Raw genomic sequence first — 57,671 nt, 5'->3', positions numbered from 1 at the left:
AGAAAATAGGCGTACTCCCCGCCAAGTGTCACAAAATTAAAAAGCTGTATCCCCATATTCTGATGAATCCAGACCACCAGGATTTGAGCTGAGAAAATAACTACTATATCAGGCAGAGATTCGACTATAAATACCAAATATTTAACCATGCGGATTTTTTTATTACGGAGGAAAATGATTGTACAAGCAAGCAGGAGAGCAACAACTGCTGCCACCAGAAATGCCCCGAAAAATATAGTAAGCGAATAAAAATAAGGCTGGAAAAGTGCAGGAAAAAGATCCCTTTCTGTCTCGGAGGCATAATGTTTATATGTAAGTTCATTCGGCTGGATTAAATGAAGAACAATAGATTTCACTTCATTAAGATAACTAATCAAATCTAGTGAAAATCCATTAAGTAAACCCGGCAGTGCACCTATCAGTACTATGCCAGCTATAATCCAGAAAAAATGGGCAACAGGGAGCAAGTATTTCATAATTTGCCTCCTTCCCTAAAAATATACTAAATTAGTTGGAAACGATTATGTATATCCAAGACCTTTCTTTACAGCCCATGAATGATGTTCATGGATAAGCACCTCATGAACATGGTTTATCTCAACCCAAGTTGGAATGTGATCTTCGTATATTGGCGCATGCGCTTTATTTTCTATTCTTGCTGTATAAAAATGACCTCATTTAGGATGGGCTCCTTATTAAGAGTAAAAAAGTATTTTGAAGCCTTACCTATATACGAATCTAATCCCACATAAAAACCTGTTTCTTCCAAAAATTCTCGTTGGAGACACTTCTGATTGCTCTCATTTTGTTCAACTCCGCCACCAGGTAAGAAGTAATGCTCTCTTGAGGTTTTAACGGTTAGTACTTTATTTTTGTCAGGGGAAAAAATAACACCATAGACACCTTTTCTCTCTTTATATTCAAGACCCCCTATTTTCTCTCCAAATACTCTACTCATTCCATTCATCATCCTAGTTAGTTTGCCTTTCCAGAAATTATGTGCCAATGGAGATGCTTAGATTCTTGATAGTCTCCTAAATTAGTAACTACTTTACAGGCTCCATTTTCCTCATTTACCATAGCTGCGACTTTCCTAATGACTTTCATCATTTCTATTAATAATTCATTTTCACTTTCATCCATCGTTATCAATGATGGTATGTGTCTCTTTGGTATGGCAACAATATGTACCGGATAGGAAGGTTTTGTATGATGATAAGCTAATACATTTTCTGTCTCCATCACCTTCTGAACCTTTGTTTTTCCACTAAGTACCTCGTCACAATAAAAGTCGTTAGTCATGTAATCCTCCTAATAATACTAGTAGTAACCTCATCATGTGAATCTACAAAAGACTTAACCTCTGAGATACACTTATCATCCGCCCAGTGTACATAATGATGGCTGTCTATTTTTTTGATTTGAAGATTTGGCGATGGTGCAATCTTTTGAACCGACTTCTCTATAAAACGTTCCCTCTTAGGATCAATGTCGTGAAATGAGGCATATATCAGTAAACAAGGTACAGTTAACTGTTTAAGCATCTTCGGTAAGTCCAATCGATAGTAACCAAACATAAGTCGCAGACCCTCATGTGTGAAATCTATATCTTCTTTCAATGCTTTTGTTATGTATTCGGATTTGGGAAGCTGAAATCTTTCACAAAACTCCCCAAGTCTTTTCTCATTATCTGCTTCTGAGGGTTCTGCAGATTCTTTTGAACTAAAAAGTCCTGATACTTTTTTCGCAAACATATCTCCTAAAATCCGCTCCGCTATACTTAAAATCGGAACGGCGTATCCCAAAAGACCAAATTCTGCAGTCTGGAACCTGGGAATCTTGAAGTGCCCTTGATCTAATAAAATTATCTCAGCGACATCATCGGGATAAACAGTAGCAAAGCACATGGCTACGCCGGCCCCCATTGAATGTCCCACAAAGGTTACCTTCTTCAAATTATGTTGGTCAACATAATTTTTCACCCAGGAAGCAATCTTTGTCTTTGAAACATTACCGCTGATTCCGTTGCTTTTTCCCATGCCGGGTAAATCCAGTAAATGACTTTCGTATTCATCTGATAGTGCTTCAGCGATATTGAGTCCTTCCATCCCAGAAAACCCTGCTGCAGGTAGAAAGATTAAAGGTTTACCCCTACCAATAACTATTGAATGATAGCTTTCCATATTGTACATCCCTCTCCATTTTTACCGTTACTTCGATGAACACTCTTTAAGGGGCTTTTGCTTGAGTCCTATACTGGGATATGAGTATGCACCACCAAACAAATAAATATAAGTATCCCGTGATAGCATAGATAGCCCATATGGACCCCTTTTGAAACTCAAAAATTAAATGTTCAAGTTCATCCATCCCTCGTAATCTATAGATACTATTAATAAAACTAATAATCGGAACAGTAATTACAAATACAGACGCAATAATAGATAAGCCCCTCATTCTCTTGCGGGTCACATAAACTATTGCAGTTATCAAGGTTGCTAAATGAAATAAATAATAGATTAAGATCGCCCAATCTGGGAGAGTTTCCCAATGCAACTTTTTTCACCCACCTTATTTTTTAAACTGCGTTTAATAGAGTTAGTCAAAAACAGCTTCCTTGTTCGGATTTATGTAAAACGAAAAAAGCATTTCTATTTGTTCTTTAGTATTTCTACCCGTTGAAAGTTCAGGAAGATTATTTTCAGAGAAGAATTTAACAGCACTGGTTTCATTGCCGATCCCCACTTGCCCACCCGTCAATTCACATAAAAAGAATGCTTTGTAGTAATGGTGGGATTGAGGTGGATGGGGGTGTTTGTTTAAATCCAGCAGTGCCGCTAACTTCTTGGCATGCACCTCATACCCGGATTCTTCTTTTATTTCTTTAACAATATTTTCTGATGGGGACAGACCCACATCGCAAAATCCACCGGGCAGTGACCACTTGTCGTCAACTTTTTCCTTTACCATTAAAATCCTGTTATCTTTAAAAACAGCACCACGGACATCAACTTTGGGAGTTTGGTAGCCTGTTTCATTGGCGAACAACCCCCTGATTTTTTCCATCTCCAAACCTGTATACTCTTCCATTATTTCCAGACTAAGGACCCGTAGCTCTTCATACCTTTCTAATTCGTATATATCCTTTGAAAACGATAATCCCGCTTGGGAAATCGATTGTATCTTTTGTGCCCACTCTAGCCATTTGAAACTCATATTCCACCCCGTTTGCCTGAGTCATAGTTTATTTATAATTGAATAGATGAGGAAACCCACTAAGGTAAATATCCCAGCTCCTATTATTACTTTTACTGGGGAGATAACACCTACTGCAGTATCGTAACTGGTGGGCTTGACTTGGATAACCGTCCACCACTCGTTTCCGGAAGAGAAATATATAGCATAAAAGAGCCAAAGGAGGAAGGCTAAAAAGGCTAGTAATGTTATAATTATCTTTTTGTTCAATTACTTATCCCCCTTCTCCATTATCTTTTTTACATTTCTATTGATATTCTCAATTTTGAGCTTCCTCTGCGATAAGGTCAGAAAGCATAGGTACTTGCTCAGCCAGCACTTCCTTATCCGTACGCCATTCAAATTTTGGTCCTACTCCCCCGTACTCAAGGGCTGTAACCCATGGCTTGGGTATAGTCCCATCTTTTATTTGCTGAACAACCCAGGCAGCAATATCCCAGTCTTCGCTGGTCATCGGCATGCTGTCACGCAGACGTCCTTTTTCATCTGCCTGTATTCCCGTTATATGCAATTCTTTAATACTCTCAAGTGGAAGACTTGAAATATATTTACGTACATCGAGTCCGAGCAACATGGATGTCATTCGGGCATGCGCCGTGTCTAGTAAAAACCCGCATCCTGTCTGATTAACAATTTCGGTTAAGGCTGCTGGATCAATAATGGGCTGAAGCATATTTTCGCCCTCGCCTCTGCATATAACATTTTCCAGAATTATATTTTCCATCCCCACCTGCTCAGCAACCATATTGATATCATGAACTACTGCCTTTACTATTCGTTCAGTATCTTCTGGTTTTTTTGTGAAGACATCGACATCCGGATAATCCTTTGTAAATGCAACTGCGTGAACGTTAACATACGGAGTATTTGTGCGGCTCCTCAATTCATTTATGGTATTCCAATCAACTTTATCCATCTGTCCCCGCCCGGCATTTAATCCAAAATGTATATAGTTTGGTTTAACACTCTCCGCCTGATCAATCAGGTCTCTGCTAAAGTCGGGACACTTAAAAATATCTATATTTATTTTACGTTCCCTCACCAGCTGCTCCGCTGCCGGTGAATAGTTAACTGCCAGTTTCATATATTCGCCTCATTTCTGTTTAAAGTTACTACATACGCCCGCTCAAAAGTTTAGCCCACTGTTCTTCTTTGTTATAATTCAGGTCCCCCACTTTCCATTTGCCGTCTCTTTCGCCGAACCAGAGGCGAACATTTTCTTTAACCGTTTTCTTGCCGTTCATGCTTAACACTAGATCAACAGTGCCCACTGGATAGGTGTCATCGAGTACAACACGGAGTCTTTTATAATCAACAATATAAATCCCATTATTCCTTAAATCCTTTACCCGCTGAATCCACTCTTCTTTTGCATCTTTATAGGAAATAACCGGCTCAAGATCTGTTGCACGATCATAAAAGTATACGCTTTCAAAAGCTTTTTCATAGTTTTGATCAATAACGTTTTCGAGAACTTCCTTTGCGGCACTTTTTGCCTGTGATTTATCGGTGATTCCCGGCATGAGAAGCATGATTATCAAACCAATCAGCACTATTCCCGCAGTGAATGCAATACCTTTTTTCACTTCAACCCCACCCTCAAAAGAATTTCTTTTCTAGCCTTGTTTTCCTGTACCGGTTCGTTTCTTCAGTTCGATGACATTTCCAACACAACCAATTAAACCGCCAACCGCTAGCAATAGGGGAATAAAAGAAAGATTTGAGATTGGATAACCGGTTAATAAACCATATACACCATAACCGCACAATATAATGCTTCCAACCAAGCCGAGGAAAGCTCGTGTGGATCTGTTCATATCTGCCACCTCCCTGTAAAAATGAAAAATTATCATCTTTATTATTTCAAATTTTTTACACTTAAACAATAAGATGTGCAATATTTCTGAAAAAAATATTAGTTAGAGGTGATGACGGTTGTGTACTTTGCCGGTGAACCAGGGACCGGGAAGGATTTTGTCAGTCTTGTTAGGAGTCCATTCTCCTTATAAGTACCCTAAAAATCTTCGGTGAGGATCCTGGTTCCGTTAAAGGGAAAAAACGCCGCCTCAAAGGAGGTAAATTGGATCCTAGTTCCGTTAATTGCCCAAAAACAAGGAAAAAGGAGGGTAGAAAGCAGAAATAGCGGAATGTGGCCTACATATCATGCCCCAACCATATAATTTAAGCGAGATAATGGAATGAGGTTCCACACAAATCAGCGATGCGGATTCTGATTCCGCTATATGCACTTATGAGCTTCGATTGCCTATTGAGAATTTTGCAGACCTAAAAGATGCTTGAGGAATTAATCAGACGAAAAAACCATCAAACCGCTAACACGGTTTGATGGTTTTTCATTCATATTCTGAGTGGTCAATAAAGAATAACTGAATTACATAGATTAACAGGAATACAGCCATTGCCAGTGAGCCCCAGCCAAGTGTTTGCTGCTCGACTAACAAGTAGTTATTACATATCTGCTCATCAGAACCAATGTATAGCACCGCCATAATGCCGAACATGATCACGAAAAAGATATAGACTGCATTTTGCCAAGTGTTACTTAACTTTCTCCAGCTGTCACGGAGCGGAATACCAGCCAGAAATGGAAGACTGATAAACTTGAAAACTTCCACCGCCTGCATGGTAATCGCCTCATCCATAGAGCGTGGGAGCATCCAATAGCTCCAGATGATAATAAATAAAATAATCCCCGGTATGCCATTTGAGTTCCATTTTGCAAATAAACCCGGGAACTTGATCTGGAAGAATCGTGCCATTAGGAATCCGGAGATAACCAGAAGTGGCATTTGCATGTGCATATGCACAATCATCACGGATTCCAGCAGGTTGGATACTGGCGGGAGAATCATAAAGATGAGCAGCAGTAGACCATAGAATGCCTGTTTCATCGTTATTCCCCCTCTTTTTTCAGGGTGGTAATTACAGTATCCGCGGCCGCATCAATTTTGGTATAGTCCATCACATTTAACAGGTGACCTGTTTTGCCAATAAAATAGAATGCACTGTTATGGGTGAAATTCCCATTGCCATCAGGAATCACAATTACGCCCAGCTTCTCAAGCAGTGTGTTAAGTTCCTCTTTATCATTGATGCGGGCCATCCGCCATGTTTCGCCATCACTGTTAAAATAAAACCTGTATTTTCGCAGTGTTTCTGGATCGTCTCTTTCCGGGTCAAAACTGATACTTAAAAACAGAATATCCTCACCAATATATTCAGGTGGAATTTGCTCATACACATCTGCCATATTCATTTCCAATTGGGGACAGACAGTTGTGCAGCTCGTATACATAAATGTCAGGAATACATATTTATCCTTGGCCAGTTCGTCAAATGTGTATACCCGCTCCTTGCTGTCTTCAAGGGTAACAGCAGGGAATTGCGGTTTATTTTGTAAAATATCGTAGGTCCTGGCGCTCTCTGCAGTAAAAGCACGGAATCCATCAGTACCTGTATAGAATAAGACTAAGCCAAATATGAGAACGGTAATAAGTGCTATTGTATTATGTTTATTTTTGATCAAATTGATCACATCCCGGGATGGTTTTTTATTTGAAAGAGATAGCCCACCTAGGACTATCTCTTCTTTTTTCTATCTCTTGCTTACCATGTTTTGATTGGCGGTGAACCAGGAGGGCCGTTGACGATAAAGTCGACAATAGGCACTACATAAGCCATTGCCACAACCATTAGCATGAGGATAATCCAAATGCTCCAGCGTTCGGTCCATAATGGTGTTGGCGATTCACTTGCTTCCACTTCACCAACCGGAAATTCAGATTCTCCTTTAGGTGCCAGGAACATCATGTTGAATACGGCGTATACCTGGATGATAACTCCTAACATCAGCAGCGTCCCGCCCAGTGCCATCACATATTCGTACGGCACCCAGCTTAGTGCTGTTGGATGATCCCCATATGTGGTGAATGATGTTCTCCGTGGGTCGCCAAGCAATCCTACAAGGTGTTGGGAGCCTGACATGAGCAGCATACCGACAGTCCAGACGATTGTTTGGATAACACCCAATCTGTTCATTTGCGGTGTTAGTTTCCGTCTGGAGAGATATGGGACTAACCAGTAAGTAATACCAAAGAATGTAAGTACCACCGTAACTCCGACTGTAATATGGAAATGTCCTACAACCCAAAGTGTGTTATGAACTACCTGGTTCATTTGGTTACTTGTATTGATGATTCCACCTGCACCACCAGGAATGAAAGCAATCATCGCAATCATAGGAGCAAGGAAACGAACATCGCCCCATGGCAGCTTAGTAAACCATCCAAGCAACCCTTTACCACCATGTTTCCTGCCCGCCCGTTCTAACATCGCAAACATAGCAAATGCAGTCATAAGTGATGGGAACGCGATTGATGTACTCATGAACACGTGCAAGAATTTTACTGATTCTGAGATTCCTGGGTCAATAATCTGATGGTGGAATCCACCAGGAATATTAAGGATTACCAGCAGGACAACAACAAGACGAGCAAGTTTGTCATTGAACACATTCCCTCCGATAATCTTCGGTAATGCCACATACCATGCAGAAGTGGCTACCAAATACCAAATGTTTACGAGTGTGTGACCGAAACTCCAAAACAGTGTACGGGCCACCATGATGTTGACTGTTTCTTTCCAGCCCAGTGACCATGGAATTAATGTCAGCACTTCAACAGTGACACCAATACTTCCGAAGAACCAGAGAACAAAAACCCCCATTGCAAAGAAAGCATATAAAGGAGTTACCTGCCCACGATGGTTTTTGCGCCAGTTGTTATAGTTGATAAATGCTCCGAAACAACATGCCCATATTCCAAGAACCACAAAGACTAAACCGATATAGAATATAGGTGAAGCCGCAAGTGGTGGATAGAATGTGTACATAACAGAAGCTTCGTTCATCACAACTGTGTAAACCACCAGCACCACACCGAAGAGCATTAGTCCAAATCCGGTCCAGGCAAGCTTTCTGACTGAAGGCAGCAGTCCACCCAGCGTGTGGGAAAGTGCTGCATACATATAACCGATTGTAAATGTTGCTGTAAAAACCAATATAAGCAATATACCGTGTGCAGTCAGCACTTGATAATAATTGAGCCATGATGGCAATTGTAAAAGGCCAGCCCGTTCAAGTCCCTGAATAAGACCTAGAACTCCACCAATTAGTAATACAATAAATGCTACAGATAAATATGATTTCGATAGTTTTGCATCAAGAGGGTTGACTCCCAGCTTTTTCGTTGCTTTTTCACGAAATGATTCATACGCTAATGCTTCCATTTATATTCCCCCTCCTTACTTCACTGTGATGGTTGTGGACATCATCTGATGACCAGCCCCACAATATTCATTACATAAGATTAGATAACTTCCAGGTTCATCAAACGTATGCGTGATTTTTTGAATGTGACCAGGCATTACCATTGCATTTACATTCGTACCGGCAATTTGAAAACCGTGAACAACGTCTTTTGCAGTCATAGTGAATGTAACTTCCGCTCCAGCAGGAACTTCAATGTTACTTGGGTTAAAGCCGAATGCCTGCAGAATCATGACAACTTCATATTTGTTTTCGCCAATTTCGCGTACTCCCGGTTCATCAAAAGGAGCGGTTTGATTCACTTTTTGTGGATCGATTGTTTCCTTATGACTTGGAGGCCCCATTCCAAGCGCGAAAGCCTGATAACCAACGACCACCATAAAAATTACTAATATACCAGCGCTTAATCCGAGCCAGATTTCCTCAAATTTATGCATGCTCTTTTCCTCCTAAACTCGTGACATATACAGCGAAAATACCGCTATCCACATAAAAGTTATAATTCCTCCAACACCGAATACAGAAAGCAGCAGTGTACCTTTTAATGAACGTTCTTCCTTGTTGTGATCCGGAGTCTCTTTTTTGGTTACTTCCATCACCGTTTCCCCTCCTCTGTCTTCCTTCTCTTACATCATAGTTTGGAAAGAGACCTGCATAAGTGAAATGAATCACAGGCAGGTGTGATTTTAATTACTGCAAAATAAGTAATTGAATGTTTCTTGAAAATCAGCCCATAAAAAAAGAGTCAAACCCTTGGTAGATAAGGGATTGACTCACTAATAAAAGTTGTTATTGTCTGTAACTTTTTCGCCATATTTACGTTAATTTTTTAACTGCTATCTGTAAAGACGACATCTGTTCAAGCTGTCCCCCCGCTAGACTATATTTCGGCAGTTGTCCCGTCCTAATTATACTTTTAACAAAAGCTGTTTGGAAAAGAAATACAAATACGTTTCTTCGATTGGCTGGTGCCAGATTGTCTCGATAGCATGCCGATACATGTTGAGCTGGACTTCATACCGTTTAAGCAGCTTTCCTTTCAGCTGGTCGGTAACGTCCTCCCAAATAGTATCGGTCTTATAATCGAGAATAACCCAGCCGCCGTCCAGCGGAATAACACAGTCGATTACACCCTGCACCAGGACCTGTTCATCGGTCTCACTGGTCCAGTTGGCATATACTTCACTTGCCGGAAGGGTCAAACTGAAGGGTACCTCACGATATATTTCGGACGAATCCATAATCATTTGAGCAATCGGTGTCGTGAAAAACTGCTCGATTGCTTCAATATCAATTACATCGGCTTCCTGCCTGGTGAGAAGCTCCCGTTCCACGAGTTCCTCAACAAACTCAGCAATTGCATGTTTATCCATCGGTTTGCTGAGTGGTATATGCTGCATAACTGTATGCATTGCCGTTCCACGTTCAGCAGCTGTTATTGCTTTTTCTTTTTGCATGAATGCTGGTCGCCGTACAATTGGTGCCCGGAACTCCTGAACAAGCTGATCACCGCTGTATTCATCACGACTTTCACGCTGACGCTTTATTTCGGTTACCGTCTGCTTAGCCCGAGACGTTGCAGCCTCCCGGAATGGATACATATAATTAAGCCGGCGGTCGACGAATTCGGCGGTCTCATCGTCATCCAGATTAAGTGGCTTCCACTCGGTAATGTTTTCTTTTCGTTCCATTTCAGCCTGTTCCGCACCATCGTCCAAATTGACCAGCGAGCTGCCGTGCACTATGGAGACATTCCAATCGGACGGATCGATTTGGATTGCATCAAGGACCTTGTCATCCACCTCCATATTACGAAGTGGGCCAGTGCTCTGGTGACGAATCAAGGCGGGTCCCACCCAGTCAAGATACGTCTTCGATTCAATCCGGAAATGCGCCGGAAGAATCCATTCCGCATGATCGATCATCCGCTGCCATTTCTCTTGTTTCTTTTCAAATGATGCAACATTTCCTACCATCACCAGTTTCTCTTTGGCGCGAGTCAATGCTACATATAGTACACGCATTTCCTCGGCTAGAAGTTCCCGTAATTTCTCCTGCTCAAGCGCATGGAAAAACAATGTGGGATATGTGATCCGTTTAGCGGGATCAATATATTTACTGGCAAAACCCAGGTCTTTATGCAGCAGATAGCGCTGACGGAGGTCCTGCAGGTTGAACTGCTTATCCATCGCACCAAGTATGACAACAGGGAACTCAAGTCCCTTACTTTTATGGATAGTCATAATCCGAACGACATCTTCCTGCTCACTTAATGCTCGTGCAGCACCTAAATCATCACCTCGTTCTTCCATCCGCTCAATAAAACGAAGGAAACGAAAGAGACCACGGAACGATGTTGTTTCATAGCCACGAGCCCGGTCATACAGTGCCCTTAGATTCGCCTGGCGCTGGCGTCCGCCCGGCATACCGCCGACAAAGTCATAGTATCCGGTCTCACGGTAGATTTGCCAAATCAGTTCGGAGAGCGCTCCCTGTCTGGAAGAAATCCGGTAACGCTCCAGCCGCTCCAAAAAGTTACTTACTTTAATTGCGGTATCGCCGTTGTTGGTCCGGTTAAACGCCTGTAATGCATCATAGTACGTTCCACGCTGATCAGCCAGTCGCACCTGTGCAAGTTCTTCCTCATCGAGCCCGACAATCGGGGACTTCAGCACAGAGGCAAGTGGAATATCCTGGCGTGGGTTGTCCACCACCTTCAGAAGACTGAGCATGATTTTTACTTCGATTGCATCAAAGTATCCGGTGGAGAGTTCAGCATAAACCGGAATCCCCTGCTTTTTCAGCTCATCAACAATAGTCGGCGCCCATGTCATCGAGCGCATCAGGATAACCACATCACGGTATTGCATATCACGCTGGGTACCGGTTGCTTTATCAAATACCTTTAGTGGTGGTTCTTGTTTCTGGCCAATCCATTCTTTAATTTTTTCCGCATAGGCACGGGCCTCTAGCTGCGCCTTTTCAAGATCCTGGTAATCCTCTTCTGCATCCGACGTCGGGTCTTTGTCCTCTGGGGCTTCGCGATCAATAATCATCAGTTCCGGTTGTGGTGTCGAGTGAGGCAGCTCATCGTACATCTTATTGCCATATATAAGCTCTGCATCCTCGTCGTAATTAACTTCACCAAGTTCCTCATCCAGGATCTGCCGGAAAATATAGTTAGTCCCTGTCAGGACATGTTCCCGACTGCGAAAATTACTTGAGAGATCAATGCGTCTTGCCGGAATATCTTCATCGGCAAAGCGCTTGTATTTTTGGATAAATAATGACGGTTCCGCATGCCGGAAACGGTAAATACTCTGCTTTACATCGCCGACCATAAACATATTTCCAGGTCCAGTCTGGTCACTTATCAGGGTAAGAATTGTCTCCTGAACCAGGTTGGTATCCTGGTATTCATCAATTAGTAGTTCGGTGAACTGCGCTTTAAGATTTTCCGCAACGTTGGACGCTACAACCCGCTCTTCAGTGGAAGCTTCCTGATTAATTAGAAGCTGAAGACAATAATGCTCCAGGTCAGAGAAGTCAACGATAGCCCGCTCTCTTTTCTGTTCGGTGAACCGCGCCTTAAATTGTTTCACAAGTTCAGTCAGCTGCCGGATTACCGGGGCCAATTCCTGCATGTCAGCTACATGACCTGCCAGGTTACGACTAAACCAACTGCTTTTCATTGCGGCCCAGCGGTCTTTGTAGCTGTTACGTAAATTCTTGGCTTTTTCTTTTTTGGCATCATCACAGTCCGCTTTTTTGCCGGAAAGACGGGCAAAACTGCTCCCTGCCATAAACGTCTGTAGATCATCCCATGAATTCATATATGTGAGCGAGGTGCGCAGCATTTCTGCATCCGCTTCAATTGTATCAGCGTAATGGTATGGACCGCCACTTTCCCGAGTCAGTTCCATTGCCAGATCGATTTCCTGTCCGATAGCTTCCAGCTGGTTTTTGACCTCTCGCTTAATGATTTTAAGCCATTCCAGATCCTCTTCCTGCCAATTGTCAGGAATGTCATAAACATCAGCTAGTTGATCAAGCCATTTTTCGGGCCAGGGATTCTGCACTGCAAACGTGTACAGGGAAAGAACAAGACTTTCGACATCGGTATCACTCCGGTCGCTTGAAAACCGATCAACTACAGCAAAGAAGTTCCGTTGCTCTTCCCCTTCTTTTCCATACCAGTCTTCAAACAGATCATCAATTACTTCTTGTTTGATCAGATCTGCCTCCATGTCGTCAGCGATCCGGAACGCTGGGTCAATCTCAAGCAGATATGCATACTGTTTGACCACTTCCAGACAAAAAGAATGCAGGGTCGAAATGGACGCGCGCTGAAGAAGGGACAGTTGTTTTTTTAGATGCATTGAAGACGGATCTTCTGCCAGCGCCTCCTCAAGCGCAAGGCCAACTCTGTTCCGCATTTCCTGGGCTGCTGCATTGGTGAACGTCACAACAAGCAGGGAATCAATATCGACCGGATTATCCTTCTTAATCAGCTTCTGGATAATACGCTCGACCAATACAGCAGTTTTGCCGGAGCCTGCTGCTGCGGCAACAAGGATGTCACTGCCATCGGTGTAAATTGCTTCTTCTTGTTTTTTTGTCCAGTTAACCATTATTTATATTCCCTCCTTTTGACGCAGGCGTTCCAGGATTTCATCATCTTTCAGATCACTGAGCTTACGGTAATTATTTTCTTCCAGGATTGGATCAAATTGACAGACCGACAGAAACGGACAGTACGTACATGCGACATTTTGTTTGTGCTGATACGGATTGAGATGAACCCCACCTGTCGTCATGTCAATCCCCGCCTGCATCATCAACTGATGAATATGATTCTGGAGACTTGTAAATGTTTCATCATTGGCAACCTTGGAAGAACTGTAGAAACCACCATTTTTCTTCATTCCGGCTGGGACAATCTGGCTCGTACCGGATTCCAGTGATGTATCCATCATCTTTACAATCTCTTCATCAGACAGCAGGAGACCCTGCATTTTGTATTTTTTAAAGATTTCTTTTTCAATTTCATCGTCAGGCATTTTTACCTTACCGGATACCATCGGGTTGTGGACATGGAAATAAAGCACCCCTGCAGGTGTTGCTTTCAGACCAAGCCACTGTTCGGAATGTGACAGCACGACGTCAAGGTAAGTCAGCATCTGCAAGGCAAGTCCATAGTAAACTTCAAGCAGGTTAAGTCCCTTGGCACTTGATTTATAATCGATGATTCTTAAAAATAAATTCTCATCGCGGAGCGCCTTGTCGACCCGGTCAATCCGTCCGCGGAGCATGAGTTCAAATCCATTTTCAAGCGGTAGCGTGACCGGTGGCAAGGCTTTTTTATCGTCAAAACCAAAACCAAGCTCGAGACCGACTGGGGAGAATTCGCTTTGGCGTGACTGCTCACTTAATATAAACGTCGCCCGTGAGATTACCTCCTGCAGTTTCTGCTGAATATATTTATAGCGGTTCGAACTGTGCAAAATCTGATGCTGCAGAATCGGTGCAAGGCTGTCAACCGCACGCCGGGCATAACCCGCACTGTCCTGTTTAGAAAGCTGGGCAAAGTCACGGCCATCCTTTTGGACCCACTCGGTGATTTGTTTGAGTGCCTCGTGGAACAACTGTCCAATATCCGGCGCATCAAGCTTGTATGTTTTTCGTTCATCAAGCTTCAGACTGTATTTGGCAAAATGCTGATACGAACAGCGATAGTAAGTTTCTAGCCTGGAAACACTTGCTTTGACCTGTTTAGGATACAGCTCCTCGGTTGTTTTTTGTGTTAGATTGATTGGCCGGTTTTGATAGTACAGACTTTGCAATATCGTATAGGTTGTACTGTATTTTGGCTGATTTTCAATATACCAGTTAAGGACATGCCACCAAACCGGTTTTACCGGATAACCCTTTCGGCTGCGGGCAAGCTGGGCAGTCAGTGCCGATCTTGTTTTTACCGGTGTGGTAATGAACCTGTCAGCTTCTGTCAGTTCTTCCGGATCCTGCAACAGCAAATGATCACAGCAGAACGGGAACAGATCCTCGACCCGCTTAATCAGCTGGGATGGCATTTTCGACTTGCCTTCCTCGTTACTGAGCGGGTAACTGATCCACAGGGAATCGCTTGGCGACGTGAACGCGACATACATATAAAACCAATCATCAAGCAGCTGACGTTTACTGCTTTCAGCAAGCTGGATACCATGGCCAGCGAGCATTTCACGTTCCTGCTCATTAATCATGCCATCGGCTCCCGGCTTCATCGGCCATTCGCCATCATTCACACCTAAAAGGAATGAACATTTAATGCCGCTGATCCTTGAACGGTCAATCGTACCGACAATTACATGGTCCATGCTTGGAGGTACATGGGCAAATGTCAGCGTTTCAAAGCCAGCCTCAATGGTCGAACGAAACGTCTCAAGGGACATTGTTTCTTCCCCGGCCATTTCAACAATTTCATCGAACAGCTGTATGGTTGCACTCCAAACCTGATCCTGTTCCCGGCCTCGTTCAATTTGCCCCTCCGCATCGAAACGTTCGCGCGTGGCTTCAAGCTGTGCGGGAACACCAAGCTGTTCAAGCAGCAAATAAACAGTTTCGCAGAATTCCCGAATTGTTTTTGCCTGACGGATATCCTTATCAAATCCCTGAAGAGCCTGAACCACCTGGGCTCTGTATGCATTGATACGTGTTTCGATTTCTTTTTCCCTGTCAGTTTGGGCAGTCTGATCAAACCCGCGGAACCGCTGGAATGTCCAGTGTCCCTCCCCTGTCCATCGTTCCCGCGAACGGATTCCGTATTCAAGTACGTAATTTTCGAGTTCATCAATGGCATCATTATTAAGCGGATAATCCGGATCAGTCGCTGGAATGAATCCAGTTTTCAGCACACGGAAAATGGCATCATAGCGCCAGTTACCTTCCACGATGTCAAGTACGGAACGGATAAACTCTATCAATGAATGATTCAGCATCGTTCGTTTTTGATCAATGAACACCGGAATATCGTAATCATTGAAAATAGTATCAATCAGGTCATGGTACATTTCGGTCTGCCGGATAAACACCGCAATGTCTTGGAACCGGTAACCTTCCTCTCGCACGAGCCGCAAAATTTCCTGGGCAGCACCTTCCACCTCGGCCCTTGGATGAACTGCTTCGGCAATCTGAATCGGGACATCCCCTTCCATTTTTGGTGCTGGGCGAACGTCAAAGTATTTTTCCAGATGAGCCAGATACGGACGGTCACTGAACCTCCCATTCTCTGGGTGAAGTAGTGTTGTCTCTTCTATTTTTATATTATTCTCGCGGGCAATCATCAGAAGCTGCTGGAAAGTTTCTTTTGGCTGAAAGAATAAATCAAGCTCCGGTAACTCCTGCTGATCGATACTGTCACCAGCAAGCGCAATCGTCACATTGTTGCATTTTTTCATTAATGCTTCAATTACGGCCATCTCTTGCGGGGAAAAGCTGTGAAAGCCATCCAGATAGACTTCAGCATTCTCAAGCAACTTTGCATCTGCTGCTTTTTCAGCAAGCAGCTGCAGCTGATCCTCGCTGTCGATATATTTCCCCTGCAGGGAGCGTACGAGATTTTCGTATATGTACGCCAAATCCTTGAGCTTATTTGTCAGCGCAACTTCACCGGATTCCTTATGAACGAACCGGTTCATCTGTTCAATTTGCATGTACAGCATGTCAGGGGTGATGCGGTACCGTTTGAATTCGGTAATCATCGTTTCAACCTGAGACAGAAAACCCTGTTTTTCAAGTGCTTTCTGGAAGACGTTCCATTCAGATTCCTTTTCTTCAATAATCTTACGGAGCATCATCTGAATCCCGACCGAGCTGATGAACTGCCTGGTGCTCCCGCCCGTCTCCTGCAGTACACGCCATGCGAGCCGGGAAAAGCTTACTACTTGTGCACGGATGCTTCCCTTAATGTTTTTATCTTTGAACAGGGCGTACTCTTGCTGAAATGTCATTTGGTCCGGGACGATATAATATATTGGCGGTCCCTGTGGATTTTCGACGAGTTTTGCTTTAATCTCATCGAGCGTTCGGCCGCTCTTGCCGGTGCCGGCCCTTCCTATCAAAAATCGGATCCCCATAAGTAAAATCTCCCCATTTTATAATAAAAGTACAATCGTATGTTCTATTTCACAGTAAAAAAATAAGATCTTTTCATGGCTTTACCTCGCGGTTGATATAGAGTGCGATGTAAAATCATAGCTCCGCTGCGGAAATACATTACGCTTTCACCGCTCCGGGTGCAAGTCCAACATCTGTTCAAGCTAAACCTCTCACAGTGTTTCCTTTGCCGCCGGGCACGGCTTCAGCTTCCTCGCGGAAAACCACCGCCGCAGGGAAAGAAGGAAGGCCGACTAAAAACGGGCAATACGCTCAGGCGCCGGCATCCCCCATTGAAGGGCGCTTTTCCCGCAGGTGTCGACTGCCCTTCGCTCCAATCAACCTAAAACAAAGCACTATTCTTTTGTGATTTATAAATAAAAATCAACAAATGTTATAGGTAAAAAAGCACAATATCAGCGAAGGAAATACACGAAGACTCCAACGGGAAAGCGAAGACGTTGAGACCCCACAGCGAGCGTTCTCTGCGAGCGAGGAGGCTCACCGCGAGCCCGTGGAAAGCGTAGTGTATTTCCGTAGCGGTATACTACGTCGCAGTTTATAGTTTTTGTGTCAAAAAAATAAAACCCTCTGTCTCTATTTTAGCAGAGAAAGAGGGTTAATTATAGCTATTTGCCGAAGCTTAGCTGCATTTGTGAGATTGGCCAATATTTGGCATCGACTTTTCCGACAAGCTTTTTGACCGATACGAATCCGAATACCCGACTGTCCAAACTGTCCCGTCGGTTGTCGCCCATTACGAAGATTTTTCCTTCCGGGACACGGGATTTTCCAGTGACTTCTTTTAACGTAAAATCATTGGTGAACGGCCCCATTGTATACTCCCTTTTCTTCAGCGGTTCAAGAAATGGCTCTTCCACATGTTTGCTGTTGATATAAAGCTTGTCATTTCTGTATTCTATTTTGTCACCAGGAAGTCCAATCACCCGTTTCACATAGTCTTCCTTCGAGTTGGCATGGAAGACTACCACATCAAACCGGTCTACGTCAGTCAGGTCATAGGCCAGCTTATTGACCATCAGCATATTTCCATCATAAAGAGTCGGCTGCATTGACTCCCCGTCAACAATATAACTTGCGAAGAAAAATGATCGAAAAATAAATGCCAGCGCAATTGCCAGGATTACGACAGGGATTATTTTGCCAAAAAAACGTTTATTCATAGTACTTTCCTCCAGGGTCTGTCAGCCAATATCGGCGTTTGGCGATTTTCTTCTTCCATTATGCCCTTTTTGGATAATTTTTAATCTCTTCAAGACTGCTTATGTTCTGTGATTTCTTTGTCATGGTCAGCGATTTCTTTGAGTAACGATTTCCGTTGGAATCGCCGCTCGATATATTTTCCAAGTACCCAGAACAGGACAATACAAACCCCCACTACAATCGTCTTTACCGGTTCTTTGGCAAATGACATAATACTGGAGCCTACATACGCTATGGAAAAAATCATTACTGCCTTTCCTAGCAGCACTGCCAGGATAAACTGCTGGATGCTTATTTTAGAAAGCCCTGAGACGATGTTAATAACCGACGATGGCGAGAAAGGAAAACACATTAATAAAAAAAGTGGTCCAAACCCATGCCGGTCTACCCAAGCCGTGACGCGATGGACCTGTTTGTTGCTGCGGATTATTCGGAACAACCGTTTATTTCCAAGCTTCCGTACTAATAAAAAAACCAGTATAGCACCTACACTTGAGCCCGCCCATGACAATAAAAAACCTTCCAGTAACCCATACGCTGCAGCATTCGCAAACACAAACACTACTAGCGGCAGGAACGGCAGAAATGCTTCACTGAATGGCAGCAGTATCCCGGGTAATGGACCCAAATTTTCGTATTCACTAAGTAGCTGCATGATATATTCGTCAAGCCTGTCTTCTTCAAGCATGAGTTTGATGTTAGCTAAAATACTTGAAAGATCCATGTAGAAGTCTCCTTAATCATCCTATAACCATTATATACATTGTTACCTTACTTTATTTTATTGTAAACATACCAATCTGCATAGCGGAACAAACTTTCAGCCTCTTTCATTTCACATCAGATATTTTTAGTGTATTTTTTATACATTTTAGCATATAATAAATTATAGAACATTTGTTCGATTAACGGAGGGAGTATCATGCGCTATCTGGATGAAGAAGAATTGCAGCTTGCATCAAGGTTTTTATTTCTGTCGATGGCAATGGTTGTGATCCAGCAAGACCTTCAGCACATCCAAAACGGAGCTTTCAGAATAAAGGAGCCTTATTCCGAGCTGCTGGAAAAAATGAACACCGAAGCAGCGAACGAGCGCAGGGGGCTTCGGAAGAAAATGCTGAATAAGGATATCAAGGTCATATCTCTCAATAAAAATGATTCCTTTTCATCATTTCTGTTTCTCTGCCGGGGACGGGAAGAAAAGCGGAATTATTTTAACCCAGCAATCCGCAAAAAGGTGGAAAACATTTTACGGGAGCTTATGCAAAAGGCTCTGCAACCATATCAGCATCATGCTTCCGCAAATAACTGATCCGATTATCAAGCAGGTATCTGTACTGAGCCGTGCGCTGAACCTGATTCAGCATGGATCCGTATGAAACGGATAGAAGCACCGTTTTACCGTTTTTGAAAATAATTTCGGTTGAGCGATTCGGGCCAGGGCCTTCATTCACCTGGTCGATATACGAATGGGCAATCCAGGAACACTTGGAATTAGTGGGTGAAATGGTTGGGAAAAAATACATGCCGCTTCCAGGATCAACCGCGATAGGAGCCTTGTGGGTAATACCGCATATTCCCCTGGTTCCATCCTGTCTGCCACGGAGACTGCTCCCGAAAAACTTGCATGCATTATTGATGATTTTAGTTGGGGTATGACGCACAAAATATTCGTTTTGTTTTTCCAAGATACGAGTGACGGGATTTCCATTTTCATCGTACTGGGCGATTACTGCCATGGTGAGGGGTGTGACTTCATGTGACGGGTAATACAGGTCATCAAACATTGATAGTTTCATCCTTTCAAAGATGAAACGAAAGAGGCGTAACTATAATCTACCAAATTTCGGGAAAAATAGATAGAAGAAGTTTTAATTTTCTACAAATAATTATCTTAGTTCACAAATTAGACACAAGTAGGATGCTGGTAATCATTCCTGTGGTTCAGTGGATGGCTGTTTTTCGTTATTGCTGTACTCTTCAGTTGAGGTATCTATTTCCTGTACAGCTCCTTCATCAACGGATGCATGAAAATCAGGGTTGAGCAGGGTAAATGTTGCCAATTCGGGATTGTTATTCTTTTTCATAGTAGTCAACTCCTTTTTTATCTAGTATTGACTAACTATGTGAAAGATTATACTTTTTGGTTGTTGTCTAAAATGCAAAAAGCACCCCGGGGTTTCATCCCGGAGTGCTTCAAGAAACAATTTATTGCGCCACTTGTTCGCCCAGATTTTTGCGAAGGATTTTTCCTGTTGTATTTTTAGGGAGCTCATCCATAAATTCAATTTTCGCGGGAACTTTATATTTAGCAAGGTGTCCTCGACAGAATTCGAGCAGTATTGCCTCATCTAGCGCAGGGTCTTTCGTTACTACGAATGCTAAAACGGACTCACCTGTTTCAGGATACGGACTACCAATTACCGCAGCTTCGGCCACAGCTGGATGGTCATAAAGAATTTCCTCGACTTCACGCGGGTAAACATTGTAGCCGCCAACAAGAATCATATCTTTTTTACGATCGACAATGTAAAAGTAGCCTTCTTCGCCCATCCGGGCCATGTCACCAGTGAAGAGCCAGCCGTCCTTCAGCGTGGATGCTGTTTCTTCATCTAACTTGTAATAGCCTTTCATCACATTAGGACCGCGAACGATCAGTTCACCTACTTCGCCAGCAGGTACTTCTTCGCCAAGCTCATCGACAACCTTATTTTCAACGTTCATAATGCTTTTCCCTATAGAACCCGGCTTGCGAGGCTGGTCAAGTGGATTAAAGCATGTAACAGGTGATGCTTCAGACAAGCCATAGCCTTCTGAAACCTTCACTTTGAACGCCTTTTCAAATTCTTTTAGCAGCGCGACCGGCATGGAGGCCCCACCTGAGATGCAGATTCGGATGCCCGAAAAGTCAGCCTTACTGTCGGCAGCACTCTGGAGAAGATAATTGTACATAGTAGGGACACCAGCAAAGACGGTTGCTTGATGTTCGGTGGTCACCCTGAATACTTCCTGTGGTGAAAACTTCGGCATAATCAGTATGGTTCCCCCGTTCATCAATGGGGCATTCAGTGCAACAGTCAAGCAGAAAACATGGAACATCGGCAGGGCGGCGATAACCCGGTCGTCACCGCTTATTTGCAGATAATCAGCCGTATCCTTCGCGTTGGAATATATATTTTTATGGGAAAGCATTGCTCCTTTTGGTTTTCCGGTTGTCCCGGACGTATATAAAATAATGGCGGTGTCCTCGTCATCCATCGTCGGGGCGTCCAATTCAAGGCTTCCAACCTGAATCAATTGTGTAAACGGTTTCAATTTTGCGGACAAACTGCTCCCCTCAAACGATACCTCTTCCCCACTTTCACAGGCTATGTAATGTTCGATGCCAGGCACTTGATCAGCGATTGCCTCAAATTTTTTAAGCAGGACGTCCATTGTAATGACTCCCTTAACGTCCCCGTTATTGAGAATAAACGTAAGCTCTGATGGCGTGTACAGCGAATTAATCGGTATAACCACCGCTCCGATCCGAAGTGCGCCATAAAGACTGATTACATAATATGGGCTGTTTCCCAAAACCAAGGCAATATGATCACCCTTTTTATACCCAAGCTTCTGTAACTGTGATGCAAATTTAGTAACTGCCCCCTCCAGTTCCATATAGCTTGTCTCTTTATCCTGAAATACATATGCGGCTTTGTGTGGATTCTCGCTGGCTGTGACTGATAACTGTTCCGTTACATTCACCTTATATCCCCCTTGCCTGATTTATGAATGAGCAATCATTCATTTTTAGAATAAAATTCATATTTATTATAAAATACAGATATCGACAATACAAGTGTAAGCGGTTAAATTTTAAGGGAGGGTAGAATGGTAATACGCCTCATTTCTGTTAAAAAAAAAGAATCCAGCGAATGCTGGATTCTCACTCTAAATATTTTAACTGCCAATCTTAGTACAGCAGGTTAATGAAGTCTTCTTTTGAAATTTTACCAAGGTAGTGTGGTACATCTACATCAGCTAATGCTTCTTCGATTGCTTTACGCTCGTGACGAACTCCGATCAGCTTATCCTCAAGAACGCTGACATCGCCAATTCCGAAAAAGTCACCATAGATTTTGCAGTTCTGGATGGTACCATTTTTAACATCCAAACGGACATCCACGAGACCGGCATCAAATTTATGCGATTCCTGAATATTGAATTTAGGAGATTTACCGTAGTTCCACTCCCATTTTTTATAGCGCTCCTCGGAGATTTTATAAATGTTCTCCCAATCTTCTTCGGTCAGTTCATAACGTTCGACATTCTTGGAATCATCCACTTCGAAAATATAGCGGAGAATCATATCCTTGAACTCATCCATAGAGACTTTCTCGTTAAGGTATTCGGAAATATTGGCTACACGACTGCGGATTGACTTGATTCCTTTAGACTCGATTTTCTCTTTTTTAACGTTCAATGCGGAAACAACGTGCTCGACCTCTGAATCAAACATGAGTGTTCCGTGACTGAACATGCGGCCTTTTGTGGAGAACATTGCGTTTCCGGAAATTTTGCGTCCCTCGACCACGAGATCATTGCGGCCTTTCATTTCTGCAGGAACTCCCAGTTTATTCAATGCTTCCACGACCGGCTTGGTAAACTTGGCGAAATCCTGGAAACTCTCCCCATCATCTTTGGTAATGAAGCTGAAGTTCAGGTTACCTTCGTCATGGTAAACTGCCCCACCTCCGGATAAGCGTCGAACTACCTTAATGCCATTTTCATCTACATAATCCGTGTTGATTTCCTCTACTGTATTCTGATTACGTCCGATAATTATGGATGGCTTATTGATATAAAATAAAAGATATGTATCTTGTTCGCCGAAGTTCTGGAGGACATATTCTTCCAGTGCAAGATTGACTGTTGGATCTGTTATTCCCTTATTATCTATGAATTTCATCGTCTATCCCTCCTGTATTAGTATCTATAATAAGTGTAATAGAAATTTCTTACACAATCAAAGTTAATGACTTTTTTCCCAGGCTAGTCCCTCTTCTGCTAATCTGATTATTCCTGAGAAATGCTGCTCGGCTTCTTTTATTAAATCCTTGTGGTCCCCAAAGTGGGGCAAATGGCTCAGTACAAGCTCGCCAACCCCAGCCTCATGCGCAATTCTGGCGCCTTCTTCACTAGTCATATGTCCTGCCTTTTTACTGTTCTGCCCTGCATAGAAGTTACAGTCTGTAATAAGAAGATCAGCATGTTCGGCAAAAGAAATCCACTCTTCTTTAAACGATGTATCAGCAGTATAAACGATGGCAGATTCACCATCCGTTATGCGCATGCCATAGCAAGGAACCGGGTGGTCTGTTTTTTGAAAGGTAACCGAAAATGGCCCAACTTCGAGCTGCTTTTTCGGATCATAAGCCACTCCTTTTGTGAATCGGTGACTGAGCGATTCAAAGCCCTCCTGGTCGTCGGTATGCCCATAGATTGGCAACACAGTTTTACGATCCTGAATATATGACTGAACTAGCCATGCATACTGAAGTACACCAATGTCAGCAATATGGTCGTTGTGATAATGTGATAGAACTACCGCATTGATATCGGTGACCTTTGTATAGTTCTGTACTTTGGACAGTGAACCGCTCCCCGCATCAATCAGTAGCGTATATCCATCTTTCTCGAGTAAATAAGCTGAGGTTGCTCCACCTGCAGCCGGGTAGCCGCCCCAATGTCCGATCACGGTCAATTTCATAGACTTTCACCTCATTTTTAAAATTTGTTGTAACACAGTGTTGACACTATACATACTGTTATATTACAATGGTTTTATCAACTTAAAGGAGGATACACATGGATAACGTCGTTGAGTTTTTCAGGAATTTACCAAAGAAAAAGTGTCAGGAATGCGGCCAGGACATGCTTGAGAAAGCTGACTGCTATGGTAATTTATGTGACGAATGTGATCATCCGGCAAGATAACGTGTATTGACATCAGGTTGAAAATAAATAATCTGTATTAATTGTACTGTAACAGTTTTATACTTTCCATCAGCAGCTATTCGGGGATAGCTGTTTTTTTTGTATAGATTTCTGAAAAATCGTGTCATTCGGACGGATTTTGTTTTATAATTTATTAGGGAAACGAAGTAATTGGGAGAGGGGTATCCAAATTGACAACAAATTCTAAACGATTAACACGAGCTGAAGTACCAGTCGAACAGAGGTGGGACTTGCATGATTTGTTCGCATCAGACGACGAATGGGAGAAGGAACTAACCGCAATTCAGGCAAACGTAAGTGATGTCACACAGTATAAGGGGCGTCTGAACACCAACCCGGAGACATTGCTGAACTGCCTTGTAGCGCTGGAAAACTATGAGCAGCGGCTTGTTCGCGTATCTACCTACGCTTCACTAAAAGGTGCTGCTGACGGGTCTGATCCTAAAAACCAGGGAGATATGGCCAGAGTATCATCTGCACTGGCGGCAATTGGTGCTAAACTTTCATTTGTAGAGGCAGAACTTTTGAATATGTCGCAGAATACAATAGAGTATTTCCTGGAGACAGAGCCTCTTCTTGAAACTTATCAAAAAATGCTTAATGATATTCTCGAGAAAAAGCCATATACAATGGCCCCTGAAATCGAGGAAACCCTCGCTGCTCTTGGAGAAGTACATAGTTCGCCATATATGATTTACCAGCGCAGTAAGTCCTCAGACATGGAGTTTGATTCGATTGAGGGGGAAAACGGCGAGAAATTGCCTATGTCGTTTGCGCTTTATGAAGACCGGTATGAATTTTCACCGGACACTGCGACCCGTCGCGAAGCATACGATTCTTTTGTTAAGACATTGAACCAGTATAAAAATACGTATGCCGCAACTTATGCAACTGAGGTAACTAAGCAGGTTACCCTCTCCAGACTACGCAACTACAGCTCCGTGACCGATATGCTATTACAGCCACAGCAGGTTACAAAAAATATGTACAACAACCAGCTTGATGTCATTCAGGAAGAGCTTGCACCACATATGCGTCGGTTTGCCGAGCTAAAAAAAGAAAAGCTTGGCCTTGAAGAGTTGCATTTTGCTGATTTAAAAGCACCACTTGATCCAAAGTTCAATCCGACAACATCATATGAGGAAGCGACTTCTACAATTCTGGATGCATTGAAAGTAATGGGACCTGAGTACAGTGAGATTATGGAACAAGGAATAAATAGCCGTTGGGTGGATTACTCAGATAATGTCGGAAAATCCACCGGTGCCTTTTGTGCGAGCCCGTACGGTGTCCATCCATATATTCTAATTACCTGGACAGACACGATGCGCGGCGCATTTGTGCTTGCACATGAACTTGGTCATGCTGGCCACTTCTATCTTGCCGGCAAAAACCAAAACTATGTGAACACCCGTGCCTCAACGTACTTTATCGAAGCACCATCGACTATTAATGAGTTGCTGCTGGCTGACCATCTAATCAGTAAAACAGACGACAAACGGATGAAACGCTGGGTGATCACACAGTTACTTGGTACGTACTACCATAATTTTGTGACTCATCTGCTCGAGGGTGAATTCCAGCGCCGCGTGTATACGTTGGCCGAGGAAGGAACTCCTCTAACCGCGAACCTGCTGACACAGCAAAAGAAAGAAGCACTTGAAAACTTCTGGGGTGATACGGTCGCAATCGATGAAGGTGCAGGCCTAACATGGATGCGTCAGCCGCATTACTACATGGGGTTATACCCGTACACTTACTCAGCCGGACTGACTGTATCGACTGCTATGGCCCAAAAAATCCGTGAAGAAGGCCAGCCGGCTGTGGACCGCTGGTTATCCGTCCTGAAAGCTGGTGGTACGCTCAAACCACAGGATCTAGCTTTAAAGGCTGGTGTCGATATGTCTAAACCAGACGCAATAAAAGAAGCAGTCGCATACGTCGGCTCGCTTGTTGATGAACTCGTGAAAAGCTACGAAGAATAATAGATGATAGTTATGTAATCCTATCCCAACCTTCTTGAGAAATCGTAACAGAAACCGATAAATCAGTTTAATAGATTAATGGAGAAGCAATCAGAGGAAATCTGGTTGCTTTTTCTTTGATTAGGAAAATAATTGTTGTCGATTAGGGGGGGGACTAGTTCGATGAGCGGCATTTGGCAAGGTTCTCCGCTTCCTTCGACCTCTCATCAAGGCGATGAGCGGGGTGACTACTTTTACGGCTGGTCACCTTTTACTGTATCTTCATGTCCTTAAGTTTACCTTTATTCGAACCGAATTCCCTACCGCTCTCGGCTAAAACAAAAAATCTTAACCAAAAAAACAGGACCGAATCATTTGCTGATTGGTCCTGCCTCTCCTATATTACTTACTTAAATATCCCAGTACGTCAGCAACGGCCTTTTCCCCCTGATCAATACAATCCGGAACGCCAATCCCTTCATACGAACTTCCTGTCAGGAATACGCCTGGTAGCTCACGGTCCGCTGAATTACGGACACGGGCAATGCGCTCTTTGTGCCCTACGGTATATTGCGGCATAGCGTTCTTCCACCGGGTAATCACACTGAACTCTGGCTTTTCTGTAATATTCATTGTCTTGTTTAAATCACGAAGGACAATTTCGGTTATTTCTTCGTCCGAAAGATCGACCACCGACTGATCAGATGGGCGCCCGACATAACAGCGCAGCAAGGCTTTTCCATCTGGTGTAGTGTTCGGCCATTTCTTATGTGTCCATGTACACGCTGTTATACGGAAATCACTGTTACGCGATACGACAAAGCCGGTGCCATCAATATCCTTTTTGATTGCAGACTGGTCAAACGCCATTGCAACATTGGCAACCGATGTAGCTGGGATATCGTTGAAATCCTCGAAAAGATCATACTGGCTAAACATCCGGGGCAGCGTATGATGCGGAGTTGCCATAATAACGGCATCTGCCTTGTACACTTCCCCGCTGCTGAGGAGAAGATGGTAGCCATGCTCCTTTTTCTCGACATGGTCAACAGCAGTATTAAGCGAATACAAGCCGTTTAGCTCGTCCGCCAGCTTATCAACCAGTGACCCTAGTCCATTTTTAAAAGAGAAAAACATCCCGGGTTTTTTACCGGTTGATTTCTTCCGCTTCGGCATCGTTTTCTGCAGGCCTTTAATCAAACTGCGGTGTTCCTGCTCGAGATTATAAAAATTCGGGAACGTCGCCATAATACTCATGTCATCAATATCCCCCGCATAAATCCCCGACAGCAAAGGTTCAATCAGGTTTTCTACAAGTTCATTACCGAACCGGTGGCGGAAAAAGCCTCCCAGCGACTGATCACTAACCGGTTTGCTTTTTGGTAGAACAAAGTCAAATCCGGCACGCAGTTTTCCTTTTGGCGAAAAAATTCCTGAAAATAGAAATGGTCGTACTTGTGTTGGGATTCCCATAAATGCTCCAGTCGGCATTTTGTGCAGCTTATTATTTACCAGAATATACGATTGCCCGGTACCATTACGGACTAGCTCGTCGGACATCCCCAGTTCTTCGGTAAGCTTCACGGCCGGCTGTTTCCGCGCCAGAAATGAGTCCGGTCCCTGCTCAATAACAAATCCATCGTGGTGCTTCGTCTTTATTTTACCACCAAGCCGGTCACTTGCCTCGACAAGTTTAACTTCGTATGGCAGGTTATTCTCAGTTATTTCTTTTCGCAAATAATAAGCAGCGGATAATCCTGTTATCCCGCCGCCTACTATTACAATTGTTTTATTAGCGCTCATCGCACTTCACTCTTTACTTTACGTAATACAACATCAGCGAGTGTGTTAATAAACTGCGGATGAACATTTGGCATTTCCGGACGATGGTAGCTGGCGCCAAGTTCATCACACACAACTTTACACTCGTAATCATTATCATATAATACTTCCAGGTGATCAGCTATGAAACCAACTGGAGCATATACAAAGGAACGATACCCTTTTTGTTTATACAGGTCACGGGTCAGATCCTGAACGTCCGGTCCAAGCCATGGGTCAGGAGTGTTCCCTTCACTTTGCCAACCGATTTCATAGTTTGTGATCCCGGTAGCTTCGGAAATAAGTTGTGCAGTCTCCTTCAACTGGTCTGGATATGGATCCTCGTTCTGAAGAATTTTTTCCGGCAGGCTGTGGGCAGACACGATAAGTACCGCTTTCTCACGCTCATCCGTTGACATGTCATTATAGACATCGGCAATTTGGTCAGCCCAATATTTAATGAACCCTGGCTCATTATACCAGCTTTCCACCGATTCGATGGAAATTCCATGCTTCTCTGCTTCTTCTTGTGCCCGGCTGTTGTATGATTTCACGCTGAATGTTGAGTAGTGCGGTGCCAGTACGAGTGACACGGCTTCTTTAATCCCGTCCTCAGCCATTTGGGCAACTGCATCCTCGATGAATGGTGTGATATGTTTCAGGCCGATATAAACGCTGAATTCTATTTCATCTTGTGTCGCATTCAAGTTCACCTCGAGGGCCTTTGCCTGCTCCTGGGTTATTTTGGCAAGCGGTGATATGCCACCGATTGCTTTATAGCGGTCCTTCAGATCCTGCAATGCTTCCTCGGATGGCTTTCTTCCATGTCGGATGTGCGTATAGTATGGCTCAATGTCCTCTTCCTTGTAAGGCGTTCCATACGCCATTACGAGCAATCCCATTTTTTTCCTTTCCATTTCCAGCACCTCTTCTATTTCAGATTATCGTTTGGAATACGTATGAATCAGTTCGGTCAATTTTTTCAGCGTTTCCGGGCTAATATCCGGTGTTACGCCATGTCCAAGGTTGAACACATGACTTTCCTGCTGCATGGCTTCATCCAGAATTCCTTTTGTTCTGGATTCAATCGTTTCCCAATCCGCCAAAAGAATTGCAGGATCTAGATTGCCCTGGAGCACCTTGGTAACACCCATTTGGCGCGCCTCAGTAATGGAAGTCCGCCAGTCAAGGCCAATCACGTCCACCGGAAGCTCATTCCACTCAAGCAGCAAGTGTCGCGCACCTACTCCGAAAATAATCAAAGGAACGTTCTCCTTTTGAAGTTCAGAGAAAATCCGCTGCATAACCGGTTTGATGAACATCCGGTAATCTGGAGCATTCAAAGCACCTACCCATGAGTCAAAAATCTGGATTGCCCGAGCACCTGCTGCAATTTGGGCTTTCACATACTCAATTACCATATCGCCAAGTTTGTCCATCAACGCAAACCAGACGTCAGGTTGGCTGTACATCATTGCTTTAGTCTTGCCATAATTACGTGATGGTCCGCCTTCAATCATGTAGCTTGCCAGTGTAAATGGAGCTCCGCTGAATCCAATAAGCGGCACTTCCAGCTGTTCCTCACTTAAAAGTCGAATTGTATCAAGAACGTACGGCACATCATTTTTTGGGTTAATGGCACCCAGTTTTTCCACGTCTTGCAAATTCCTGATTGGATTGGCAATTACAGGACCAATTCCCGATTTAATCTCCACATCAACGCCAAGCGAAGGCAATGGTGACATGATATCTTTATACAAAATGGCTGCATCCACCCCGTAATGCTCCACCGGCAGACGGGTAACATATGCACAAAGTTCTGGCTGATGCGTTATTTCAAACAATGAATATTTCTTCTTTAATTCGCGGTATTCTTTCTGAGACCGTCCTGCCTGGCGCATAAACCATGCCGGAGTATAGTCTGTTTTTTCACCATTATACGCGCGGATAATAGTATCATTAATTTGTTTTGACATTATTTTCACCCTTTTAACCTACTTAAGCCCTAATATCCAATTTTAACTATAGCTATTTCCAACCATTCTGTATAGCAAACCACTTAGATTGTCATCAATTTGTCTAAATTAACCCCATGCTAAAAAATATCATCGGGACAGTTTAACCGTATTTGACTTAATACCTTCCAGTTTGGTTAGTGGGTTGTACGGAACCACATAATAGCTGGAAGATTTAAATGCATTGACGTTATCAATCGTAAATGCAGTCTTACCTTTTACTTCCCCAATCCGCTTATCAATTCCACGTTTCTCCTGATAAATCCTGTATACAATACGGTCACTTTCTCCGCCGCTCCAATTCAGTTTTCCCTGAAATAGTGGAAACCCGCCAAATACAATCTCACCATTAAGCTTAATTTTTTCCGGTAATTCGATTGGCTCAGGCAAGTCCTCCACATTTTCCGGCTTTTTAAAAGAAGCCGTCAATGGTTCCTGTTTGTCCAATTCTGAAAGGATGGTTTTTGTCAGCATCGTCGGGTAATCACTGCCCCCTGTAAGATAATGTTCTTTATCGGTCTGATCATAACCCATCCACAGTGCGATGACATAGTCCGGCGTGTACCCGACAAACCAGGAATCCTTTACCTTTTCGGGTACATGCGGATGCTCGGTAGTTCCGGTTTTTCCAGCCAACGCTTTATCATACTCACCAGCTGTAGCCGTTCCTTCCTCGACAATTCCAATCAGCATTTCGGTCATATTCCAGGCAACCTGTGGGCTAAATACAGCCGTTTCTTTCCCACTACCTTGGAAAATAATTTCGCCATTTTTGTTATAAATCCGGTCAATCGTATACGAATCAACCACCTCACCACCACTGGCAAATGTACGGTAGCTCTCGGCCATTTTCAACGGCGAAATACCACGTTTTAAACCGCCTAGCGCGATTGCCAGGCCATCATCCGGAATGGTGATATTCATTTTCCCCAAGTAATCTTTGGCATACGGAATTCCAATCTGGTTCAGGAGCCAGACTGCAGTTGTGTTTTTCGACTCCTTCAGGGCTTCATAAATAGAAACTGCGCCCTCATATTTCCCGTCATAGTTGGTCGCCGTATAGTCTCCGATTTCCCGCTTCTGGTCCGGCAACAATGAGTACGGCCGGTAGCTCTTCTGCATTAATGCTGGTGCATAGACCGCAATCGGTTTAATTGTCGAACCAGGCTGTCGTTTGACAGTAACCCGGTTAAGGTCCCCGAGCTTGTATTCTCTCCCGCCTATCGCCGCGGCAACCTTTCCGCTGTCCTTTTCAACCATCACGAAAGCACCCTCGATCCCTGATGTATTGCCTGGGAAATATTCCTCATTTTGAAATTTTTCGTAGGCAATCCGCTGGGCGTTCTCGTTCATATTGACTACAATACGGTAACCGCCGCGGCGCAGTTCATTTGTCGAAACCTGGTACTTATCCTCAGCTTCCTCAATGACAAGATTTATATAACTGTCTGTCCAAGGATTCGGCTTTTCTTCCTTTATATTTAAACCCAGTGTCTTTCCTTGGGCGACTATTCGATCTTCAGTAGATAGCTTTCCGGCATTTTCCATTGCCTGTAAAACCACATTTCGCCGATCCAATGCCCGGTCAGGATGGTTAATCGGTGAATAGCCATTCGGTGCCTTAGCAAGTCCGGCTAACATTGCTCCCTCAGATAATGTTAGGTCCTCGACTGATTTTGAAAAGAACTTCTGTGTCGCAACTTCAATTCCATACCAACCATGTCCGAAATATATTTCATTTAAGTATAATTCCAAAATCTTATCTTTTGAAAAGTTACGTTCCAGATAAATAGCGGCCATTACTTCCTTGGTTTTCCGCATCCATGTTTTATCATTATGCAAAAACAGGTTTTTAGCGAGCTGTTGTGTAATCGTACTCGCGCCCTCAACTTTGGACATAGCAAGTATATCCCGGTAGACTGCTCTGATAACGGACTGGAAATCAACCCCGGCATGTTCATAAAAACGCCGGTCTTCCACTGCAACAAACGCTTCTTTCACATGCTCAGGTACCCTGTCAATGTTAATCGGTATCCGGTTTTCATTATATAACTTACCGATAACTTCCCCGTCTTCCGTCTCAATCGTAGTCGTCGCATCCAGGACCAGATTTTCTTCATCAACAACCAGATTCCCGCCAAATAGGATTATCGCATAACCCAATAATCCCAGTAACAACATAAAACTTAATGAAAGCAGGAGCCATTTCCCCTTGCCTTTCATAAAGTCTGTGGTTTTTTTCATTTATTCACCTCGATCAAAAAATTACTATTCTATTATACGACAGATTTCACCATTAAAAAAGTAATAATATCTAATGTTATTTAATAATTATTTTAAACGGCGAGAAAGTCAAAAATCAAAAATGAGTTTATAACCCTCCATACTTAACCCAAACAATTATTAGAACGAAATGGCAAAATAGGGTATGTTATTGTTATGATGGAAAAAAGAATTCCGAAAGGGGTATCCGTATGAATGCGTATATGACAAACGGTACATTTGATTTTCTGAAAAAAATTGATGATGAGCACCCGGAAGTGGATTTTTATTATATGAGCGGAGAAAACAGCACCCTTGTTTATTATGAAAGCGACGGGAAAAGTGTTTTCTCATCTGGTCGGGGATATGAACTCGTGATCAATAACGGTGATATGAAACAATCGGGCTATGTGGTGATGAACAACATTCCGGTTACCGATGACGGAGCGCCCGTTTTTGAGGATCGCTTTAAGAAGAGGCAACAGAACGTCGACACAATGCCAGGATTCCAGGCATTCCGGCTGTTACGGCCAAAAAAAGGCAACACGTATGTGGTTCTGACCCAATGGGCAAGCGAAAAGGACTTTGAGAACTGGAAAAACTCCGACCAGTTCTCAAAAGCGCATAAAGACGGCGGAACAAAACCTCCTGCTTACTTCGCTGACCGCCCATTCGTGACTACGTATCGTATGGTGAACCCGGAAGATTTAAAATGAACTAGTGGTGTTAGCTCAATAATCGGATAAAAGCGCTCATAAATAAACGATTTCCGCTTAATAAAGAGTGATTATCGCTTATTAACGGCGAATTTCCGCTCAATATTGGGTGAAGAGCAATCAAGAATTCATCCGGAACATCAAGAAAAGCCAGCATGCCTCAGAGGCCAGCTGGCTTTTTTAATGTTTTCCAGTTTGTTACCTGTTATTTCGATTTCTGATCTTCGTTATTTTCCAAATCTTCTTTTGTGGATTGGCCTTCGCTGCTATCAGGCACATCACCTGAATGTTCTTCCCATTCCTCATTCCCTGAGTCATCAGCAGGGATGTCCGGTTCAACCAGATAATAGTTGAAGAATGCCCGGAATATATCTTCTGATTTGGATCCATTGACCCTGTCCACTTCTTTTCCATCTTCAAAATAAACAACCGTTGGAGTGCCCTCGATTCCATACTCCATCCACGCACTCTCAAACTCAAGCAAGTTAAGTTTTTTCAAATCAACACCCATTTCCTCTGCAAGTGGTACTAGGTACGGGGTTGTCTGCTGACAGTGCGGGCATGTCGGGCTATAGAAATAAACTACCATATCTTCCTCATTTTCGAGCTTCTTCTCCAGTTCGTCCGGTGTAAGCTGGTTTCCGTATAACGGATCGTCAAGTTGATCAATCGTCGCTTGATGCAGATCGTCTTTTCCGTATGGATTTTCGTTATCGCCGATTGCCTGCTGGTTCTTGTAATCAATCACAAAATACAACGCTATAAACAGTACAAGAACTGATGCCAGGATAATTATCATTTTCTTTTTCATGGTTTATTTCCCCCTACTTTGCTTAAGTAAAATAATATGCAGTACAAAAATTATGATAAATGCTGTTCCTGCAAGAAATGGAATCGTCACAAACCCAAAATAGTTTATGTATTCGGTATTGCACGGTATCAATCCACATGAACCGCCCGCTTCATGAAACCCGGGTAGTTTCTGGATTAAATAGTGATAAGTAGAAACACCAACTCCGATTCCACTCATAATCAGGCCTGGCAATGCAATACTTATATCTCTCTTGAAAGCCGCCACACCGTATATAATAACTAACGGATACATCAGGATACGCTGATACCAGCATAGTTCACATGGTTCATAACCCATAATTTCTGAAAAAAACAGGCTCCCCAGCATAGCAACAAGCGCCTGTGCCCATATCAGCATCAGCAATGTCTCGTTTGGTTTCGTATTCCCCACAGGTGCTCCACCCTCCATTTTTTGATATATTTCGTATTATACAGGGCGGTACATAGAAAAATCAAAAAGTTATTCCTGCATATTTACTCTTTTTGCTCAGTTAGGGCATTTTTGTGAACGTAAACTGCTGCCTGGGTCCGATCGTGCACATCCAGCTTACTGAGAATGTTACTGACATGTGTTTTTACCGTCTTTATACCGATGAATAGTTTTTCGCTAATTTCCTGGTTGGTCAGCCCGTCACCGATACAGAGGAGCACTTCCAGCTCACGTTCCGTTAAATGGTCATGGAGTTTCTTTTGCTCCGTTCGAAAACTTGACATCATTTTCCCAGCCACTTTCGGTTCGATTACATTTTCTCCACGGGCAGCTTTTTTGACCGCATGTGCAATGTCTGACGCGGATGATGTTTTGAGTATATAACTGAATGCCCCTGCCTCAATTGCCGGGAATACTTGTTTATCATCATAATAACTTGTAAGAATGATAACCTTGCATTCCGGAAATTCGTTCATTACCTGTTTGGTTGCATCAATTCCAGTCCCATTCTCCATCATCAGATCCATCAGCACAACGTCCGGGCGGTGCTCCAGAATAATCTTCGCACCCTGGTTGCCGCTTGATGCCTGCCCGACAACTTCAATCTCATCCTCAGTCTGAAGGTAGGCAACAATGCCTTTTCGTACAATTTCATGGTCATCGACAACTACAACACGGATCATCTAATCTCCCCCTAATAGTCAGCATGGAATGCGGATATCTATATACGTCCCTTCACCCTCGATGGAACGTATCGTAAATGTCCCGCCAAGTTCTTCACTTCGTTCTTTCATTGTTTTTAATCCATATGATGTCTTTCGCCTGGAGTCTGCTTCAACATTAAACCCGCTGCCATTATCACTTATATGTAAAAAAAGTTCCTTACTTCGAGTGAACATTTCCAGCTTTAGACCTGTCGCATTCGCGTGCCTTAATGTGTTGGACATTGCTTCCTGAATAATCCGGAAAACATGTTCCTCGGTTGTATCGCTTACATGCATGTCTTCGTCAATGTTTAACGTAAAATCAAGCGCGGTTTTCTGCTGCAGCTCATCTACCAGCTTTCTGACACCGACTGGCAGCGGCTCACCTGACAGGTGGATCGGCCGTAGATGCAACAGCAACGCTCGCATCTCGGTCTGTGCCTTTAATGCAGTTTCCGCAACATCCTTCAACTGGTCCTTTGCAATGCTTGTGTCACGGTCAAACTGCTTAAGCGCGGCTTCCGACATCATCGTAATCGCGAACAACTGCTGGCTGACAGCATCATGCAAGTCGCGCGCCAGCCGTTGCCGCTCCTCTATCGCTGCCGCTTTATGTGCGTCCTTTGCCAAGTCTGATTTTTCGTCGGCCATCCGCTGCAACGACTTCACCTGGTCCTGAAGTTTTTTTCCCAGTTCATTCATTTCATTACTAATCCTTGCAATCTCATCTTCTTCTTTCGAATAAATTCGAGAATTATAGTTACCATTTGAAAACTGCGTAATCAAAACCGACAGATAATCGAGCCGCTCCTTAAATTCACCACTCGATTTGAAACCTGCATAAACAGAAATAACAATCGCAATAACAATATAAAGCAGAATAAAAATAAAAATTCCAAGCGCTGTCAACCACTGTGGCGCGAACAACACATAAATCGACAGAAGGATGGACAACAGCGTGATCGCCGTCAAAAACAACGCATAAAGGTGCGATCTGATAAACATATAACGAATACTGCTCAACTTTTTCATCATCCGGAATCCCCCTTACACTTTAACTACACGGATGGAACCAGCTTTCAATTCGACTGTGATATCCAGTTTTCGTACCGCGGTTTCATAATCATCCGTTACATAAGACAGATGACGTGAGATTCCTTCCGATTTCTGTCCGACAACGTCAATCTCACCTGCTTTTACAGTTGCATCCACCTGGAAAGGAATATTTTCCGGGATAAGTATATGGACATCTCCTGCAAGTGAATGAACGTCGATCGGAATCTCCTCTTCCGGGATAAAAGCTTTAGAAAAGTCTATATAAAAGTCACCGGCCAAACTTCTTAGGTTCATAGGCTCAACCTTCCAGTTAGGCTGGTTGTACTCGTGACTACCAACAGTGAAGCCGCCGCTGTAGTATTTATGGGGCTTTTTCCCCTTCCATTTATCCTTCGTCCGGTGCTTACGTTTCGGCGAAGTGCCGCTAAAAAAGGAAAAACCAATGTAGACGATGAGCAAGGGCCACAGCTTATATACATCATCAATCTCAAAGTCGAGTACGTTAAACCGATCCAACAACAAAAGGGTTCCAAAAAGCAGGAAAAACGATCCAAAAATCCAGCTACCCCTGTTATATCTTATCTTGTCAACGATCCATTTAAGCCCAAGCATCACGAAAATTACCGGATAAATATAAATCCATACCTCGCCTATCTCAAAATCGATTAGCCTCAAGTTCGCGAGGACAAGCGCTCCTCCGCCAAGAATCAGAACAAGTGCCAGTACGTATCTTACAAAACTACCCCCCACTTATTTCACGTCCTCTACTGTTTTATAATCTATTTTAATGTGGTCAATGTTGCCTCTATAATCTGTCATTTTTGTTGCGAAGGGTATAAAAAAGCGGTTATTTAAAGCGCGAAACTTTCCCTCTATTACCTGTCCTTCTGTAGCCTTTTCCATCTGAAAATCCCCCCGATTTATCTTATTACCATTTTACTAAGCAGACTTTCGGAAGGTAATGGTCCGCAGAATGTTTCTGTCTCCGCCTCAAGACCGATATCCTGTCTCGTTGTTATCTTTATTTTACCGTAATTAGCGTTTGAAAAGAACAGGACGTGGGAATATAATTTATGTGCTCAGAAATAAATGAAAGGTTGGGATACAATATGGATAAAGAACTGCAGGAACTAATTGATGGTCTAAACGAAGACCTGGCTCACGAATACGCAGCAGCAATTCAATATACCTACAGTGCTTCTGTGGTCTCAGGACTGTACCGTTCAGCACTGAAACCTTTTTTCGAGTCTGAGATTAATGACGAACTTGGTCATGCGATGTACTTGTCAGAAAAAGTGAAGGCACTGGGTGGTACGCCAACTACTGAAGCTGCTAAAATTCCACAGCCTTCTGAAGTGAAAGATTTACTTGAAGCGTCACTGGAATCTGAAACAGCCACGATTGAACGTTACGAAAAGCGCAAAAAACAGGCAGAGAATCTTGGCTATACTGAACTTGTAGTTAAGCTGGAAGATTTGATTGCCGATGAAACACACCATAAAGAAGAAATTGAACGCTTACTGAGCGACCCTAGAATTTCATAAGATGTGTTGGCGTAAAGCTGCCCATTCTCGGGCGGCTTTTTTTCGTAGGCTCTTATTTCCAATCTCTCCCCTAATTTGCTTACAACCACCTTAGATTTAATCGCATCTCTACACCCCTCTCCACTAAAGTGTTATAATGATTGGAAAATAACCAGAGGGGGAACCAGAGTGTTAGCAGAGATTCATAAGAAACTGGATGAGCGCTACCAGGATATGGTGGATATCAGGCGCTACCTTCATCAATATCCGGAGGTTTCTTTTAAAGAGTATAAGACTGCACAATATATAGCTGATTTTTATGAGGAGCTGGGGATTCCATATCAGACGAAGGTCGGCGGCAACGGGGTTATCGCTACACTTGAAGGCGGTAAGCCCGGTAAAACGGTAGCACTAAGAGCTGACTTCGATGCTCTTCCAATCCAGGATGAGAAAGATGTTCCCTATAAATCAAAAGTTGAAGGTGTTATGCATGCGTGTGGACACGATGGACATACAGCTACACTACTGACACTTGCCAAAACGATGCAAGAACATCAAGATGAACTCCCAGGCACAATTGTGTTCCTGCACCAGCATGCTGAGGAATACGCACCCGGTGGAGCGAAGCCGATTGTCGATTCTGGGGCAATTGACCATGTTGACGCAGTTTTCGGCACACATCTTTGGGCAACAACCCCACTTGGTGTTCTGGAAACCTCTAAAGACGTCTTTATGGCGGGGGCTGACCGTTTTCAAATCACGATCCAAGGGCAGGGTGGCCACGGCGCATACCCGCACGAAACAAAAGACGCGATTGTGATTGGGTCCCAGGTGGTTTCCGAGCTTCAGCAGGTCGTCAGCCGTCGAATTGACCCATTGGAAACTGCAGTGCTTACTATTGGCGTATTTGAAGCCGGCACAACATTCAACGTAATCGCTGACAAATCCAAGCTAGTCGGAACGGTCCGCTATCTGAACGCCGACCTGCAGGATAAAATCATTTCTGAAATGGAAAAAATCATTAAGGGTGTATGTGTCGCCAACGATGCCAGCTACGACTTCAACTATGAAAAGGGCTATCCACCGCTGGTAAATCATTCAGACGATGCAGAGCTTATTCTTAAGGCTGGTAAAAAAATTGAGGACATCCATACATCCCAGGAAGTAGTTCCTGTTATGGGCGGCGAGGACTTTGCATACTACACATTGGCTAAACCAGGCGCATATTTCTTCACCGGTGCAGCAAAGGAAGGCAGTGTTTATCCGCACCACCATCCAAAATTTGACATCGATGAACGCGCCCTTCCGATTGCAGCCAAAACGCTTATTCAGGCATATTTTGACTATCAGGAAAAAAGATAAAAAAGAGACTGGACAAAAATGTATAAGTAACACAAAATGCGAACTATCTTTAGAAAAGATAGTTCGCATTTTCTTTTAGCATGCCTTCGTATAAGATATAAAATACAAAGTAACTCGTAGCTTCGCTCCGGAAATACATTTCGCTTTCACCACTCCGGGTGCAAGGTCAACATCTGTTCAAGCTAAAGCTTTCACAGTGTTTCCTTTGCCGGGGGCACGGCCTCAGCCTCCTCGCGGAGAGATCGCCGCTGCGGGGTCTTCGGACTCGTGCTGTTCCCCCAGGAGTCTTCGTATTCTGCCTGCGCTATAACAGGTTTCCTGATAAAAAATGAGCTATTTCAAGGTGCCCTTGTATAGCTTCCCTAAATCGTAAGAGGCATAAAAAGCAAATACGAAGCCGCTATCAGCGGAGGAAATACGGAGACTCCTACGGGAGCAGAGGCCTCGATGAGACCCCGGAGACCGTTAGCTCAACGGAGGCTCAACAGCCGCCCGTGGAAAGCGTAGTGTATTTCCGTAGCAGTGTTTTCAGCACTCTATCTTAGAAGTCTTCACTACTTCGTAGTTTCTATCAACTTTGAAATAAACTCCATTTAAAAAGGATAATATTGTAAGCTCTCCATCCTAATTCGTTCGTCTCTGGAGAGCAAAATTTTAGTTTGGACCCAGCCTCATTTCTTCTGCTATGTTATATGGCTTATTTCCCCACAATAAGATGTTCCGGAGAAGCAGGGGTCTCTTTCAGTGATGTCTTAAGGAACTCAGGGTACAGCACAATATCTTCAAGCTCATCAAGCGGCACCCACTGATAAATCAGACGCTCCCCCTCTTCTCCGTAAAACGGGCCTTCACGGAATCTAAGCGATCCATCAATACCTGAAACACCATAATATAAGCCTATCTCATGAAACTCCCTATCCGTGTACGTAAAGAAGTTCTCTGTCATCCAAAACAGTCTATTCACTTCTACATCAAATCCAAGTTCTTCTTTCACCTCACGGACCACAGTGGACGCGGAGTCCTCCATTACTTTTACTCTTCCGCCAGGTAATGCCCAATGCCCGTCTTTAGCCTGTCGATGAATAAGCACATGGTTATTCTCCACCATTACTGCAGCCACCCGATAATTGAATACAGTGTTCTTTCGTTTAAATGTTGCGTCCATTGCATCCTCTCTCCCAAAAATAATACACACGTCTAACCTTTAAAACGTATGTATTGCAGCATATCAAGCGATTTTCTTTTTCACATAACCATTGATAAATAATAGGTTAAACAGTGTCCCACCTGCCAGAATTGCGAGTATTCCCATCAATTGGCCCAGCACAAGGAAAAATAACGCAAAAACAATTACGTGGATAAATGCCAGCTGGTACATCAGTTTAATCAGTGACCGCTTTCGTTCATCCAAATCGACGGGATACAAATCCAGCCACATAATCGTTCGATGATGCTGATACAAGGTCATCATCTGGAACAGGCTCATATACAGAAACAACAGAGCAAAAATAACCTTCATCAGAACGGTAGGCACATAAAAAACGAACAGCCCACCAATTAGTATAAGGCGAATATACATCCCTAAATAGTCACCACTACGGATAAACGTAATCCGGTAAAGATAATCATACGTATATTTATTTTTAAAAGGAACCTTGTTAACTAAAGAAACAATCCAATGCCTGCTCTTTATCCGGTTCTTCAAATGCGGCACATCGGTAAACATGTTGGCAATCCTGTAAAACGCCTGCATTCGGTTACGGTCTTTTTCAACCAGCAGTTCCCAGGCAATTCCGGCCTGTTTCCGTGACACACTCAAATCGTACAAGAAAACAAAAATAAAGAGCAATGTTGTGATACCCGCAATTAGCATTTCACCACGGACAATGAAATAGAAAACTTCTATGTTTAAAAGCGTTCGAACCCATAAATCAATTCGGCGTAGTCCTGGCTCCTGGATTTTGAGCATCCACCAGTTTGCGAGCAAGTTCCAGCATTTAAAAACGAGAAGCACGAACAGTGTGAGTAAATATATGTCCGTTCCCCGCTCCGGATAGGAAGCAAAATAAAGGGGGCCGAAAATTGCGCCTGCAAGAAGCAGAAGATACAGTTGAATAACAAAACTGTATACAAGGGAATCGCGGAAATAAGGTCCCATTCTATTTTCGGCAGCAATTAGGAAAACAAGATCAGGCTCCTTCAGTAAAGTTCGAACAGGGCTGTAACTTACCAGGAGGCCAAATACCCCCCCAACAATCACTGCAGTCGGAAAGGTTTCCGGTAAATCCGCCAGCCATTGCTGGTAATAATATGCAGACGCTGAAACAAAGAACAGCATTGCAAAAGCAATATGGCCATTAAAAATATAACGCAAATAACGGCTTGTCTCTTTTAAATGAGCAGCAAACCGCTTCATAAAGAAATCATGTGCATTAAACATGGCTATCTTCCTTTGTTAATTCCACGTACAAATCATCCAGTGTGGCAGAAGGCATATCAAAGTCCTTCCGCAGCTCATCCAGTGTTCCATATGCCCGGATTTCTCCTTCGTGCAAAATAACAAACCGATCACAGTAGCGTTCTGCAGTTGCCAAAATGTGCGTGGACATTAATACAGCCGAACCATCTGCTTTCATGTTATCCATCAACTGTAAATACGATTTTATCCCCAGTGGATCAAGACCGACAAACGGCTCATCGACAATGTAAAGTGGTGGTTCAATAAGAAACGCACACATAATCATTACTTTTTGTCGCATTCCCTTGGAAAAATGCGTCGGGAACCATTTGAGGCGTTTTTCCATTCGGAATTCTTCTAACAGTGGTGGTAACCTTCTTTCAAAAACATCTTCAGGAATATCATATGCCATAGCTGTCAGCCGAAGGTGCTCATACAAAGTCAGTTCGTCATAAAGTATAGGCATTTCCGGTATGTAGGCCATTTGATTACGATAGGTTTTTCGGTCCTCCTGAAAGGTTTTACCATTCACGGTTACCGTTCCTTTTTTTGGCTGCATCAGGCCAATCACATGTTTGATTGTCGTACTTTTCCCCGCACCGTTCAGGCCAATAAGGCCAATAATCTCACCTGGAAACACATCAAACGAGATGCCGTGCAGGACGTTTTTATGTGTATATCCCCCGTGTAAATTTTCTATATGAAGCATAGGTTCCACAAGCGTTCCTCCTAATTTTCACTTAGTTAAAATTTTACCACTTTTAAATGAACATGCCAAAATAAACTCTTCTTCACTATTCGACATCAAAATTGCTGTATAAAATTATTAACCCTGTTTACACTATAAATGAAGTCGCGGGGATGACTCATAAAATTTCGTTTTTCACACAAATGAGGTGTTGGTGAACGATAATTCTGTGATTGCCAATCTAATGATATAAACCCTTTTGCCAGGCTGTCCCACTCGTTGGGATGCTGACAAAAAGGTTTTTTGTAATCAAAAGTTGAAGCAAGGTACCGCTCAAACGTAAATTACAAAAGTCCCCAACGTTAGATTCTTTGTCATCCCCCTACTTCTTAAGGCAGGCAGGTCCATAGCGGGCCTGTCCTGTTTATTTTTTTGCCGATTATATTTTTGATACCCCCACCTAAAAGGTGTATATCTTTACATTGTGCCCGGTTCCTATATACAATAAATGAAAACACGTGAGGAGTGATTTTGATGGCGCACGAAGATTGTATTTTCTGCAAGATCATTGACGGAGAGATTCCTTCCGCAAAAGTTTACGAAGACGAGCATGTGTATGCATTTCTGGATATCAGCCAGGTAACGAAAGGACATACCCTGGTAATTCCAAAAAAGCATACGAAAAATATTTACGAAACACCACCAGAAGTTGCAAGCGGACTTTTTGAACGGGTTCCTAAGATTGCAAATGCCATTAAAAAAGTATACAAGCCAATCGGAATGAACCTTTTAAACAACAACGAGGAACCAGCAGATCAGTCCGTATTCCACTTACATATTCACATCATTCCGCGTTATGGCCAAGGCGATGGCTATTCATCCAACTGGCAAATCCATACGGACGATTATTCACAAGAAGACCTGCAAAAAATCGCGAAAGAAATAAATCAGGAAGTTTAATTTCCCTAGGATAGTATCTGAAAATTACTTCTTTTTATTTTACGGTACTTTTGGTATAATATGTGTAAGTTTCCGCACCTGGCAATGAGTGCACAGTTGGGAGACTTAAAAATTAATTTAGTTAAAGAGGATGACCTGGGAATTCTGGTCATCAAGTTTAGCTGAGCAGAGGAGAGATTTAATTGAATACTAGAGTTTTGATCATTTTATCGTTGCTGGTGGGAATCGGTGCAGTACTGCATGCAATCGTGCCGGGAATCGTGTACGGAGTTAAGCCTGATATGATGCTGACGATGATGTTCTTGGGGATTATGCTTTTTCCTAGAATGAAGTATGTTGTCCTGGTGGCGATCGTTACCGGTGTTATCTCCGCATTGACAACAATGGCACCTGGTGGACAGATTGCGAATATGATTGATAAACCAATTACGGCATTGCTTTTTTTCGGTCTGTTTGTTCTGATTAAAGACCGGATCAGCCTTAACGTTAGTGCTCCTGCCCTAACTGCAATCGGCACCATGATCAGCGGAACAGTATTTTTGGGATCAGCCCTTTATATTGTCGGACTGATGGAGGGCGCATTTCCAGTGTTATTCCTGACAGTTGTATTGCCTACTGCAGCTATAAACACTGTTCTAATGGCAGTTGTTTACCCGATTGTACAAAAGATTATTAAACGATCCCAGCCACTGACAATATCGTAATGCACTTATTCAAATGATACATCAATCCTCTGGCAACTTTTCTGTCAGGGGGTTTTTTTGAACATATGTAAAAATAAGACAGTCAATACACACATGCTCTTTCCCTACAACATACAAATAATTTTAGAAACAGGTTTCATAGTCGTATAGAAAAAGGAAAAGATATAATAAGAGTGAAAGGAGCGTATTTGTTATGGCAAATGGCAAATCTTTATTACTGGGCTTTATGGTTGGAGGTGCAGTTAGCGCTGCTGCTACATTACTCAGCACACCTAATTCCGGTCAGGATTTCCGCAACCGCGCCAAAGAACAGAGCCTTGAATGGAGAGAAATGCTTGAAAACATTAAGGTGGACGGCTTACGACTGAAAAAGCAAATCACCGAAACATCAAGAGAAGGTGCCGCTCTAATTAAGGAGCTAACCGAAGAAATGAAAAGCTCCGTGGAGGAGTGGAAACAAACAGTCGAACCGCATCAGGAAAATATCCATGAATACTTAGAACAGATCGAATCAAGTTTACGCGATCTGGAAGATAAACTGAAAAAAGAATAGAGAAAAACAGGCTACCACATTGGATAGCCTGTTTTTTCTATTTTGCCGGTTTTAAGTCTTCAATAGAATCAATATCCATATAGCTTGGCACTACCAAGCCGATTTTCGCTCCCTCTAAGTTTGGCCCAAGGTCCTCGAACTGACCTTTATACTCTTCATAAAAATCTTTGTGTGTCAATGGCATCCATGGTGCTAGGGATGCATCTCCACTCCCAGTCGCAACAGATTCAAACATAACGGAAACTTGTACAGGAGTAACCTTCACATCATAACCCAAGTTTTCCATAACCGTTTTCATTACAAATGCGGAAGAACGTTCAGAATCCCATGGGGTTGATACAAGTTCAAATGCCACGCCGTCTACTCCTTCAACACCCTTAGTCCATTCGCTAACTTTATCCTGGTTATCTTCTACCCAACGCTTAGCTACAGTTTCAATATCATCACCAGTCTCTTTGGATTCATACATAATACTTTCCATGTCCTCAACTTCCCATTTGAACTGGTCAATTAGCTTGTAGGCATTTGGCTTATCTTCTTTTAGACCTTTACGTGCTATCGTCTTGATAACTTCCACATCTCCATAAATTCCTTTAGGGTCATCAAGATATTTCATGTCCGGATACTTTGCAAAGGTCCAATGCGGGTTCCAACCCGTGATGATAATGGGTTCCTTATCTTCAATAGCTTTATCCAATTCGGACGCCATTGCAGCAGTGGAGGAAAGAGTTACTTCCCATCCATAAAGGGAATCATATGCTTCAATTGCCTTTTCAGTTGTTACAGAAATACCAGCACCAGGCTCAATTCCTGTTATTGTATAATCCACTGCTTCACTATAGTTTGTTTCACCATTATCCGAACCTGCATTTCCCTGCTCATCCGATTCATCTCCTGAACCACATCCGGCAGCGATTAATAATATTGAAAGACCAACTATTACAGTCAACCTATTCCAAAATCTTTGTCTCATTATTTAAACCTCTCCTTTAAGACTTAATATGATTAACGACCTTAAGTGAGGATTATGTAAAATTCAATAAAATCCCTTTAAATAAAGGGCTGACACATCAAATGTATCAGCCCTTTTTTTTTATTCTACGCCTTTAGTCCATTCAGATACTTTATCCTGGTTTTCTTCAACCCAAGTTGCTGCTGCATCTTCAGGTGATGCACCATTTTCGATAGCTAACATTACAGCTTCAATATCTGCACTGCTCCACTGGAACTGATCAAGAATTTTGTATGCATTTGGCATATCTTCTTTTAGATCAGAACGAACCATTGTCTTGATTTCCTCAGCTTCACCATAGACACCTTTAGGGTCTTCTAAATATTTCAGATCATATTTCTGGAATTTCCAGTGTGGAGACCAGCCGGTAACAATAATTGGCTCTTCATTTTCAATGGCTTCGCCTAAAGCAGTTGCCATTGCACCACTGGAAGAAGTCTGAACTGTCCAGCCATCCAGGTTAGGATATTGTTCAACTGCTTTTTCAGTTGCCTTTACAACCCCTGCACCTGCTTCAATACCAGTAATCGTTTGATCAGCTTGAGCATCCAGATCTTCAATTGAATTTACGTCCATATATTTAGGAACAACCATGCCAATTTTAGCGCCTTCCAAGTTTGTGCCTAAATCTTCTAATTGATCCTTATGTTCAGCATAAAGATCACCGTGTGTTCCTGGTAACCATGCTGCAACCATGCCATCTGTCTCACCGGTTGCTACTGATTGCCACATTACTGCGTTATCAAGTGGTGTAACTTCCACTTCAAATCCCTGATTTTCTAAAACAGTAGCAACAACATTTGTTGAAGCGACTTCGGTAGCCCATTCAACATAAGAAAGTTCAATTTCTTTTGACGCTTCCTCAGAGTTATTACCTGTGTCGCCACCTTCTGAACCCTCATCTGCACCACAGCCGGCTGCTACTAAAGATAATGAAAGTCCGGCAGCAATGCCAAGACGTTTCCAGCTAAATTTAAACATAACTATAAACTCCCCTTTTTAAAAAATAATGTATATGGAAAACTTTTCTTATAGAAAAGATGCCAACTGAATTAGTCTTTCTTTGAATTAACATTCTGGGTAAATCGGTCAATTATGATTGCCAGGATTACAATACCTATACCGGCAACAAAACCTGTACCAACTTCTGCCCGCTGCAGTGCGGATAATACTTCTCGTCCGAGACCAGGAGCACCGATCATGGACGCGATAACCACCATTGACAGGGCAAGCATAACTGTCTGGTTGATACCAGCCATAATAGTTGCTTTCGACATCGGCAATTCGACTTTAAATAATTTCTGTGCCCCAGTACTTCCAAACGCGTCGGATGCTTCGACAAGTTCTTTTGAAACCTGACGGATACCTAGGTTTGTGAACCTGACTGTCGGAGGTGTCGCAAAAATAAGTGATGCGAAGATACCTGGCACCATCCCGATTCCAAAGAATGCGACGGCTGGGATAAGATAAACGAACGCCGGCATTGTCTGCATAAAGTCAAGGACTGGCGTTATAATCGCTTCAGCTACATTACTCTTTGACATCAGAATTCCAACTGGAACACCAATAATCACAGATAGCACACTGGATATAAGAACAAGTGTAAATGTATTGATCAGATGCTCCCATAATCCCTGGTTAAAAACCAGCCATAATCCTACTGCACTGAATGCTGCCAGTCCAAATCTTTTTCCTGCTATGAAAAAAGCAAGAATAGCAACAATTGCAATGATAATTATTGGTGGAACCTGAATCAGCATTTCGGAGGTCCACTCCATGAATTCTCCAAAATACTCTTTAATCGGTTCGAAAATAAATGCGAATGCGTCTGTCAGCCAATCGGTAAATCTCGCTGTATAATCTGCGATTGGTATTTGTGGTACAAAATCAAGTACTGTATTACTCATCGTTTAAATTCACCTCGCCATCTCCGGCCAGCCCGGCAATAACTGCACCGCGCACAACAATGCCCAGCAGTCGTTCGTTTTCAACAACAGCTACCGGTATCGGTGAGTCATGGATTACATTAAATATTTCATTCATGGAAGTTTCTTTATTCACTCTCTGAATATCTGTCCGAAGTATTTCTTTTATATTCCGGATGTCTTTCTTCCTGGCTTCAGAAGCATCATCAGCCGTTACATATCCTTTTAGGTTACGTTTACCGTCAACGACAAGAATGCTGGATAGTCCTTCCTCACGCATCCGTTCCAGCGCTACACGCGGACCATGTTTATCGATGTTCACTGTCTCCGGCCGTTTCATGATGTGCTGAGCAGTCAATACTTTGGAACGGTCAACATCTTCAACGAACTTCTCAACATAATCATTTGCCGGGTTAACCAGTATTTCTTCCGGTGTACCAATCTGAACAATGGAACCATCTTTCATTAATGCAATACGGTCGCCTAATCGTAGTGCTTCATCAAGGTCATGTGTGATAAATAGAATTGTTTTCTTCATGCTGTCCTGCAAATCAATCAGTTCATCCTGCATTTCTTTACGGATAAGCGGATCAAGTGCAGAAAAAGCTTCGTCCATTAAAAGAACTTCAGGATCGTTGGCAAGCGCCCGTGCCAATCCAACACGCTGCTGCATCCCACCTGAGAGCTGACCCGGCTTCTGATGTATATACCCACCAAGTCCAACCATTTCAAGAGCTTCTTGCGCCCGCTTCTTTCTTTCTTCCTTCGGTACATTCTGGATTTCCAGCCCAAATTCAGCATTTTCAAGGACAGTTTTATATGGGAACAGCGCAAACCGCTGAAAAACCATACTCAATTTTTCCCGACGAACCTTGCGAAGGGATTTCTTATCCATTTTGGACAAGTCTTCTCCATCGATTAAAATGCTTCCTTCCGTTGGTTCGATCAACCGGTTGATCAGGCGGACCAGGGTGGACTTTCCACTTCCTGATAGCCCCATAATAACGAAAATTTCCCCTTCGTTAACTTCGAATGATGCTCGGTTAACGCCAACAGTGTTTCCTGTCTTTTTAAGAATTTCATCCTTGGACAGACCCTGGTCCAAAAGCTTTAGTGCCTGCTTTGGATTTCTGCCGAACACTTTCGACAGTCCTTTAACTTCAATTACTGGCAAATCATTCACCTCTCTCTTTTTTTGCCTAACTACTGGCAACAGGGAAATTTGTCCTGCTGCTTTATTCTCATTTTATTCACACACAAACACAAGACTACCTAAATGAAACTGATGTATGCAGTAATACATTTATTAGCTCCGAACAGCATAACTCACTATAATACTATATAACTTATTACGCACAGATTACAAACATTAAATTCGAGTGATTTTGTATATATTTTTTGTACAGTTTATTCTGTATAAAGTTTAGTGGGAGCATGCTCCTAATTACTTAAATTTACGCTATTATACTGCCCATATTCTTGTTTTTAATGATAAACAATTTAGTGTAACCTTGATTTAGCAGTAGTTGAGGAGGATTTTATGGGTAAGGCACAAACAGAAGAACTAACAGATAAAATAATTGCAGAATCCGTAAAGACAATAGAGATGTTTGGGCTGACCCCCCTTGAAGCACGCCTATTCGTTCTTTTATATATAGAAAAACGACCGATGACGCTGGATGAAATGAGTGAAGCGCTGGGGAGAAGTAAAACTGCGATGAGTACCAGTGTCCGCAGTTTGTCCGATTATAACCTGGTGAATCTGGTGTGGAAGAAAGGTGAACGAAAAGATCTTTATGAAACAAATGACCAGTTATACAAGAACTTTATGAACAATTACGTGAATAAATGGATTGACATGACGAGTCATCAAAGAGAATCACTTGAGGAAATCAGTCGTACACTGAATAAGCAAGAAGAAGATTCTAATACAATTCTAAATCAGCAATTGGCGAAAATAATTGATTTTCACCAGCAGGTTGAAAGGTTATTTCGAAGTATAAATGATAATTAAGTTGATATTATAATTTCCTTATTTCCTCGTTAAAACTTCAAGAAATTCACTCATTAAAGAAGGATAGTACCCTTCTTTTTTTAATGCATAAATCGTGCTGGTGGGCTCAAGCTTCTCATTCAGCATTCCAGCAAAATGAACAAGCAATCCTGAAAAATCAAGTAACCCTTCCTCTTTTTGCCCCTTGTACTTTTTTTGCAGTCCTTCAAGCAGACTAATCATTTCTTCAAACTCGTATTTGGACAGATTTTTTTCTATCACCAGTTTGGTTAGAGGATACCGATCCATATCAATTATTTTGGACAGCATCTGCATATGAAAAGTTGTTGTTTCACTTTCTTCAAATTGCTTCAAAATACAGGCCCCCCAACGGTTTTATTCCCACTCTGAACTTTCTGATATAACAGTCATTACAGGTGCATTTCAAAAAGAATATTTTTTTTCACAAAACCTATTGATTTTTACATGGAAACGTACTATCATGCTTTTGTACTTGAAGAAGATAAATAATCACGAATCAGGAACAGGAGGGGTCAAAAATGAACTGCTGGAAAACTATTAATCTCAACAAAGAATTCGGCCTGAACAGGTTGTATCTTCTGTCATTTTTGACTGGCCTAGTGTCTTTTATTCTATTAAATGTGCCGTTTACCATTGTGCACGGGTCTATAAGTGTCAGTGAAACCGGCGTTTTACCGTTGCTGCTTGCACTGCTCTTTCTGCCTACTGTCCATTCGTTTATGCATATTTTACCATTAATCATGATGAATAAGAGAGCTAAATTAGTATATAAACGGAAAAATATAGTTTTTCCTGTTATGAACTATTATACAAAAAAACCGTTATCAAAAAAAATATCACTGCTAGTTGCGTTTGCACCAACCATACTGATTACAATACCAGGCCTTATGGCAACCTATATGTTTGTTGATTATTATGTGTATTTCCTACTATTTACTGCAGTCCATATAGCTGTATCATTTACGGATTTTCTTTACGTATTCAATGTTTCTAAGGCACCACGAAAATGCTTTGTGGAAAGCACCAATGACGAAATCGCTATTTTAATCAAATCGCAAAATTAATGAAGGATCTGACTTTAACCAGTCAGATCTTTATTTTTTGACTAACTGACCAATTTACACTGTTCAGTGCATATAACTTTTGGTACAGTAATAGATATGACTAGGATGTACGTCTGTTTAGGAGGTTTTTAACATGAGTGTTCTTTTTCCTGTTTATGCCCTATTTGTATTATTAATTTTTAATTCCCTAACCCATCAATTTTGCGTTAAAATGGAGATGAAAGAAAGAAAACAATCCACTGTTTTCCGGGTAATTAATATTATGATTCTTGTTCTGCTGGTATCTTCCTATGTACGAGTCCTGAACGTTATTTCCACATAATTTCTACAGTTTTACCTATTTCTTTACTGGAAATGTATGTTATATTAATGAAATAGTACAAACTATCAAGGAAAAATGATTAGGAGTGTTCACACATGAAAAAAGTTGCAATGGCTGCAGTACTGTCCGCGAGTGTACTGGGCTTGACTGCATGTAATTCGGACGAAGGTGACAATTCCAAAGTAGTCGCCGAAACGAACGCAGGCAATGTTACAAAAGAAGAATTTTATCAAGAGCTGAAAGAGCGTCACGGTGAGGCCGTGCTAAAAGAACTTGTTACAGTGGAAGTTCTTGCCGATAAATATGAAGTTTCTGAGGAACAAATAGATAAAGAAGTTAAGAATGTAAAAGACCAACTTGGAGATCAATTCGACTCTGTACTTCAGCAGCAAGGATTCAAGAATGAACAGGAATTCCGTGAAATGCTCCGTGTCAGCTTGCTTCAGGAAGCAGCTGTATCCGAGGATATGGATATCTCTGAGGAAGACCTTAAGCAACAATATGAACAAATGAAGACCGAAGTACAAGCACAGCATATTCTTGTTCAAGACGAGAAAACGGCTAAGGAAGTCAAACAAAAGCTTGAGAATGGTGGAGACTTTGCTAAGCTAGCAAAAGAGTATTCCATGGATAAATCAAACGCCGAAGATGGCGGTAAACTTGGATGGTTCTCTGCTGGAGATATGGTTCCTGCTTTTGAAGACGCCGCATACAGTTTAGAGCCTGGCAAAATCAGTGAACCTGTAAAAACACAGCATGGTTACCACATCATCAAAGTGACGGACAAGCGTGAGAAGAAAGAAGATATTGGCTCATTTAAAGAAATGAAAGATGAAATTCGCCGGACTCTTATAAATCAGCGAATGGACGTTCAAAAAGCACGTGAGAAAGTTAATAAGCTTCTTAAAGATGCTGAAATTGATGTAAAAGTTGAAGGGCTTGAAGATATCTTCAAACAAGAACAAGCTAAGGCACAAGGATAATAAGTACCTGAACATTAAAAGCGGCTAAACCATCTAGATTGGTTTAGCCGCTTTACTTATTGAGAAACATGTTGTTCCTGTCTCTCTTTCTTTCTACGTTCCTCTTCCAGGCGATCCATATAGACTCTGCCTTCCCTTTCGATAAATTGCTGTTCGAGCTGGCGCTCCGCTCGCATAGCCCTGAATGCCATATAACCACTAATGAAAATAAAGATAATCATCATGAAGACCCACCAAGGTACTCCAGCAATCATAGCCTGCCCCCCCTTGTCCATCAATCTATTAGATATATATGAACAAAATGGGAAATTCATGACCATTAAGTTCAGTTCTCTTCAAATAATGGTTTGTAAAAGGCCCGGTTATCCATTGCAAACAGCCGTTCCGTGAATTCACCCGGTTTTACGTTTTCCAATGATCTATTCAGCATATTCATTTTCGCATCAATCAGATCAATTAAATGCAGAAGCTCAGCCTCCCTGACCAGCGGAGGTTTTGGACTGCCCCACTCTGCTTTGCCGTGATGACTCAAAACAAGATGCTGCAGGATCATAACCTCTTCCCCTTCTATCTGCAGTTCGTCAGCCATCTTGCCTATTTCTCCTACCATCATCGGTATGTGGCCCAAAAGTTTCCCTTCCAGTGTATAAGAAGTGGTGACAACCCCGGACAGTTCTTTCAATTTACCAAGATCGTGCAGGATAATTCCTGCGTAAAGTAAATCTTTGTTTACTTCAGGATATAGTCGGTGCAGTTCTTTTGCCAATGCCAGCATACTAACGATGTGGTGTGCAAGTCCTGATACATATTCATGATGATTTTTAGCAGCTGCAGGATAGGTCAGAAGTGCTTCCTGATACTTCTTAATAAATGCCCTGGTGATACGCTGCAATTTGGGATTCTTCATTTCAAATATAGATTCTGTAAGCTTTTCCATCAGCATCTCTTTGGCCACAGGAGCTTTTTCTACAAAGTCGTCCACCTGGACACCATCTGTTGTCTGAGCCGGTCGGATTGACATAATTTTTAGTTGAGGTTTTCCGCGGAACTGGTTAACCTCCCCTGATAGACGTACTATTTGTTCGGGGGTAAATACATCTTCATCCTCTTTGGTAATATCCCAGAGCTTAGCTTCAATTTCTCCAGTGGTATCACGCAATATCAGTGTCAAAAACGGTTTCCCGTTACTTGCAACCCCTCTATTAGCCTCTTTTATCAATATAAAATCATCAAATGCCTCTCCGATACTATAATGCTTTATTCCTCTTTTCATGGTAATCCTCCCCCTGAGATGCCAAAAAGACCAACAGAAAAAAATGGTAATCTGCCGGTCCCTAAGTAGTTATTTAATATTTTTTGGTATATACTCAAAAATCTCCCCAGACTCAATAACCTGTATAAATTCCATTAGCCAGTCATAATAGTTCCGTGCGTACTCCAGACGTTCAATGTCATGAACAATCTTTTCTTTCAGTTCTTCATCAGCGGTCTCTTTTGCGACTTCTTCCAGTTCGGCAATAGCTTCGTCAGCCTCTTCGATATTTGTTTCGGTATGCTGACGCCACCGGTTGCCGAACAAAGACGTGAATGACTTATACCAATCCTCTTCCGACTGGTATAGGTCTTTTCGTACTCCACGTTTGAAAGTGGATTCGACCATTTTCATATCTGCCAGTGCTCGGACCCCTGTAGACATACTAGTTTTGCTCATTTCCAGTGCGTCTCGCATCTCATCCAACGTCATCGAATTTTCTGAAAAGTACAGGACACCATACAATCTCCCTACAGAAGGAGTGATACCGTACAGGTTCATGTTCTTAGCAATTACCTGTATAAACTTTTCAATTGTCTGTTCATATTTTTCTCTTTCATTCTGTGATTTTCTTCCGGGCAATGGATTTCCCTCCATCTGCATTTAATCGCCGTTTTCTATGCTTTTCCCCTTTTTTAGTAAAATCCTTACAATTTTATCTGAAAACAGTTTATCATTTATGGCTGATTAATGCGAACAGAATTCATTAGGGTAATTACATTTTTATCACCGGCATAATCAGCTATATCCCTTTTGCAAGTGAATAGGATAACCTGCTGAGAACGTGAAGTCTCTTTCAGCATTTTTACTGCACGGCTCGTCCGGACCGTATCAAAGTGTACGAATGCATCGTCAATAATAAATGGAAGACGGTGTTTTTCACTCATTACCTCACTGATCCCAAGTCGTAAAGCAACATAGAGCTGTTCAACAGTTCCCTGGGAGAGTTCCTGTGCACGATAACGGACTCCTTCATCCGACTCAACCTGGAAAGACTTATTATCTTCGGGAGCAAAAACACGCTGATATCTTCCACCTGTCAGATTTTCAAAATAAGCTTCAGTCCGTTCAACTACTGATTCAAGGTATTTATCACGGTAATTACGCTTTGTTTCAGCAAGCATATCTCGGGCTGACTTATAGATCGACCATCGTTTTGCAAGCTGTTGGAGCCGGTCCTGTTCCATTGAGAATCGGTGTACCGTCTCTGAGTATGACTCCGATGACTCCAAGGCTGAAAGCTCAGCTTTTAAATCAGCCCGTTGTTGTCGCATTTCTTCTAGTTCCCTTTCCAGCTGAACAATCTTTTCCGAGTACTCCTTGTGCTGTACCTCCAGTTCACTTCCTGAAGGCACCGCTTGTTTCATAACTTGATCTATATTCCATTCAGGCAAAATTGTTGCTAGCTGTTCCATTTGCTGAGCTATTCGGGCTTCAATTTCCTGTTTTTCAGCAAGCTGTTTACCCTGTGCCAGAAATTCTTCCGCTGAGCCAACTCCGGCATAGGAAAGCAAATTGTTTATTTCACTCTGATAAACTTTCATTTTCTTTGTTACTGTTCGTATGCTGTCCTCATTACTTTCCAGTAACTCCTTATAGTAATCGATATTCTTTAGCTGGGCATTATAATCGGTGATCAAATTATCGACTGCCTTAAACAAGTCATCAATAGACTTATCTGTTACCTTCCATCCGATCTGTTTATAAAACAATTCAAGTTCCTCTCTGAAGTTATCTTTCTTTCCAGAAAGAACAGTGTATTGCTCAATAAGTTGCTTTCTCTTGCTCTCCATACTGACTAGTTGTTTTAGCGTATGCAGCAATTCCGTCCAATAAGAAAGATCCACATGCTTGAGAAATGGAAAACGATCATACTGTAAATCAATTTGCTCCTGCAACCGCAGATCTTTTTGCTCAAGTGCGTTTTCTTTTTCCTCTAATTGAAGCTCCTGTATATCATTGGTGCGGAGCTGTTCCCTAATCCCTGCAAGTTCCTTCTCCGTCTCTCTGTTTCTCTCTAGAAGCTCCTCGGCCTCCAGCCGTTCTTCAGCTGTCACCTCACCTGACGAGACTTCTTTATCTTGCAGAATATCACCAAGTTCCCTGGATGATCTCCTTCCGGCCGCCCACTGCATAAATCCCACTGCAAAAACTAGAACCGAAATGCCATAAGCTAGAGGCTGGTTGAGAACCATTGCAAGAAGAGCAACTAAAACCGCGGCTACTATACTGCCAAACAGCCATAAACGTGCATTCTTTTCTTTTTGATCATTGACCTTCTTCCATTTCGTTAACTGTCCGACAGTTTCCTTTCTGGCCTGTTCCTGATATTCATGCCGCATGTATACATCTAACCGGCGGGATAATTCTTTTATATCAGCATCTTCCAGTTTATCAGCGTTAAGTTTACTTCGTTCTTCCAGTAAATAATCACGGTTTCTTGTCAGTTGGCTCTGTTCCTGTCTTAATTTCTCTTTCTCCAGATTCAACTGGTGCCGGGAATCTTTAAGTTCCTGCCATGTTTTTTCAGTATGAAACGGCAACACCAGTGTTGTCAGTTGTTCCCTTGTCAGTCCGATATCCAGCCTGGCAATTTCATTATCCAGCTCCAGCTCGATTTTCTTTATGGACTCCTGCAGCCTTAAAAGCTCGTTTTCTGTCTCAGTATAGTTGTTTTTCCCATTGATAAGCTGTTGTGCTTGATCATATACACCCTCTGAACATAATTGCGCACGAACAGATTTTTGCTTATCTTTATATTTATCCTGGTTATCTTTAAGTACAGCTAACTCGCTTTCCAGTGGAAGCATTTCTTTTTGCAGCTGCTCCAGCCTCGCAAGGCCATTTTCCGGAAAACTTATATGCCTGGGATAGTCAGCGAGTAATCTATGATCCCGCTTGTATGCCTTTATTACAGGGAGCGCCTGCTGTGTTTTTTCATTATTAAAAAGGACTTGCCGGGTTTGTTTCAAGTCTATTAGGCGTCGGCGAATTGTTTCGGTTAGGTTATGTAACTCATTTTTCTTGTCCCGATACGTGAAAGCTGTCTCCTTGTACTTGTTTAGCGAAGTAGATAACTGTTCAAGTTCATCAAGCTGTACATTGATTTCCGGCTTTTTCCCCGTTGGCTTAAAAAGGTCTGCTATTTTAGAATCAAGGCTTTTTTCGATTGTCTGAATCCTTTTAGAACCGGTTAATCCTATCCCAAGTACAACTTCGCTGAGCTCCTCCTCTTTCATATCTTTAATATTGGCCAGGTCTAGGGCGGAAAATGAGAATATAGATTGATAGGTTGAATGCGTCATCCCCTGCAACCGTTCCTGCAGCCATTCCTCACTATGTAACTTACCATCAGGTGTATAACATGCAGCTGCTCCATTATTAACCTCATCAAGCCGCTCAATTGTAAACTCGGTACCAGTGCCTTCGATAATAGTTAGACGGCCTCCTAGTTTCCCACTTTGTTTCGGACGGTAAAATGACCGCTTTTTTGGGGGTAAACCAAACAGCATAAATAGGATAAATTGCTGTAGTGTTGACTTACCAGATTCATTTTCACCATAAATGCATAAGAATGGATCATCGCTAAAGTTAATTGTCTGATCAACCCATTTCCCAAAGCCATAGATTTTCGCCTGTTTTAACTGCATGCTATTCACCCCCGTTCTTCAATAATTCATTTATCAGTAACTGCTTGGCTTTTTCTCTGATATTCTCTTCCTGTTCCGCAGTAATCGTTCCAAGATATTTCCTTGCCTGTTTGTGATGCTGTAATTCTTTTAGATAAGGCTGTATGGATACTTCATCAGCGTGGCGAATGAGTTCCCCGACAAAGTGCTCCCCATGCCTTAACTCATCCTCCATTCCTGCGAATCGCCGTTCCACGGAAAACCTAAAAATAAATTTCCAGTCCGGCCTGAAAACATTCGTTTCATTTACCAGTTCGATTATCTCCTCAACCAGCTGTGCTGCATCCCATTGCGGGAGGTTATTATTTTCACTTGATAAAGAAAGCTGAATCAGCTCAGGTTCCGTGTTTTCTTTCTGATTAATTGCTCTGTTTATTGCTGACTCCAGCTGATGAACCTCGCTACATGCCGACACATCAATAGTCACTTCATTGAATTTCATGGCGTGGAGGGGCATGAATTCCAATTGAGGTTCATCATTGGAAAGAATGACATGATAACAGCCCTTTTCACCTGTTTCTTTACGATTCCTTCCCTGTGTATTTCCCGGGTACACGACAGGTGGATTGTGATGGAGAATTTGCCGCTGGTGGATGTGGCCGAGCGCCCAGTAATCAAAATTATTCCCAATCAGATCTGAAAGGTGAAAAGGTGCATAAACATCGTGGTCCGTATTACTGTGGAGGCTCCCGTGTAGTGATGCGATATGATATGGGATTTCCCCGTCAGCTCTTATGTACTCCTGTGCTTTGACTGCTGTTACAGACCGATTTTCATAACTGAATCCGTAGATAGCTGCTTTGGTGTTCTCATTTTTTTCATAGATGAAATGTGTGACCGACTCATCGGGAAAAATAAACACATTATCTGGATAGGTAACTGCGTGGATATTGCCTTTTATGAAGTCGTGATTCCCATACGACAGATAAACATTGATTCCGTATTCTTGAAGCTTTTCAAAAGCCCTGCGTAAACGGACTTGCGCTTTCAGACTTTGCCGTTCGTTATCGAACAGATCGCCGACAATCAGTATGAAATCGACCTGTTTTTCGATAGCTTTACTTACCAGCTGGTCTAGCGCAGAAAAAGTACTCTCAGTTACCTGCCTGAAGATATCTTCCGGTAAATCGGCTAACCCCTTAAACGGGCTGTCAAGATGCAGGTCTGCGACATGGATGAATGAGATTTGCTCTGCCATACAGACACCTTCCTTTCCAGCTTCTATTTTATCAGAATTCAAATGCGAATGCACGTTCGATTGTGAAATAATAACACTCTTTTGCT

The 57,671-nt window shown here is 42.6% G+C and carries 59 protein-coding genes (1 of these 59 cut by a window edge); 13 read left to right on the top strand and 46 right to left on the bottom strand.

All coding sequences use genetic code 11. The features are described 5' to 3' along the window. The 18 genes from ACFO3D_RS13445 to ACFO3D_RS13360 all read right to left on the bottom strand — a co-directional run. Window positions 1–476, bottom strand: the 5' portion of a protein-coding gene (locus ACFO3D_RS13445; RefSeq protein WP_390296854.1) for an ABC transporter permease subunit. Its footprint begins 394 nt before the window's first position; only the first 476 of its 870 coding nucleotides appear in the window; it begins with the start codon at window positions 474–476; the stop codon falls past the left edge of the window. Window positions 477–649: 173 nt separating this feature from the next. After that, window positions 650–958, bottom strand: a complete 309-nt coding sequence (locus tag ACFO3D_RS13440; RefSeq protein ID WP_390296851.1) for an NUDIX domain-containing protein — start codon at window positions 956–958, stop codon at window positions 650–652. A gap of 17 nt (window positions 959–975) precedes the next feature. Next, entirely contained in the window at window positions 976–1,302 is a 327-nt protein-coding gene (locus ACFO3D_RS13435; protein ID WP_390296848.1) for an HIT domain-containing protein, read from the bottom strand. Further along, entirely contained in the window at window positions 1,299–2,183 is an 885-nt protein-coding gene (locus ACFO3D_RS13430) for an alpha/beta hydrolase (protein WP_390296845.1), read from the bottom strand. The genes ACFO3D_RS13435 and ACFO3D_RS13430 overlap by 4 nt, the downstream gene beginning before the upstream one ends. Window positions 2,184–2,598: 415 nt before the next feature. Beyond that, on the bottom strand, window positions 2,599–3,216 hold the full coding sequence (locus tag ACFO3D_RS13425; RefSeq protein ID WP_390296842.1) for an NUDIX hydrolase: 618 nt from the start codon (window positions 3,214–3,216) through the stop codon (window positions 2,599–2,601). A gap of 21 nt (window positions 3,217–3,237) precedes the next feature. Further along, window positions 3,238–3,465, bottom strand: coding sequence for a hypothetical protein (locus ACFO3D_RS13420; protein ID WP_390296839.1), 228 nt, complete (start codon window positions 3,463–3,465; stop codon window positions 3,238–3,240). A gap of 49 nt (window positions 3,466–3,514) precedes the next feature. Further along, window positions 3,515–4,339: a multinuclear nonheme iron-dependent oxidase gene (locus tag ACFO3D_RS13415; protein WP_390296836.1), complete on the bottom strand. Its 825-nt coding sequence runs from the start codon at window positions 4,337–4,339 to the stop codon at window positions 3,515–3,517. Window positions 4,340–4,367: 28 nt separating this feature from the next. Further along, on the bottom strand, window positions 4,368–4,841 hold the full coding sequence (locus ACFO3D_RS13410) for a hypothetical protein (protein WP_390296833.1): 474 nt from the start codon (window positions 4,839–4,841) through the stop codon (window positions 4,368–4,370). A gap of 30 nt (window positions 4,842–4,871) precedes the next feature. Further along, complete coding sequence (locus tag ACFO3D_RS13405) at window positions 4,872–5,072, bottom strand: hypothetical protein (RefSeq protein WP_390296830.1); 201 nt, start codon at window positions 5,070–5,072, stop codon at window positions 4,872–4,874. Window positions 5,073–5,609: 537 nt separating this feature from the next. Further along, entirely contained in the window at window positions 5,610–6,167 is a 558-nt protein-coding gene (locus ACFO3D_RS13400) for a hypothetical protein (protein ID WP_390296827.1), read from the bottom strand. 2 nt (window positions 6,168–6,169) lie between these two features. Next, window positions 6,170–6,802 (bottom strand): SCO family protein, encoded by a 633-nt coding sequence (locus ACFO3D_RS13395; protein WP_390296823.1) that lies wholly within the window; start codon window positions 6,800–6,802, stop codon window positions 6,170–6,172. 80 nt (window positions 6,803–6,882) lie between these two features. Continuing rightward, window positions 6,883–8,562, bottom strand: a complete 1,680-nt coding sequence (locus ACFO3D_RS13390) for a cbb3-type cytochrome c oxidase subunit I (RefSeq protein WP_390296820.1) — start codon at window positions 8,560–8,562, stop codon at window positions 6,883–6,885. 15 nt (window positions 8,563–8,577) lie between these two features. Further along, entirely contained in the window at window positions 8,578–9,039 is a 462-nt protein-coding gene (locus tag ACFO3D_RS13385) for a cytochrome c oxidase subunit II (protein WP_390296817.1), read from the bottom strand. A 12-nt stretch (window positions 9,040–9,051) separates the two neighbouring features. Beyond that, window positions 9,052–9,201 (bottom strand): cytochrome c oxidase subunit 2A, encoded by a 150-nt coding sequence (locus tag ACFO3D_RS13380; RefSeq protein ID WP_390296814.1) that lies wholly within the window; start codon window positions 9,199–9,201, stop codon window positions 9,052–9,054. A 309-nt stretch (window positions 9,202–9,510) separates the two neighbouring features. Next, window positions 9,511–13,233 (bottom strand): helicase-exonuclease AddAB subunit AddA, encoded by a 3,723-nt coding sequence (addA, locus tag ACFO3D_RS13375; protein WP_390296811.1) that lies wholly within the window; start codon window positions 13,231–13,233, stop codon window positions 9,511–9,513. Window positions 13,234–13,236: 3 nt separating this feature from the next. After that, window positions 13,237–16,734, bottom strand: coding sequence for a helicase-exonuclease AddAB subunit AddB (gene addB / locus ACFO3D_RS13370; protein WP_390296808.1), 3,498 nt, complete (start codon window positions 16,732–16,734; stop codon window positions 13,237–13,239). A 648-nt stretch (window positions 16,735–17,382) separates the two neighbouring features. Then, window positions 17,383–17,937, bottom strand: a complete 555-nt coding sequence (lepB, locus tag ACFO3D_RS13365; RefSeq protein WP_390296806.1) for a signal peptidase I — start codon at window positions 17,935–17,937, stop codon at window positions 17,383–17,385. An 89-nt stretch (window positions 17,938–18,026) separates the two neighbouring features. Beyond that, on the bottom strand, window positions 18,027–18,701 hold the full coding sequence (locus ACFO3D_RS13360; protein WP_390296803.1) for a TVP38/TMEM64 family protein: 675 nt from the start codon (window positions 18,699–18,701) through the stop codon (window positions 18,027–18,029). 198 nt (window positions 18,702–18,899) lie between these two features. Here ACFO3D_RS13360 and ACFO3D_RS13355 point away from each other — a divergent pair, with 198 nt between their 5' ends. Then, entirely contained in the window at window positions 18,900–19,289 is a 390-nt protein-coding gene (locus ACFO3D_RS13355; protein WP_390296801.1) for a YhjD family protein, read from the top strand. Here the strand turns inward: ACFO3D_RS13355 and ACFO3D_RS13350 are convergent. The 5 genes from ACFO3D_RS13350 to ACFO3D_RS13330 form a co-directional block, all read right to left on the bottom strand. Then, window positions 19,237–19,764: a competence protein ComK gene (locus ACFO3D_RS13350; RefSeq protein WP_390296798.1), complete on the bottom strand. Its 528-nt coding sequence runs from the start codon at window positions 19,762–19,764 to the stop codon at window positions 19,237–19,239. The genes ACFO3D_RS13355 and ACFO3D_RS13350 overlap by 53 nt on opposite strands. A 144-nt stretch (window positions 19,765–19,908) precedes the next feature. Continuing rightward, window positions 19,909–20,064 carry a hypothetical protein gene (locus ACFO3D_RS13345; RefSeq protein ID WP_390296795.1) on the bottom strand — a complete coding sequence of 52 codons (156 nt, stop codon included), beginning with the start codon at window positions 20,062–20,064 and terminating at the stop codon, window positions 19,909–19,911. Window positions 20,065–20,185: 121 nt separating this feature from the next. Next, window positions 20,186–21,724 carry a fatty acid--CoA ligase family protein gene (locus tag ACFO3D_RS13340; RefSeq protein ID WP_390296792.1) on the bottom strand — a complete coding sequence of 513 codons (1,539 nt, stop codon included), beginning with the start codon at window positions 21,722–21,724 and terminating at the stop codon, window positions 20,186–20,188. 208 nt (window positions 21,725–21,932) lie between these two features. After that, the gene (locus tag ACFO3D_RS13335; RefSeq protein ID WP_390296789.1) at window positions 21,933–22,928 is read right to left on the bottom strand and encodes a lipoate--protein ligase; all 996 of its coding nucleotides are present in this window, start codon (window positions 22,926–22,928) and stop codon (window positions 21,933–21,935) included. Between the two features lie 63 nt (window positions 22,929–22,991). Further along, window positions 22,992–23,729, bottom strand: coding sequence for an MBL fold metallo-hydrolase (locus ACFO3D_RS13330; RefSeq protein WP_390296786.1), 738 nt, complete (start codon window positions 23,727–23,729; stop codon window positions 22,992–22,994). Between the two features lie 98 nt (window positions 23,730–23,827). Here ACFO3D_RS13330 and yhfH point away from each other — a divergent pair, with 98 nt between their 5' ends. Together yhfH and pepF are read left to right on the top strand one after the other, a co-directional pair. Continuing rightward, window positions 23,828–23,956, top strand: a complete 129-nt coding sequence (gene yhfH, locus ACFO3D_RS13325; RefSeq protein ID WP_390296783.1) for a protein YhfH — start codon at window positions 23,828–23,830, stop codon at window positions 23,954–23,956. Between the two features lie 191 nt (window positions 23,957–24,147). Beyond that, window positions 24,148–25,962: an oligoendopeptidase F gene (gene pepF, locus ACFO3D_RS13320; RefSeq protein WP_390296780.1), complete on the top strand. Its 1,815-nt coding sequence runs from the start codon at window positions 24,148–24,150 to the stop codon at window positions 25,960–25,962. A 381-nt stretch (window positions 25,963–26,343) separates the two neighbouring features. Here the strand turns inward: pepF and hemY are convergent, their stop codons facing one another. The 4 genes from hemY to ACFO3D_RS13300 all read right to left on the bottom strand — a co-directional run bounded on the left by hemY (window position 26,344) and on the right by ACFO3D_RS13300 (window position 32,021). Continuing rightward, window positions 26,344–27,744, bottom strand: coding sequence for a protoporphyrinogen oxidase (gene hemY / locus ACFO3D_RS13315; protein WP_390296777.1), 1,401 nt, complete (start codon window positions 27,742–27,744; stop codon window positions 26,344–26,346). Next, window positions 27,741–28,679, bottom strand: coding sequence for a ferrochelatase (gene hemH / locus ACFO3D_RS13310; RefSeq protein WP_390296774.1), 939 nt, complete (start codon window positions 28,677–28,679; stop codon window positions 27,741–27,743). Before hemH ends, hemY begins: the two co-directional genes overlap by 4 nt. A 24-nt stretch (window positions 28,680–28,703) precedes the next feature. After that, complete coding sequence (hemE, locus tag ACFO3D_RS13305; RefSeq protein WP_390296771.1) at window positions 28,704–29,738, bottom strand: uroporphyrinogen decarboxylase; 1,035 nt, start codon at window positions 29,736–29,738, stop codon at window positions 28,704–28,706. A 129-nt stretch (window positions 29,739–29,867) separates the two neighbouring features. Further along, window positions 29,868–32,021: a transglycosylase domain-containing protein gene (locus ACFO3D_RS13300; protein WP_390296768.1), complete on the bottom strand. Its 2,154-nt coding sequence runs from the start codon at window positions 32,019–32,021 to the stop codon at window positions 29,868–29,870. A 230-nt stretch (window positions 32,022–32,251) separates the two neighbouring features. Here ACFO3D_RS13300 and ACFO3D_RS13295 point away from each other — a divergent pair, with 230 nt between their 5' ends. Beyond that, window positions 32,252–32,755 carry an antibiotic biosynthesis monooxygenase family protein gene (locus tag ACFO3D_RS13295; RefSeq protein WP_390296765.1) on the top strand — a complete coding sequence of 168 codons (504 nt, stop codon included), beginning with the start codon at window positions 32,252–32,254 and terminating at the stop codon, window positions 32,753–32,755. Window positions 32,756–32,960: 205 nt separating this feature from the next. Here ACFO3D_RS13295 and ACFO3D_RS13290 read toward each other — a convergent pair whose 3' ends face one another. The 6 genes from ACFO3D_RS13290 to ACFO3D_RS13265 form a co-directional block, all read right to left on the bottom strand. Further along, window positions 32,961–33,566 carry a thioredoxin family protein gene (locus tag ACFO3D_RS13290; protein WP_390296762.1) on the bottom strand — a complete coding sequence of 202 codons (606 nt, stop codon included), beginning with the start codon at window positions 33,564–33,566 and terminating at the stop codon, window positions 32,961–32,963. Window positions 33,567–33,569: 3 nt separating this feature from the next. Beyond that, entirely contained in the window at window positions 33,570–33,998 is a 429-nt protein-coding gene (locus ACFO3D_RS13285) for a disulfide oxidoreductase (RefSeq protein WP_390296759.1), read from the bottom strand. Between the two features lie 83 nt (window positions 33,999–34,081). Beyond that, window positions 34,082–34,720, bottom strand: a complete 639-nt coding sequence (locus ACFO3D_RS13280; protein WP_390296756.1) for a response regulator transcription factor — start codon at window positions 34,718–34,720, stop codon at window positions 34,082–34,084. 18 nt (window positions 34,721–34,738) lie between these two features. Then, complete coding sequence (locus ACFO3D_RS13275) at window positions 34,739–35,776, bottom strand: sensor histidine kinase (protein ID WP_390296753.1); 1,038 nt, start codon at window positions 35,774–35,776, stop codon at window positions 34,739–34,741. 12 nt (window positions 35,777–35,788) lie between these two features. Continuing rightward, the gene (liaF, locus tag ACFO3D_RS13270; RefSeq protein ID WP_390296750.1) at window positions 35,789–36,547 is read right to left on the bottom strand and encodes a cell wall-active antibiotics response protein LiaF; all 759 of its coding nucleotides are present in this window, start codon (window positions 36,545–36,547) and stop codon (window positions 35,789–35,791) included. After that, window positions 36,548–36,700, bottom strand: a complete 153-nt coding sequence (locus tag ACFO3D_RS13265; protein ID WP_390296747.1) for a hypothetical protein — start codon at window positions 36,698–36,700, stop codon at window positions 36,548–36,550. It lies immediately after the preceding gene. Between the two features lie 206 nt (window positions 36,701–36,906). Here ACFO3D_RS13265 and ACFO3D_RS13260 point away from each other — a divergent pair, with 206 nt between their 5' ends. Together ACFO3D_RS13260 and ACFO3D_RS13255 are read left to right on the top strand one after the other, a co-directional pair. Next, window positions 36,907–37,341, top strand: coding sequence for a ferritin-like domain-containing protein (locus ACFO3D_RS13260; RefSeq protein ID WP_390296744.1), 435 nt, complete (start codon window positions 36,907–36,909; stop codon window positions 37,339–37,341). A gap of 168 nt (window positions 37,342–37,509) precedes the next feature. Beyond that, the gene (locus ACFO3D_RS13255; RefSeq protein ID WP_390296741.1) at window positions 37,510–38,682 is read left to right on the top strand and encodes a M20 family metallopeptidase; all 1,173 of its coding nucleotides are present in this window, start codon (window positions 37,510–37,512) and stop codon (window positions 38,680–38,682) included. A gap of 697 nt (window positions 38,683–39,379) precedes the next feature. Here the strand turns inward: ACFO3D_RS13255 and ACFO3D_RS13250 are convergent. From ACFO3D_RS13250 to ACFO3D_RS13240, 3 genes are all read right to left on the bottom strand, one after another. Then, entirely contained in the window at window positions 39,380–39,847 is a 468-nt protein-coding gene (locus ACFO3D_RS13250; protein ID WP_390296738.1) for an NUDIX hydrolase, read from the bottom strand. A 63-nt stretch (window positions 39,848–39,910) separates the two neighbouring features. Then, complete coding sequence (locus ACFO3D_RS13245) at window positions 39,911–41,122, bottom strand: ABC transporter permease (RefSeq protein WP_390296735.1); 1,212 nt, start codon at window positions 41,120–41,122, stop codon at window positions 39,911–39,913. Further along, a complete protein-coding gene (locus ACFO3D_RS13240; RefSeq protein ID WP_390296732.1) occupies window positions 41,115–41,858 on the bottom strand; it encodes an ABC transporter ATP-binding protein in 744 nt (247 codons plus the stop codon). Before ACFO3D_RS13240 ends, ACFO3D_RS13245 begins: the two co-directional genes overlap by 8 nt. 504 nt (window positions 41,859–42,362) lie before the next feature. Here ACFO3D_RS13240 and ACFO3D_RS13235 point away from each other — a divergent pair. The 3 genes from ACFO3D_RS13235 to ACFO3D_RS13225 all read left to right on the top strand — a co-directional run bounded on the left by ACFO3D_RS13235 (window position 42,363) and on the right by ACFO3D_RS13225 (window position 44,045). Then, window positions 42,363–42,788, top strand: coding sequence for an HIT family protein (locus ACFO3D_RS13235; protein WP_390296729.1), 426 nt, complete (start codon window positions 42,363–42,365; stop codon window positions 42,786–42,788). A 182-nt stretch (window positions 42,789–42,970) separates the two neighbouring features. Next, on the top strand, window positions 42,971–43,492 hold the full coding sequence (locus ACFO3D_RS13230; protein ID WP_390296726.1) for a tryptophan transporter: 522 nt from the start codon (window positions 42,971–42,973) through the stop codon (window positions 43,490–43,492). 193 nt (window positions 43,493–43,685) lie between these two features. Further along, on the top strand, window positions 43,686–44,045 hold the full coding sequence (locus ACFO3D_RS13225; RefSeq protein ID WP_390296723.1) for a YtxH domain-containing protein: 360 nt from the start codon (window positions 43,686–43,688) through the stop codon (window positions 44,043–44,045). Window positions 44,046–44,082: 37 nt separating this feature from the next. On the opposite strand, the gene ACFO3D_RS13220 is transcribed toward ACFO3D_RS13225, so the two are convergent. The 4 genes from ACFO3D_RS13220 to ACFO3D_RS13205 form a co-directional block, all read right to left on the bottom strand. Continuing rightward, window positions 44,083–45,018, bottom strand: coding sequence for a glycine betaine ABC transporter substrate-binding protein (locus ACFO3D_RS13220; protein WP_390296720.1), 936 nt, complete (start codon window positions 45,016–45,018; stop codon window positions 44,083–44,085). Between the two features lie 120 nt (window positions 45,019–45,138). Beyond that, a complete protein-coding gene (locus ACFO3D_RS13215) occupies window positions 45,139–46,038 on the bottom strand; it encodes a glycine betaine ABC transporter substrate-binding protein (protein ID WP_390296717.1) in 900 nt (299 codons plus the stop codon). A 71-nt stretch (window positions 46,039–46,109) separates the two neighbouring features. Continuing rightward, window positions 46,110–46,964, bottom strand: coding sequence for an ABC transporter permease (locus ACFO3D_RS13210; RefSeq protein ID WP_390296714.1), 855 nt, complete (start codon window positions 46,962–46,964; stop codon window positions 46,110–46,112). Then, window positions 46,957–48,156, bottom strand: a complete 1,200-nt coding sequence (locus tag ACFO3D_RS13205; protein ID WP_390296711.1) for a quaternary amine ABC transporter ATP-binding protein — start codon at window positions 48,154–48,156, stop codon at window positions 46,957–46,959. The genes ACFO3D_RS13210 and ACFO3D_RS13205 overlap by 8 nt, the downstream gene beginning before the upstream one ends. Window positions 48,157–48,522: 366 nt before the next feature. Here ACFO3D_RS13205 and ACFO3D_RS13200 point away from each other — a divergent pair, with 366 nt between their 5' ends. After that, window positions 48,523–48,996 (top strand): GbsR/MarR family transcriptional regulator, encoded by a 474-nt coding sequence (locus tag ACFO3D_RS13200; protein WP_390296709.1) that lies wholly within the window; start codon window positions 48,523–48,525, stop codon window positions 48,994–48,996. A gap of 18 nt (window positions 48,997–49,014) precedes the next feature. Here the strand turns inward: ACFO3D_RS13200 and ACFO3D_RS13195 are convergent, their stop codons facing one another. After that, window positions 49,015–49,350 carry a DUF1878 family protein gene (locus tag ACFO3D_RS13195; RefSeq protein ID WP_390296707.1) on the bottom strand — a complete coding sequence of 112 codons (336 nt, stop codon included), beginning with the start codon at window positions 49,348–49,350 and terminating at the stop codon, window positions 49,015–49,017. Window positions 49,351–49,535: 185 nt separating this feature from the next. On the opposite strand from ACFO3D_RS13195, the gene ACFO3D_RS13190 reads away from it, so the two are divergent. The 3 genes from ACFO3D_RS13190 to ACFO3D_RS13180 all read left to right on the top strand — a co-directional run bounded on the left by ACFO3D_RS13190 (window position 49,536) and on the right by ACFO3D_RS13180 (window position 51,386). Continuing rightward, window positions 49,536–50,081, top strand: coding sequence for a DUF3267 domain-containing protein (locus ACFO3D_RS13190; protein ID WP_390296705.1), 546 nt, complete (start codon window positions 49,536–49,538; stop codon window positions 50,079–50,081). Between the two features lie 133 nt (window positions 50,082–50,214). Further along, window positions 50,215–50,403, top strand: a complete 189-nt coding sequence (locus ACFO3D_RS13185) for a hypothetical protein (RefSeq protein ID WP_390296703.1) — start codon at window positions 50,215–50,217, stop codon at window positions 50,401–50,403. A gap of 95 nt (window positions 50,404–50,498) precedes the next feature. Next, the gene (locus ACFO3D_RS13180) at window positions 50,499–51,386 is read left to right on the top strand and encodes a peptidylprolyl isomerase (RefSeq protein WP_390296702.1); all 888 of its coding nucleotides are present in this window, start codon (window positions 50,499–50,501) and stop codon (window positions 51,384–51,386) included. A gap of 56 nt (window positions 51,387–51,442) precedes the next feature. On the opposite strand, the gene ACFO3D_RS13175 is transcribed toward ACFO3D_RS13180, so the two are convergent. The 5 genes from ACFO3D_RS13175 to ACFO3D_RS13155 all read right to left on the bottom strand — a co-directional run bounded on the left by ACFO3D_RS13175 (window position 51,443) and on the right by ACFO3D_RS13155 (window position 57,585). After that, window positions 51,443–51,640 (bottom strand): sporulation YhaL family protein, encoded by a 198-nt coding sequence (locus tag ACFO3D_RS13175; RefSeq protein WP_390296700.1) that lies wholly within the window; start codon window positions 51,638–51,640, stop codon window positions 51,443–51,445. Between the two features lie 71 nt (window positions 51,641–51,711). Next, on the bottom strand, window positions 51,712–52,659 hold the full coding sequence (yhaM, locus tag ACFO3D_RS13170) for a 3'-5' exoribonuclease YhaM (protein WP_390296698.1): 948 nt from the start codon (window positions 52,657–52,659) through the stop codon (window positions 51,712–51,714). Between the two features lie 69 nt (window positions 52,660–52,728). Further along, complete coding sequence (locus ACFO3D_RS13165; protein WP_390296696.1) at window positions 52,729–53,280, bottom strand: GbsR/MarR family transcriptional regulator; 552 nt, start codon at window positions 53,278–53,280, stop codon at window positions 52,729–52,731. Between the two features lie 95 nt (window positions 53,281–53,375). After that, on the bottom strand, window positions 53,376–56,348 hold the full coding sequence (locus ACFO3D_RS13160; RefSeq protein ID WP_390296694.1) for an ATP-binding protein: 2,973 nt from the start codon (window positions 56,346–56,348) through the stop codon (window positions 53,376–53,378). Window position 56,349: 1 nt separating this feature from the next. Continuing rightward, the gene (locus ACFO3D_RS13155) at window positions 56,350–57,585 is read right to left on the bottom strand and encodes a metallophosphoesterase family protein (protein WP_390296692.1); all 1,236 of its coding nucleotides are present in this window, start codon (window positions 57,583–57,585) and stop codon (window positions 56,350–56,352) included. Between the last annotated feature and the right edge of the window lie 86 nt (window positions 57,586–57,671).

The sequence above is a fragment of the Virgibacillus kekensis genome, assembly GCF_042654125.1.
In the GTDB taxonomy this organism is placed as follows: Bacteria; Bacillota; Bacilli; order Bacillales; family Amphibacillaceae; genus Lentibacillus; species Lentibacillus kekensis.
This window is presented reverse-complemented; position numbering and strand designations above follow the sequence as displayed.

Coding starts and splice junctions, on each gene's coding strand:
- ACFO3D_RS13440 (WP_390296851.1), bottom strand. CDS start 958: ATGAGTAGAGTATTTGGAGAGAAAATAGGGGGTCTTGAATATAAAGAG.
- ACFO3D_RS13435 (WP_390296848.1), bottom strand. CDS start 1,302: ATGACTAACGACTTTTATTGTGACGAGGTACTTAGTGGAAAAACAAAG.
- ACFO3D_RS13430 (WP_390296845.1), bottom strand. CDS start 2,183: ATGGAAAGCTATCATTCAATAGTTATTGGTAGGGGTAAACCTTTAATC.
- ACFO3D_RS13425 (WP_390296842.1), bottom strand. CDS start 3,216: ATGAGTTTCAAATGGCTAGAGTGGGCACAAAAGATACAATCGATTTCC.
- ACFO3D_RS13415 (WP_390296836.1), bottom strand. CDS start 4,339: ATGAAACTGGCAGTTAACTATTCACCGGCAGCGGAGCAGCTGGTGAGG.
- ACFO3D_RS13405 (WP_390296830.1), bottom strand. CDS start 5,072: ATGAACAGATCCACACGAGCTTTCCTCGGCTTGGTTGGAAGCATTATA.
- ACFO3D_RS13400 (WP_390296827.1), bottom strand. CDS start 6,167: ATGAAACAGGCATTCTATGGTCTACTGCTGCTCATCTTTATGATTCTC.
- ACFO3D_RS13390 (WP_390296820.1), bottom strand. CDS start 8,562: ATGGAAGCATTAGCGTATGAATCATTTCGTGAAAAAGCAACGAAAAAG.
- ACFO3D_RS13385 (WP_390296817.1), bottom strand. CDS start 9,039: ATGCATAAATTTGAGGAAATCTGGCTCGGATTAAGCGCTGGTATATTA.
- addA (WP_390296811.1), bottom strand. CDS start 13,233: ATGGTTAACTGGACAAAAAAACAAGAAGAAGCAATTTACACCGATGGC.
- addB (WP_390296808.1), bottom strand. CDS start 16,734: ATGGGGATCCGATTTTTGATAGGAAGGGCCGGCACCGGCAAGAGCGGC.
- lepB (WP_390296806.1), bottom strand. CDS start 17,937: ATGAATAAACGTTTTTTTGGCAAAATAATCCCTGTCGTAATCCTGGCA.
- ACFO3D_RS13360 (WP_390296803.1), bottom strand. CDS start 18,701: ATGGATCTTTCAAGTATTTTAGCTAACATCAAACTCATGCTTGAAGAA.
- ACFO3D_RS13355 (WP_390296801.1), top strand. CDS start 18,900: ATGCGCTATCTGGATGAAGAAGAATTGCAGCTTGCATCAAGGTTTTTA.
- ACFO3D_RS13350 (WP_390296798.1), bottom strand. CDS start 19,764: ATGTTTGATGACCTGTATTACCCGTCACATGAAGTCACACCCCTCACC.
- ACFO3D_RS13345 (WP_390296795.1), bottom strand. CDS start 20,064: ATGAAAAAGAATAACAATCCCGAATTGGCAACATTTACCCTGCTCAAC.
- ACFO3D_RS13335 (WP_390296789.1), bottom strand. CDS start 22,928: ATGAAATTCATAGATAATAAGGGAATAACAGATCCAACAGTCAATCTT.
- ACFO3D_RS13330 (WP_390296786.1), bottom strand. CDS start 23,729: ATGAAATTGACCGTGATCGGACATTGGGGCGGCTACCCGGCTGCAGGT.
- yhfH (WP_390296783.1), top strand. CDS start 23,828: ATGGATAACGTCGTTGAGTTTTTCAGGAATTTACCAAAGAAAAAGTGT.
- hemY (WP_390296777.1), bottom strand. CDS start 27,744: ATGAGCGCTAATAAAACAATTGTAATAGTAGGCGGCGGGATAACAGGA.
- hemH (WP_390296774.1), bottom strand. CDS start 28,679: ATGGAAAGGAAAAAAATGGGATTGCTCGTAATGGCGTATGGAACGCCT.
- hemE (WP_390296771.1), bottom strand. CDS start 29,738: ATGTCAAAACAAATTAATGATACTATTATCCGCGCGTATAATGGTGAA.
- ACFO3D_RS13300 (WP_390296768.1), bottom strand. CDS start 32,021: ATGAAAAAAACCACAGACTTTATGAAAGGCAAGGGGAAATGGCTCCTG.
- ACFO3D_RS13295 (WP_390296765.1), top strand. CDS start 32,252: ATGAATGCGTATATGACAAACGGTACATTTGATTTTCTGAAAAAAATT.
- ACFO3D_RS13290 (WP_390296762.1), bottom strand. CDS start 33,566: ATGAAAAAGAAAATGATAATTATCCTGGCATCAGTTCTTGTACTGTTT.
- ACFO3D_RS13280 (WP_390296756.1), bottom strand. CDS start 34,720: ATGATCCGTGTTGTAGTTGTCGATGACCATGAAATTGTACGAAAAGGC.
- ACFO3D_RS13275 (WP_390296753.1), bottom strand. CDS start 35,776: ATGATGAAAAAGTTGAGCAGTATTCGTTATATGTTTATCAGATCGCAC.
- ACFO3D_RS13265 (WP_390296747.1), bottom strand. CDS start 36,700: ATGGAAAAGGCTACAGAAGGACAGGTAATAGAGGGAAAGTTTCGCGCT.
- ACFO3D_RS13260 (WP_390296744.1), top strand. CDS start 36,907: ATGGATAAAGAACTGCAGGAACTAATTGATGGTCTAAACGAAGACCTG.
- ACFO3D_RS13250 (WP_390296738.1), bottom strand. CDS start 39,847: ATGGACGCAACATTTAAACGAAAGAACACTGTATTCAATTATCGGGTG.
- ACFO3D_RS13245 (WP_390296735.1), bottom strand. CDS start 41,122: ATGTTTAATGCACATGATTTCTTTATGAAGCGGTTTGCTGCTCATTTA.
- ACFO3D_RS13235 (WP_390296729.1), top strand. CDS start 42,363: ATGGCGCACGAAGATTGTATTTTCTGCAAGATCATTGACGGAGAGATT.
- ACFO3D_RS13225 (WP_390296723.1), top strand. CDS start 43,686: ATGGCAAATGGCAAATCTTTATTACTGGGCTTTATGGTTGGAGGTGCA.
- ACFO3D_RS13220 (WP_390296720.1), bottom strand. CDS start 45,018: ATGAGACAAAGATTTTGGAATAGGTTGACTGTAATAGTTGGTCTTTCA.
- ACFO3D_RS13215 (WP_390296717.1), bottom strand. CDS start 46,038: ATGTTTAAATTTAGCTGGAAACGTCTTGGCATTGCTGCCGGACTTTCA.
- ACFO3D_RS13210 (WP_390296714.1), bottom strand. CDS start 46,964: ATGAGTAATACAGTACTTGATTTTGTACCACAAATACCAATCGCAGAT.
- ACFO3D_RS13200 (WP_390296709.1), top strand. CDS start 48,523: ATGGGTAAGGCACAAACAGAAGAACTAACAGATAAAATAATTGCAGAA.
- ACFO3D_RS13190 (WP_390296705.1), top strand. CDS start 49,536: ATGAACTGCTGGAAAACTATTAATCTCAACAAAGAATTCGGCCTGAAC.
- ACFO3D_RS13185 (WP_390296703.1), top strand. CDS start 50,215: ATGAGTGTTCTTTTTCCTGTTTATGCCCTATTTGTATTATTAATTTTT.
- ACFO3D_RS13180 (WP_390296702.1), top strand. CDS start 50,499: ATGAAAAAAGTTGCAATGGCTGCAGTACTGTCCGCGAGTGTACTGGGC.
- ACFO3D_RS13175 (WP_390296700.1), bottom strand. CDS start 51,640: ATGATTGCTGGAGTACCTTGGTGGGTCTTCATGATGATTATCTTTATT.
- yhaM (WP_390296698.1), bottom strand. CDS start 52,659: ATGAAAAGAGGAATAAAGCATTATAGTATCGGAGAGGCATTTGATGAT.
- ACFO3D_RS13160 (WP_390296694.1), bottom strand. CDS start 56,348: ATGCAGTTAAAACAGGCGAAAATCTATGGCTTTGGGAAATGGGTTGAT.
- ACFO3D_RS13155 (WP_390296692.1), bottom strand. CDS start 57,585: ATGGCAGAGCAAATCTCATTCATCCATGTCGCAGACCTGCATCTTGAC.